General features: G+C 45.6%; 47 protein-coding genes and 1 other RNA gene (2 of these 48 only partly in view). 23 read left to right on the plus strand and 25 right to left on the minus strand.

The annotated features are described in order from the left end of the window. From mnmG to ispF, 4 genes are all read right to left on the minus strand, one after another. A protein-coding gene (gene mnmG / locus ACZ5XY_RS00670; protein WP_464742022.1) for a tRNA uridine-5-carboxymethylaminomethyl(34) synthesis enzyme MnmG crosses the window boundary here: on the minus strand, positions 1-1,612 show its 5' portion. It extends 284 nt beyond the left edge of the window; only the first 1,612 of its 1,896 coding nucleotides appear in the window; the start codon lies at positions 1,610-1,612; the stop codon falls past the left edge of the window. A gap of 194 nt (positions 1,613-1,806) precedes the next feature. Further along, complete coding sequence (locus ACZ5XY_RS00675) at positions 1,807-2,283, minus strand: hypothetical protein (RefSeq protein ID WP_464742024.1); 477 nt, start codon at positions 2,281-2,283, stop codon at positions 1,807-1,809. A gap of 154 nt (positions 2,284-2,437) precedes the next feature. Then, positions 2,438-2,776 (minus strand): Grx4 family monothiol glutaredoxin, encoded by a 339-nt coding sequence (grxD, locus tag ACZ5XY_RS00680; protein ID WP_169391555.1) that lies wholly within the window; start codon positions 2,774-2,776, stop codon positions 2,438-2,440. 41 nt (positions 2,777-2,817) lie between these two features. Then, positions 2,818-3,318 (minus strand): 2-C-methyl-D-erythritol 2,4-cyclodiphosphate synthase, encoded by a 501-nt coding sequence (gene ispF / locus ACZ5XY_RS00685; RefSeq protein WP_464742026.1) that lies wholly within the window; start codon positions 3,316-3,318, stop codon positions 2,818-2,820. 257 nt (positions 3,319-3,575) lie between these two features. On the opposite strand from ispF, the gene mnmA reads away from it, so the two are divergent. The 5 genes from mnmA (at position 3,576) to ACZ5XY_RS00710 (ending at position 9,279) form a co-directional block, all read left to right on the plus strand. Beyond that, the gene (gene mnmA / locus ACZ5XY_RS00690; protein ID WP_464743651.1) at positions 3,576-4,688 is read left to right on the plus strand and encodes a tRNA 2-thiouridine(34) synthase MnmA; all 1,113 of its coding nucleotides are present in this window, start codon (positions 3,576-3,578) and stop codon (positions 4,686-4,688) included. Positions 4,689-4,811: 123 nt separating this feature from the next. Beyond that, positions 4,812-6,203 (plus strand): adenylosuccinate lyase, encoded by a 1,392-nt coding sequence (gene purB / locus ACZ5XY_RS00695; RefSeq protein ID WP_464743653.1) that lies wholly within the window; start codon positions 4,812-4,814, stop codon positions 6,201-6,203. A gap of 284 nt (positions 6,204-6,487) precedes the next feature. Further along, positions 6,488-6,859 carry an HAD family hydrolase gene (locus ACZ5XY_RS00700; RefSeq protein WP_464742028.1) on the plus strand — a complete coding sequence of 124 codons (372 nt, stop codon included), beginning with the start codon at positions 6,488-6,490 and terminating at the stop codon, positions 6,857-6,859. Further along, positions 6,856-8,523: a protein kinase family protein gene (locus tag ACZ5XY_RS00705; protein WP_464742030.1), complete on the plus strand. Its 1,668-nt coding sequence runs from the start codon at positions 6,856-6,858 to the stop codon at positions 8,521-8,523. The genes ACZ5XY_RS00700 and ACZ5XY_RS00705 overlap by 4 nt, the downstream gene beginning before the upstream one ends. Positions 8,524-8,532: 9 nt before the next feature. After that, positions 8,533-9,279, plus strand: a complete 747-nt coding sequence (locus ACZ5XY_RS00710) for a glycosyltransferase family 2 protein (RefSeq protein ID WP_464742032.1) — start codon at positions 8,533-8,535, stop codon at positions 9,277-9,279. A gap of 66 nt (positions 9,280-9,345) precedes the next feature. On the opposite strand, the gene ACZ5XY_RS00715 is transcribed toward ACZ5XY_RS00710, so the two are convergent. Both ACZ5XY_RS00715 and ACZ5XY_RS00720 read right to left on the minus strand, forming a co-directional pair. Then, positions 9,346-10,440, minus strand: a complete 1,095-nt coding sequence (locus ACZ5XY_RS00715; protein WP_464742034.1) for a WavE lipopolysaccharide synthesis family protein — start codon at positions 10,438-10,440, stop codon at positions 9,346-9,348. A gap of 232 nt (positions 10,441-10,672) precedes the next feature. Further along, positions 10,673-10,873, minus strand: coding sequence for an NF038104 family lipoprotein (locus ACZ5XY_RS00720; protein WP_464742036.1), 201 nt, complete (start codon positions 10,871-10,873; stop codon positions 10,673-10,675). Positions 10,874-11,052: 179 nt separating this feature from the next. Between ACZ5XY_RS00720 and ACZ5XY_RS00725 the strand changes: the two genes are divergently transcribed. Continuing rightward, on the plus strand, positions 11,053-12,231 hold the full coding sequence (locus ACZ5XY_RS00725) for a ribosomal protein uL16 3-hydroxylase (protein ID WP_464742038.1): 1,179 nt from the start codon (positions 11,053-11,055) through the stop codon (positions 12,229-12,231). A gap of 211 nt (positions 12,232-12,442) precedes the next feature. Further along, positions 12,443-12,613, plus strand: coding sequence for a hypothetical protein (locus tag ACZ5XY_RS00730; RefSeq protein WP_464742040.1), 171 nt, complete (start codon positions 12,443-12,445; stop codon positions 12,611-12,613). Between the two features lie 36 nt (positions 12,614-12,649). On the opposite strand, the gene ACZ5XY_RS00735 is transcribed toward ACZ5XY_RS00730, so the two are convergent. Next, positions 12,650-13,354: a YoaK family protein gene (locus tag ACZ5XY_RS00735; RefSeq protein WP_464742042.1), complete on the minus strand. Its 705-nt coding sequence runs from the start codon at positions 13,352-13,354 to the stop codon at positions 12,650-12,652. 133 nt (positions 13,355-13,487) lie between these two features. Beyond that, entirely contained in the window at positions 13,488-14,291 is an 804-nt protein-coding gene (locus tag ACZ5XY_RS00740; protein WP_464742044.1) for an enoyl-ACP reductase FabI, read from the minus strand. 284 nt (positions 14,292-14,575) lie between these two features. Here ACZ5XY_RS00740 and folE point away from each other — a divergent pair, with 284 nt between their 5' ends. Next, positions 14,576-15,172 carry a GTP cyclohydrolase I FolE gene (gene folE, locus ACZ5XY_RS00745; RefSeq protein WP_464742046.1) on the plus strand — a complete coding sequence of 199 codons (597 nt, stop codon included), beginning with the start codon at positions 14,576-14,578 and terminating at the stop codon, positions 15,170-15,172. A 216-nt stretch (positions 15,173-15,388) separates the two neighbouring features. After that, positions 15,389-16,204, plus strand: a complete 816-nt coding sequence (locus ACZ5XY_RS00750; RefSeq protein WP_464742048.1) for an MBL fold metallo-hydrolase — start codon at positions 15,389-15,391, stop codon at positions 16,202-16,204. A gap of 61 nt (positions 16,205-16,265) precedes the next feature. Here the strand turns inward: ACZ5XY_RS00750 and ACZ5XY_RS00755 are convergent, their stop codons facing one another. From ACZ5XY_RS00755 to ffs, 11 genes are all read right to left on the minus strand, one after another. Further along, positions 16,266-16,790 (minus strand): TIGR00645 family protein, encoded by a 525-nt coding sequence (locus ACZ5XY_RS00755; protein ID WP_464742050.1) that lies wholly within the window; start codon positions 16,788-16,790, stop codon positions 16,266-16,268. Positions 16,791-16,911: 121 nt separating this feature from the next. Continuing rightward, a complete protein-coding gene (locus tag ACZ5XY_RS00760; protein ID WP_464742052.1) occupies positions 16,912-18,540 on the minus strand; it encodes an ABC transporter ATP-binding protein in 1,629 nt (542 codons plus the stop codon). Continuing rightward, positions 18,540-19,595, minus strand: a complete 1,056-nt coding sequence (locus ACZ5XY_RS00765; RefSeq protein WP_464743655.1) for an ABC transporter permease — start codon at positions 19,593-19,595, stop codon at positions 18,540-18,542. The genes ACZ5XY_RS00760 and ACZ5XY_RS00765 overlap by 1 nt, the downstream gene beginning before the upstream one ends. Positions 19,596-19,597: 2 nt before the next feature. Continuing rightward, positions 19,598-20,656, minus strand: a complete 1,059-nt coding sequence (locus tag ACZ5XY_RS00770) for a microcin C ABC transporter permease YejB (RefSeq protein WP_464742054.1) — start codon at positions 20,654-20,656, stop codon at positions 19,598-19,600. A 40-nt stretch (positions 20,657-20,696) separates the two neighbouring features. Then, complete coding sequence (gene gloB, locus ACZ5XY_RS00775; protein WP_464742056.1) at positions 20,697-21,476, minus strand: hydroxyacylglutathione hydrolase; 780 nt, start codon at positions 21,474-21,476, stop codon at positions 20,697-20,699. Positions 21,477-21,572: 96 nt separating this feature from the next. Continuing rightward, entirely contained in the window at positions 21,573-23,366 is a 1,794-nt protein-coding gene (locus tag ACZ5XY_RS00780; RefSeq protein WP_464743657.1) for an extracellular solute-binding protein, read from the minus strand. 43 nt (positions 23,367-23,409) lie between these two features. Next, positions 23,410-24,510, minus strand: a complete 1,101-nt coding sequence (serC, locus tag ACZ5XY_RS00785; protein WP_464742058.1) for a 3-phosphoserine/phosphohydroxythreonine transaminase — start codon at positions 24,508-24,510, stop codon at positions 23,410-23,412. 41 nt (positions 24,511-24,551) lie between these two features. After that, positions 24,552-25,361 carry a hypothetical protein gene (locus ACZ5XY_RS00790; protein ID WP_464742060.1) on the minus strand — a complete coding sequence of 270 codons (810 nt, stop codon included), beginning with the start codon at positions 25,359-25,361 and terminating at the stop codon, positions 24,552-24,554. A 56-nt stretch (positions 25,362-25,417) separates the two neighbouring features. Then, positions 25,418-28,054, minus strand: a complete 2,637-nt coding sequence (locus ACZ5XY_RS00795; protein WP_464742062.1) for a M48 family metalloprotease — start codon at positions 28,052-28,054, stop codon at positions 25,418-25,420. A gap of 50 nt (positions 28,055-28,104) precedes the next feature. Further along, the gene (locus ACZ5XY_RS00800; RefSeq protein ID WP_464743659.1) at positions 28,105-28,704 is read right to left on the minus strand and encodes a LemA family protein; all 600 of its coding nucleotides are present in this window, start codon (positions 28,702-28,704) and stop codon (positions 28,105-28,107) included. Between the two features lie 192 nt (positions 28,705-28,896). Beyond that, an RNA gene (gene ffs, locus ACZ5XY_RS00805) (signal recognition particle sRNA small type) lies at positions 28,897-28,993 on the minus strand. Between the two features lie 174 nt (positions 28,994-29,167). On the opposite strand from ffs, the gene ACZ5XY_RS00810 reads away from it, so the two are divergent. Next, a complete protein-coding gene (locus ACZ5XY_RS00810; protein WP_464742064.1) occupies positions 29,168-29,887 on the plus strand; it encodes an SIMPL domain-containing protein in 720 nt (239 codons plus the stop codon). A gap of 57 nt (positions 29,888-29,944) precedes the next feature. On the opposite strand, the gene ACZ5XY_RS00815 is transcribed toward ACZ5XY_RS00810, so the two are convergent. Both ACZ5XY_RS00815 and glnA read right to left on the minus strand, forming a co-directional pair. Beyond that, positions 29,945-30,790 carry a DUF4124 domain-containing protein gene (locus tag ACZ5XY_RS00815; RefSeq protein ID WP_464742066.1) on the minus strand — a complete coding sequence of 282 codons (846 nt, stop codon included), beginning with the start codon at positions 30,788-30,790 and terminating at the stop codon, positions 29,945-29,947. A gap of 154 nt (positions 30,791-30,944) precedes the next feature. Continuing rightward, on the minus strand, positions 30,945-32,354 hold the full coding sequence (glnA, locus tag ACZ5XY_RS00820) for a type I glutamate--ammonia ligase (protein WP_464742068.1): 1,410 nt from the start codon (positions 32,352-32,354) through the stop codon (positions 30,945-30,947). 450 nt (positions 32,355-32,804) lie between these two features. On the opposite strand from glnA, the gene ACZ5XY_RS00825 reads away from it, so the two are divergent. From ACZ5XY_RS00825 to ACZ5XY_RS00840, 4 genes are all read left to right on the plus strand, one after another. After that, on the plus strand, positions 32,805-33,428 hold the full coding sequence (locus ACZ5XY_RS00825; protein ID WP_464742070.1) for an anthranilate synthase component II: 624 nt from the start codon (positions 32,805-32,807) through the stop codon (positions 33,426-33,428). Positions 33,429-33,507: 79 nt separating this feature from the next. Next, a complete protein-coding gene (trpD, locus tag ACZ5XY_RS00830; protein WP_464742072.1) occupies positions 33,508-34,614 on the plus strand; it encodes an anthranilate phosphoribosyltransferase in 1,107 nt (368 codons plus the stop codon). A 60-nt stretch (positions 34,615-34,674) separates the two neighbouring features. Next, a complete protein-coding gene (gene trpC / locus ACZ5XY_RS00835) occupies positions 34,675-35,532 on the plus strand; it encodes an indole-3-glycerol phosphate synthase TrpC (protein ID WP_464742074.1) in 858 nt (285 codons plus the stop codon). 60 nt (positions 35,533-35,592) lie between these two features. Next, positions 35,593-36,333 carry a Smr/MutS family protein gene (locus tag ACZ5XY_RS00840; RefSeq protein WP_464742076.1) on the plus strand — a complete coding sequence of 247 codons (741 nt, stop codon included), beginning with the start codon at positions 35,593-35,595 and terminating at the stop codon, positions 36,331-36,333. 61 nt (positions 36,334-36,394) lie between these two features. On the opposite strand, the gene ACZ5XY_RS00845 is transcribed toward ACZ5XY_RS00840, so the two are convergent. Then, positions 36,395-38,302 (minus strand): mechanosensitive ion channel family protein, encoded by a 1,908-nt coding sequence (locus ACZ5XY_RS00845; protein ID WP_464742078.1) that lies wholly within the window; start codon positions 38,300-38,302, stop codon positions 36,395-36,397. Positions 38,303-38,702: 400 nt separating this feature from the next. Here ACZ5XY_RS00845 and ACZ5XY_RS00850 point away from each other — a divergent pair, with 400 nt between their 5' ends. From ACZ5XY_RS00850 to ACZ5XY_RS00885, 8 genes are all read left to right on the plus strand, one after another. Next, positions 38,703-40,613, plus strand: a complete 1,911-nt coding sequence (locus tag ACZ5XY_RS00850) for a TonB-dependent receptor plug domain-containing protein (RefSeq protein ID WP_464742080.1) — start codon at positions 38,703-38,705, stop codon at positions 40,611-40,613. 238 nt (positions 40,614-40,851) lie between these two features. Continuing rightward, positions 40,852-42,276 (plus strand): adenosylhomocysteinase, encoded by a 1,425-nt coding sequence (gene ahcY, locus ACZ5XY_RS00855; RefSeq protein ID WP_464742082.1) that lies wholly within the window; start codon positions 40,852-40,854, stop codon positions 42,274-42,276. Between the two features lie 9 nt (positions 42,277-42,285). Next, positions 42,286-43,134, plus strand: coding sequence for a methylenetetrahydrofolate reductase [NAD(P)H] (gene metF / locus ACZ5XY_RS00860; RefSeq protein WP_464742084.1), 849 nt, complete (start codon positions 42,286-42,288; stop codon positions 43,132-43,134). A 257-nt stretch (positions 43,135-43,391) separates the two neighbouring features. Continuing rightward, on the plus strand, positions 43,392-44,300 hold the full coding sequence (locus ACZ5XY_RS00865; RefSeq protein ID WP_464742086.1) for a 16S rRNA (uracil(1498)-N(3))-methyltransferase: 909 nt from the start codon (positions 43,392-43,394) through the stop codon (positions 44,298-44,300). Between the two features lie 75 nt (positions 44,301-44,375). Then, entirely contained in the window at positions 44,376-46,097 is a 1,722-nt protein-coding gene (locus ACZ5XY_RS00870; RefSeq protein WP_464742088.1) for a putative bifunctional diguanylate cyclase/phosphodiesterase, read from the plus strand. A 255-nt stretch (positions 46,098-46,352) separates the two neighbouring features. Continuing rightward, on the plus strand, positions 46,353-48,164 hold the full coding sequence (locus ACZ5XY_RS00875) for an acyl-CoA dehydrogenase C-terminal domain-containing protein (RefSeq protein ID WP_464742090.1): 1,812 nt from the start codon (positions 46,353-46,355) through the stop codon (positions 48,162-48,164). 196 nt (positions 48,165-48,360) lie between these two features. Then, positions 48,361-50,145: an acyl-CoA dehydrogenase C-terminal domain-containing protein gene (locus ACZ5XY_RS00880; protein WP_464742092.1), complete on the plus strand. Its 1,785-nt coding sequence runs from the start codon at positions 48,361-48,363 to the stop codon at positions 50,143-50,145. Positions 50,146-50,500: 355 nt separating this feature from the next. Further along, positions 50,501-52,912, plus strand: coding sequence for a site-specific recombinase (locus ACZ5XY_RS00885; RefSeq protein WP_464742094.1), 2,412 nt, complete (start codon positions 50,501-50,503; stop codon positions 52,910-52,912). A 75-nt stretch (positions 52,913-52,987) separates the two neighbouring features. Here the strand turns inward: ACZ5XY_RS00885 and ACZ5XY_RS00890 are convergent, their stop codons facing one another. The 3 genes from ACZ5XY_RS00890 to pdxA form a co-directional block, all read right to left on the minus strand. After that, positions 52,988-53,839, minus strand: coding sequence for a symmetrical bis(5'-nucleosyl)-tetraphosphatase (locus ACZ5XY_RS00890; protein WP_464742096.1), 852 nt, complete (start codon positions 53,837-53,839; stop codon positions 52,988-52,990). 165 nt (positions 53,840-54,004) lie between these two features. Continuing rightward, on the minus strand, positions 54,005-54,889 hold the full coding sequence (gene rsmA / locus ACZ5XY_RS00895; RefSeq protein ID WP_464742098.1) for a 16S rRNA (adenine(1518)-N(6)/adenine(1519)-N(6))-dimethyltransferase RsmA: 885 nt from the start codon (positions 54,887-54,889) through the stop codon (positions 54,005-54,007). A gap of 143 nt (positions 54,890-55,032) precedes the next feature. After that, complete coding sequence (gene pdxA / locus ACZ5XY_RS00900; RefSeq protein WP_464742100.1) at positions 55,033-56,088, minus strand: 4-hydroxythreonine-4-phosphate dehydrogenase PdxA; 1,056 nt, start codon at positions 56,086-56,088, stop codon at positions 55,033-55,035. Positions 56,089-56,369: 281 nt separating this feature from the next. Here pdxA and dnaB point away from each other — a divergent pair, with 281 nt between their 5' ends. Then, positions 56,370-57,671, plus strand: the 5' portion of a protein-coding gene (gene dnaB / locus ACZ5XY_RS00905; RefSeq protein ID WP_464742102.1) for a replicative DNA helicase. It continues 99 nt past the right edge of the window; only the first 1,302 of its 1,401 coding nucleotides appear in the window; its start codon is at positions 56,370-56,372; its stop codon lies off the right edge, out of view.

A 57,671-nucleotide genomic window follows, 5' to 3' on the forward strand; every position in this document is an offset into this window, starting at 1 on the left:
CTTGCTCGTCAACTTGAGAATCGGTCAGTTGAGCAATATCATTAAAATGAACTTGCGGTCGTTTTAACAAGTCAAGCGCATTGACTTCTTTGGTCAAAGCCTCGCCGGTTTGCTCACTAAACGCTTTGCCAAGGGCGTTCATTGGCGTTGCCCACAAGTCTTTTAGGCGCGATTGCTCACTTGCAATGGCATCCATTTTTTTCTCAAAAGCAGTCCAGCGCGCATCATCAATCAGCCCAAGCTTACGCCCAATCACTGTTAAACGCTGATCGGCATTGTCCTCACGAAGCAGCAAACGGTATTCGGCGCGACTGGTGAACATCCGGTACGGTTCATTGGTACCATGGGTGATTAAGTCATCAATCAACACGCCCAAATACGCTTGGTCGCGGCGCGGCGTCCAAATCTCAAAATCAGGGTTGTCTTGGGTGACAAGCGCAGCATTCACGCCGGCAAGCAAGCCTTGAACGCCTGCTTCTTCATAACCGGTTGTGCCGTTGATTTGCCCTGCAAAATAAAGCCCATCGATGGATTTGGTTTCAAGCGTTGGCTTTAAATTTTGCGGGTCAAAATAATCGTATTCAATGGCGTAACCGGGTCGCGTGATATGCGCGTTTTCCAAGCCTTTCATGCTATGGATAAATTCAAGTTGAACGTCAAATGGCAGACTTGTTGAAATGCCATTGGGATAAAGTTCATGCGTGGTCAAGCCTTCAGGCTCAATAAAGATTTGATGGCTGTCTTTGTCGGCAAAGCGGTGAATTTTGTCCTCAATTGAGGGGCAATATCGAGGGCCCACGCCTTCAATTTTTCCTGAAAACATTGGCGAGCGGTCGAGATTTTGGCGAATAATGTCATGGGTTTTGGCGTTGGTATGGGTGATGTAGCAGTTGACTTGGCGCGGGTGCATGGCGGTGCTTCCCATATAACTCATGGTCGGCAGCGGCGTATCGCCGGGCTGAACGGTCATCACGCTAAAATCAACGCTTCGGGCATCAATTCGCGCGGGCGTTCCGGTTTTTAAGCGCCCAACTGGCAAATTCAGTTCTCGCAGACGGTCAGCAAGCTTAATCGCCGGCGGGTCACCTGCACGGCCGCCTTTAGAATTTTCAAGACCAATATGAATCACCCCGCCCAAAAACGTTCCGGAGGTTAAAACAACCGTTTGGGTGTTAAAAATAATGCCGGTTGAAGTCACGACCGCAGTGGCGCGACCATTTTCTACCAAAATATCGTCAGCCGCTTGCTGAAAAATGTCTAAATTGGGCTGATTTTCAAGCGTTTCGCGAATGGCGGCTTTATATAAAATGCGGTCAGCTTGCGCTCGCGTTGCCCGAACCGCCGCGCCTTTTCGGCTGTTTAATACCCGAAATTGAATCCCAGATTTGTCGGTTGCCAGAGCCATTGCGCCGCCAAGCGCGTCAATTTCGCGAACCAAATGCGATTTGCCAATGCCGCCAATGGCAGGGTTACAGCTCATTTGACCCAGCGTTTCGATATTGTGGGTCAACAAAAGTGTCTTTGCGCCCATTCTTGCTGCCGCAAGCGCGGCTTCTGTTCCGGCATGACCGCCGCCGATAACCACCACATCGTAGGATTTTGGAAATTGCATGTCGCCTCGCTTGCTAAAAACGCTTGGGGTTAACTTCTAAAGATAACGTCAGAAAATTAAAATCAGCCGATTATTATAGCAATAATCATATTGATATTTTAGGTTTTTATTTGCCGTTGCCGTTAAGCTTACTTTTTTAAACTTAGTTTTTTAAGCCTAGCTTTTAAACTTGAAGAATTTCAAAAATTGCTCAATCAAGATAACGGTATGATTTGGTCGCTTGGTGAATTGCTAATGATATGCTGACTTCCCAAACCTTCAGGATTGTTAGATAAATAGCGCTCCATTTCTTTCATAGCTGCGTCATCACCCGTTGCTAAAATGGCAGATTTGATGGCATCAACGGGCGGCAAGGGTAAGTTTTTAAGTAAAGCCAAGCGTTGACGGTTATCCCCATGATGAATAACCACATCAATCAGCGCACAAACGTCAATGGGCAAATCGGGCGTATTTTGCGCAAGTAGCGCCAAATGGTAAGCGCCCGTGCTGTCTTGGTCAACGCGGATTCGCTGCTCAATGGCTTGATAGGTCGCTTCGGTTGCGCCGCCTGCCACGCTTAATTGGTGAATGCATTTTAGCGCTGAATTTGGCTCATTGTTTGCCAAATCAATGATTTGCGCTGAGACTTTTTTGAGCGCTTCACGGCGGGCGTCTGTACTTTGGTCGGTCATAGCAGTCCTTTATTGTTAGCTTTTAAAGGGCTTATATGGGGAAATTTTTGTTAAAAACAACATGACTGTCAACTTTAAAAACTCAAAAAAAATCAGCCCAAACGTTAAGCTTGAGCTGATTCCTTTTTTATAAAACTATTAATTAAAGCTTTTGTTAAGCTTCTGGGCTATTGGCTTCAATCAATGGCTTTAATTCGCCCGATTGATACATTTGTAAAATGATGTCCGAGCCGCCCATCAGCTCGCCATTGACCCAAAGCTGTGGGAACGTTGGCCAGTTGCCCACTTTTGGCAAGGTCGCGCGGATTTCAGGGTTTTCTAAAATATTCACAAACGCAAATGGGCGACCAATTTGGGTCAATACGTCAACGGAGCGTGCTGAAAAGCCACACTGGGGAAACTGCGGCGTGCCTTTCATATACAAAATAACTTTGTTGTCGCGGATTTGGTCGCGGATTAACTGTTCGATATCGGTGTTGGTTTGGTCAGTCATAATTACTCCAAGATAAAAAGGTGGTTGACGCAAAAAAGCCGCTAAGCTTTAATCGCGTTTGGGGTTAATAATACCACGGCTTGCGCCATGATGCCCTCTTGTCTGCCGGTAAAGCCCAATTTTTCGGTAGTACTGGCTTTAATACTGATGTTTTTGATGTCGGTTTGCAAGTCACTTGCGATATTGGCGCGCATCAATTCATTATATGGTGCAAGTTTGGGACGCTCACAAAGCACGGTAATGTCGGCGTTACCAATTTGATAGCCTTCTGCCAAGACTTTACCATAAACATAGCGCAGCAAAATTCGCGAATCAAGCCCCGCGTTTGCCGCATCGGTATCGGGGAAATGCTGACCGATGTCGCCCATAGCAAGCGCCCCAAGCAGCGCATCCGCGAGCGCGTGCAAAATCACATCACCGTCAGAATGCGCAAGCAAGCTGTGACTGTGCTCAATATGAACACCCGCCAGTACTACATATTGCTGCTGAGCGCCGCTGTTATGAAACGCATGAACGTCAATACCTTGACCGATTTTTATCATTATACCTTCCTATAAAAACTTACCTATAAAACCTCAGGGCAGCGCGGCAAATTACCGCTTCGCGTTTACCTGCCTGACTGATTAGCTGTTATAATATCGCGCTTATATTACCATAAGTCGTTGAGCAAATTATGTCTGTTATCTCCTCATCTTTCCAAGCGACCGAAAATCATGCGCTAAGCCAAAACTCTACTGCCCATCTGGCATTAACGCTTGCGGATATCCCAAATCCTTCAAGCACCCGCGTGATTGTTGGTATGTCAGGCGGCGTTGACTCATCGGTGTCGGCGGTACTGCTGAAACAAGCCGGATTTTTGGTTGAAGGCTTATTTATGAAAAATTGGGAAGAGGACGACGGCACGGAATATTGCACCGCGATGGAAGACTTGGCGGACGCTCAAGCCGTTTGTGACAACATCGGTATCAAATTGCACACCGCAAACTTTGCGATGGAATATTGGGATCGGGTTTTTGAGCACTTTTTAGCCGAATATCAAGCGGGTCGAACGCCAAATCCTGACATTTTATGCAATAAAGAAATTAAATTTAAAGCGTTTTTGGACTTTGCGTTAACGCTTGGCGCCGATTTTATTGCCACCGGTCACTACACGCGCCGAAGTGTCAATTATCAAAATAACAATGGCGAAGTCGTCGCGCAACTGCTTCGCGGTTTGGATAACAATAAAGACCAAAGCTATTTTTTACATGCGGTTGGCGGCGATAAAATTGCCAAAACCTTATTTCCGGTGGGCGAGCTTGAAAAGCCCGTCGTTCGTCAAATTGCTGAAGCTCATGGGTTAATTACCGCTAAGAAAAAGGACTCAACCGGAATTTGCTTTATCGGTGAGCGCCGCTTTAAAGATTTTTTACAGCAATATTTGCCGGCAAGACAAGGCGAAATCATCACCGACGACGGTCAAGTTATCGGTCAGCATGACGGTCTTATGTACTACACCTTAGGTCAGCGCGGCGGCATTGGCGTTGGCGGCGTGAAAAATCGTCCGGAAGAACCTTGGTTCGTCCTCGCAAAAGACTTGCAAAATAACCGTTTAATCGTCGGTCAAGGTCACGACCATCCGATGCTTTTAAGCAACACCTTAACCACTTATAAAATGGATTGGGTCGAAAATAGCGCGCCAAGCGCGATTTTTTCAGACCAAGGCTTAATTTGCACTGCCAAATCGCGCTACCGTCAACCTGACCAAGCTTGTACCGTTTTTGCGGATAATGAAGATGGCAGCCAAGTCCGCGTGGTCTTTGATGAGCCGCAGCGCGCCGTCACCCCAGGGCAATCGGCGGTCTTTTATCTAGGCGAGGTTTGCTTAGGCGGTGGGGTGATTTCAAAAATTGACGCGCCTTGTGGGTTGTGAGCGGCTAAATTAACTACTAGCGCTTTGTAATTGCCCAAAACTGCCAAACTCTTGCTATAATCTCCTAACCTTTTTACCCATCCCCAACCGTGATTTTAAGGACTTTTCATGACCGCAATGAGCATGACGACACTTACCGCCCTCTCCCCCATCGATGGTCGTTACGCCAGTAAGGCCGACAGCTTGCGACCTTATTTGTCTGAATTTGGCTTGATTAAAGCGCGTGTGACCGTTGAGGTACGCTGGTTGCAATCGCTCGCTGACCACAGCGACATTAGTGAGCTTAGCGCATTTGACCCCGCCACCAACGACTTTTTAAACGCCATTGTCGATAACTTTAGCGAAGCTGACGCCCAAGCCATTAAAGACATCGAAGCGACCACCAACCACGACGTTAAAGCGGTGGAATATTTTATTAAAGACAAATTTCGCGGTCAAAGCGCCCTTGAATCTTCTCTAGAATTTATCCATTTTGCTTGCACCAGTGAAGACATTAACAACTTATCCTACGCCTTAATGCTCAAAGACAGCCGCAACATCGTCTTAGATAAAATGCAGCAAATTATTGATAGCATTAGCGATTTATCCATTACCTTTGCCGACCAGCCGATGCTATCGCGGACTCATGGTCAAACGGCAAGCCCAACGACGCTTGGTAAAGAAATGGCAAACGTAGCGTATCGCTTAGCGCGTCAAACCAAGCAATTTTCCCAAGTGGAGCTGCTCGGCAAAATGAACGGCGCGGTGGGTAACTATAATGCCCATTTATCCGCCTACCCTGATATTGACTGGCAATCTCACGCCGAAAGCTTTATCACCGAGCGCTTAGGGCTGATTTTTAACCCTTATACTACTCAGATTGAGCCGCACGATTATATCGCTGAATTGTTTGATGCGGTAAAACGCTTTAATACCATCTTAATCGACTTTAACCGCGACATTTGGCAATACATTAGCCTTGGCTACTTCAAGCAGCGCCTAAAAGAAGGTGAAGTTGGCTCATCGACCATGCCGCACAAAGTTAACCCAATTGATTTTGAAAACTCAGAAGGCAACTTAGGCGTTGCCAATGCAATGCTTGCCCATTTAGGCGAAAAATTGCCCATTTCAAGAATGCAGCGCGATTTGTCCGACTCGACGGTACTTCGTAACATCGGCGTGGGACTTGCCCAAAGTATGATTGCTTATGATGCTTGCTTAAAAGGCATTGGCAAGCTTGAAGTGAGCCCCGAGCGCTTGCTTGCCGATTTAGACGCCGCGCAAGAAGTCCTTGCCGAGCCGATTCAAACGGTGATGCGCCGCTACCGCGTTGAAAACCCGTATGAAAAGCTTAAAGCTTTAACTCGCGGTAATGCGATGACTCGCGAAGCCATGCTCAGCTTTGTCGATAGCGATGAGTTATCAGCTGTCAGCGATGCCGATAAAGCCCGCCTTCGCGACTTGACTCCTGCAAGCTACACCGGAAATGCTGCCGAGCAAGCCAAAAACATCAAAAATTTAATTAATAAATTATAAGTTGATAAGTTATAAATTTAATTTTTAAAACCTAGCGAATTTAACTTTATAAAGGGCGTGACCAAATTTGGTTGCGCCTTTTTTTATGGCGTAAAAAACTGCTTTATCAAAAGTCATGTTAACTATAGTAATTTTATGTGAATTTAGCTTGCCTAACTTCACAACAATGATACGACAATTGCTTTTTATTCTCGCTATGATAGCAAGACCCATAATAACAATGACTGGCAAAAGAACAACTTATAACAAGGCTGCCAGTATTTATAGCAATAAGAAATGGACTTATGAAACGACTTATTTTTGACTTAGACGACACATTGTGCCGCACCAAGGATGGTGATTACCACAATTCCGAGCCTGATTTTGCCATGATTGCAAAGCTTCGCGATTATCACCGCCAAGGCTTTACTATCGTATTGCATACCAGTCGCAATATGCGCACATTTTCAGGAAATGTCGGCGAAATTAACAAAAACACTTTGCCGATTATTATTGATTGGCTTGCCCGCCACAATGTACCTTACGATGAGATTTACGTTGGCAAACCGTGGTGCGGCTTTGAAGGCTTTTATGTTGATGATAAAGCCATCCGCCCTGATGAGTTTTTAAACTTGTCTTATCCGGAGATTTGCAAGCTATTAAGGATGACGCCATGATTATTATTCACTCATCCCGATTTGTAAATGCCGAGTTTGAAGCCGAAATTGGTTTAATTCCGCCGTGTATGCTGCCGATTGGCAATAAAAAAATGCTTGAACTGCAAGTTGCCAATTTTAAAAAGCAGTTTCCCCATGAAAAAATCATCGTCACTTTGCCAAAAACTTATAAGCTCACCATCAATGAGCAAGCCGTCATTAAAGAGCTTGGCGTTAGCGTTCAGCGCATTTGTGATGATTTAAGCTTTAGCGAGGCGATTTTATATCTGCTGAATGTTGAAGCAGAAAACGGTGACGATACGGTTCGAATTTTGCAAGGCGACCGCCTGCTCAATGACATTCCTGATGCCACGGACTGTATCGCTATCGCCGGTGCTTGTAGGCAAAGCGATTGGTACGACCGCTATCAGCGCCAAGATAATGAGTCGCGCTGGCTTGGTTATTTTGCCTTTGCCTCAAAAACCAACTTAGTAAAATCATTGGCATTATCCAGCAAAAGCTTTCCGGCAGCGCTTGCCCACTATCAAGACAGCCGCAGCCTGAGCGAGGTTCAGCCAGCTAACTGGTACAATTGCAGCCATGTTAACAGCTATTTTGAGGCGCGCTCGAGCATCACCACTCAGCGCTCATTTAACGCACTTACCATCGAGTCCGGCGTCGTCACCAAAACCAGTGACAACGATGTCAAGATTCAAGCCGAAGTCTATTGGTTCAACAACCTGCCGGCAAGTTTGCGCCGCTTTACCCCGCAGTTTATTGACAGTGGTCGCTTGCAAGATGGCGTGACCACCTATTATTGCTTAGAGTTTTTGCCGGTGATGCCCTTGAATGAGCTTTACGTTCACGGTCGCAACCCAAGATGGTTTTGGCAACGGATTTTTAGCTTAACCAAAGATTATTTTGCTATTGCGGCGAATCCTGCCAGTTTGACTAAGCTTAATTCGGCAAGCTTTGAGGCTGCTCTTGATAACTGCCTTGAGGATTTATACCGCAAAAAAACGCTGGGCAGGTTGACCACTTATCAAGAATCAAGCCAAATTGATTTAAGCGCCCCTATCTTTTATCAAGGAATAGAACTTGGCTCAATTTTGGATATTGCCAACGATTGTATCAATCAAGTGCTCAAATTGCCACGCTGCCCGACGGTGATGCATGGTGATTTGTGCTTTAGCAACATACTGTTTGATTCGCGCGGTGGGCGGCTCAAGCTCATTGACCCGCGCGGTCTTGATTGTCATAACAACTTTAGCATTTTTGGTGACACAAGTTATGATTTGGCAAAGCTTGCGCACTCGGTCATCGGCATGTACGACTTTATCATTGCAGGGCGCTTTGAGATTTTGCCCGATGAGCAGTCCGGCGGTCAAAGCCGAATCATTCATTTCGACATCGATGAACGCTTGGCGCAAATTCAAGACGACTTTTTAGCCACAGAGTTTATCAGTGGTATTGAGGTCGGTGACATCATGCCGGCGGTGGTTTTGCTATTTTTATCGATGTTGCCGCTGCATGCCGACCGACCCGACCGCCAAAAAGCCATGCTTATTAACGCTTATCGGTTATACAAAACTTACGTTTATCAAGGTCAAAACCAAAAAACAGTGGCATTTCGCAAGCTACCGCTTAACGAGCAAATTTATAATAACGAGGTTTTGGAAGGTTGAGGATTTTTTATGATTGTTATTCCAATGGCGGGGCTTAGCAGCCGCTTTTTTAAGGCAGGATTTGACGTTCCAAAGTATCAGCTGACCATTCATGATGACTTTGTATTTGATTTGGCGCTCAAATCGTTTGAGCGTTATTTTGCAAGCGAGCTGTTTGTTATCGTCCTTCGTGATGTGTTTGATGCCAAAGCTTTTGTTGAATCGCGGCTAAAAGCGCTTGGCGTTGAAAATTATTTGATAAAAGAACTTGATTTTGAGACCCAAGGTCAAGCAGAAACCGTGCTTTTTGGCATTGATAGCCCCAAAATTGACGATGACGAGCCGCTGTTTATTTTTAACATTGATACCTTTCGCTATGACTTTGTCAAACCTGACTTTTTAGCGGATTGTTCCGGCTATTTAGAAGTTTTCAAAGGCGACGGTGACCATTGGTCATTTATCGAAATTGACGATAATGATAACGTCATTCGAACCACTGAAAAACAGCGCATCTCCAACCTTTGTAGCGATGGGCTGTATTATTTTGCCAGTAAACGGCTTTATATTGACCTGCTTCATCAAGCAAAAGCGCAAAATCTCTTGGTTAACAATGAGCTTTATATCGCGCCGATTTATAATTTGTTGATTGAGCAAGGAAAAAGCGTTCGTTATCACTGTATTAGCGATGATGAAATCGATTTTTGCGGAACACCGGATGAATATCATACCTTGCTAACCAACGGCTTAAAACGAGCGCCATTAAAAAAGGCAGTTTAAAGGACAGCTTCTCAAAACAAAAAAAGCGGCAAAGTTAAGCCGCTTTTTTAGTGCACGATTAAAATATTAAGGATAAATCAAACTCATGGTCACCTGCTCGGCGGCAATTCGAGCAAAGCTATCACGCTTAAGCGCAAGTCTGTTGTCGGCAGCATCAAGAAGCGATTGGTCAGGGTTGTTAAGTTGCCAATGCTCATTTAATAAGCGATACCAGTCCTCGTGACTGACGCAGTTGAGCGCCATAAAATCATCACCTTGAACCCAACCGTATTTGGGGAAGCTTAAACCAAACCGCTCAAGGTCAAGAACGATAAAATGCTCGGCTAAAAATCGGTTGTAGCCGTTTAAGATATCGTCGTCGATTTGGTTATAGTGGCTTGGCACTTTATAGCCGCGTGATTTGGCGTATTTGATGGCAATGTGCTGCTCGACGGCAAGCTTGGTTCGAAACTGATTGTCAAAAAATGCCGCGTCATCATCGTGATTATGGCTTTCAAAATAAGTGGCGTTTTTCTCACTCATCGGCTTGACCGACCAGTATTCTTGAAGCACTTTGCGTTTGCCAAACTGAACCCAGTCGCTCACATGAAACGCCATATGCTCATAAACGTTTGGGTCAATGGTAAAAAAGCTGGCTACCGCAATTGGCGAGTATTTTTTATTGTTTTTCTTGCGTTTTTTTGTCCCGATTTTTTTGGCTTTTTTAGATTGTGGGCTTAGCGTTTGGCTGTCCGATTGCGGCGCTTTTTTAATGGCTTTGACGTAATCATCATAAATAGCAAGCAAACTATCTGACGTTAAAAAGCTGTCCGCGCGCAGCTTTAAAGCGTATTTGGTGGTGACCAGCGCCATTCCCGCAGCGGTCGAGGTAATTTGGCGGTTGACGTTATTTGGGGTATCGTAGCCAAATTTAATGTTCGGCAGCCCGCCTGGGTCAGGGTTTAAAATCAAGCGGTCAACGCCAAGCTTGGCAGCGGTGTTATAGTCGCTTGGAAACTCAAAGCTGTTCCAAGTGGATAAAATGACTTTGGCATTTGGCAGCGCTTTTTTGGTTTGCGCCAAATTGTACAAAAAATCTGTACCATCGGTTGCTCCCGAACCAAGCTGATTTGGGTCGATTTGACCTTGAAAAACGATGGTTATCTTTTTACTTTTAATCATGATTGTCCTTAATAGTGATTATTCTAAGTCAATTTATCTTGTTGTTAGAAGAGTAGCAAAAGCGACTTCAGATGGGTTTTTTAAGCTCTAGTTTTTAAGCTCAAAGTTTTGGCTCAAAGCTTGATTCTATTAGCTTCATAAGCCCAATACTGTTCGCAATCTGTAACGCCTGACAATCAAATCACCATTAAGGTCAAAAGTTAAAAAAATAAATGTTTTTTCATGGTAAAAATTAATGCTTTTTGCTGCTATTTTTATCATCGTCCTCATCATCGCCATCTGGAATGATAGCGCGAGCGACGGCGGCCGTGCCTTTGACCACGCCTTTGGTGGTTTTATAAGCAACTTTAACCGGAACGGTCACGACTTTATGAACGCAGCCTTGAATCAATAAAAAGCTTGCAAGGATGGTAATTAAGGATAGTTTTTTCATAGCGTCCTAGGTATGATGTTCCCATCATTATTGTGATGATGGCAGATTGGATTTAGTCAGCCATCATAAACGATTTCTTAAGCTTGTAACACCTGCTTACAACAAATTCAGCGGTTTATTTTGTTAATTCCCTTGCTGAATTACTGAATTTGGTTATTTACTTTTCGTTGGAAACTTTCATGAGCGCCTACCCCCTTTGTTTGCCCAAATCCATGTCTAAAGAGCAGTTTTTATCAGAATATTGGCAAAAAAAGCCGCTGCTGATTAAAAACGGCTTGCCTGCTTTGGTCGGTATGTTTGAGCCTGAGGATATTTTGGGATTGGCGCTTGACGAGGATGCCTCCGCACGGCTTATCACGCAAGCGGATAAAAAAATCAATGGCGCGCCGCAGTGGCAAGTCAAAAAAAGCCCACTTACTGAAAGCGATTTTGAAAACGTACCAAATCTTTGGACGATTCTTGTGCAAAATCTTGAGCAGTGGTCGCCAGAGCTTGGTACGCTTTGGCAAGCATTTGACTTTATTCCGCAGTGGCAGCGCGATGACATTATGGTGTCGTTTGCACCAAAAGGCGGCTCAGTGGGCAAGCACTATGACGATTATGATGTCTTTTTGGCGCAAGGCTTTGGTCACAGACGCTGGCAGCTTGGCAAGGTTTGCGATGAGACCACCGAGTTTGTGGCAGGCGAGCCAATCCGCATTTTTGATGATTTGGGCGAGATTGTCTTTGATGAGGTTTTAGCTGCCGGCGACGTGCTTTATGTGCCGCCAAAATGGTCGCATTTTGGCGTCGCTGAAGATGACTGTTTGACCTTTTCGTTTGGCTGTCGCCGCCCAAATTTGATGCAAATCATTGATAGCCTTGCCGATGTGGCAACCAATGACCCTGCCCTTTTTGTACCGATGATATTGCCGCAATTAAGTCAGCCTTCAGGAGCGCTTGAATCTTCAAGCATTGACGCTATCCGCGCGCAATTGGTTGAATTATTAACCTCAAATCAAGGCGCAAACTTACTTCAACAAGCCGTTTGCGAGGTGGTCAGCAAGCGTCAATATGAGGCGCTCGTTCCTGAAGAGTTACCAACGACAGATGAGCTTGTTGGCGCAATCACTGATGGCGCAACCTTAAAAGCCGACTTTAGCAGCCGTTTGATTTATACAACGATTGATAATGAAACGGTGATTTTTGCTAATGGTCAGCGCTTGGACGATATCAGCCCTGCTGCCGCTCAAGTATTAATTCAGCTTGCTGACGGTAAGGCGCTTGCTCTTGAGGATTTATCCGAGGTGGATAGCGATGAGGTCATGGACTGGATTGAAAACGGTTGGGCTTGGGTTGATGATGGCGAATTAGAATAGTTCTAAATTTTCACAAGCGCTCAAAAACAAAAAAAACCGATGATTTTACCATCGGATTTTTGTTATTTTCGTCTTACATGATGTCACTAAATTTACGAAACCAAGCTTCAAAATGAATGAAAACTGGCTCATAATCAACACGATGCGAGTCAACGCTCATCAATTTTTATAACTTTTTATAATAAAAACCACATAAAATAAGGAGTCAATCATGCCGCGCAATAAAACTGACGAAACTACCAAAATGGCGCCAAAAGACATCAACCAAGACAATTTAGCAAAAAAAGACCAACAGCGAACGGACGATTCAGCACTTGATATGATGTGTGGCTTACATGAACATGAAGACCATGATGAGGACAATAATCAAAGCTCATCTTAAGCTATTGTAATTCTTATAAATAAAAAAGCGCTTATATTAAGATAAGCGCTTTTTTCTGCGGTTGCGTCGTGGTTGGCGCTTCTCCGGCAGCTTATCTGACGCATAATTATAAAAAAAGGCGGCAGACAGCACGATAACGATGGGAACAAACAACGCATTGTAGCCAACTTTGGCAAATAAAAACGCGCCAACTGTACCGCCACCGCAAAAGCAGTACCAAATAATGGCTTGAAAACCAAGGGTCGGTTTGCTGATTTTGCGACCGGCAAGCCAATTGCCAATCGCCGCACCCATATCCGAGGTTAGCCCCGTTAAATGCGTGGTTCGGATGACCGCGCCGCTATAGGTAGCGACCATGGCGTTTTGCAGTCCGCAAGCCATTGCTGCGGCAAGTTGACCTAAATAATCATGCTCTTGGTATAAAAAATAGCTGACAAGCAATAAAAATGCTTCGATATAAAGCGCCCGACCATAGCTTTTACCAAGCTTTAATGAGGTTTGACCAACCACGAAGCCGCTTAAAATTGCACCGGTTAAAAACGACAATATCGATGCGCCGATAAACAAAAGACTTTTGAAATCTAAATGAGCAATCGCCGCTGAAAACAAGCTCACGTTTCCGGTCACGTGCGATACCGAAAGCCGAGTAAACCCCATTAGCGCGGCGGTATTGACGCAGCCTGCGCTAAAGGCAAGCACCGCCCCGCCCCAAAATATCCATCTTGATAGTCTGGTAATCATATATCGACCTTGCTTTACCGCCCAAAACGGTCTTATTATAACCAAAAAAGACAGCCCTTTGGCTGCCCTTTGGTCTTATTGCTTGAAAAATACTGTTAAAACGCAACGGTTTTTATCATTGTCAGTCTTATCATTATTCAGTATCATCAAGCATCAATTGCGGGCTAATTGCGACGGTGTTAAACCCAGCATCCACAAATAAAATCTCGCCGGTAATTCCAGATGCCCAAGGCGACAATAAGAATAGCGCGGCATTGCCAACCTCTTCTTGACTGACGTTGCGTTGAAGTGGGGCAATTTTTTCACTGATATCCAGCATTTTACGGAACGATTTGATGCCACTTGCTGCCAATGTTCGGATAGGTCCTGCTGAAATGGCATTAACGCGGATGCCTTCGCCGCCAAGAGAGGTTGCCAAGTAGCGGACGCTTGCCTCAAGGCTAGCTTTTGCCATTCCCATAACGTTATAGTTCGGCAATACCGAGATGCTGCCTTCATACGTTAAAGTCAGCATTGAGCCGCGGCGTTTGGCTAACAGCTCGCGACCGGCTTTGGCAAGGGCAACAAAGCTATAGCTTGAAATGTCATGGGCAATTTGGCTGCCCTCGCGGGTGGTGGCGTCGGTAAAATCGCCGTCCAACTGGTCCATGGGTGCAAAGCCAATCGCGTGAACGATACCATCAATGCCGTCGCCCCAATGCTCGGCAACTTTATCAAAGCAGGCGTTGATGGAATCATCGGATGCCACATCGCATTCAAGAACCAAATCTGCGCCAAACGCTTCTGCTGCCATATCGACGCGCTTTTTGATTTTGTCGTTAGGATACGTTAGCACAAGCGACGCGCCCTCGCGGTGCAAAGCTTCGGCAATCGCCCAAGCGATGGATAATTTACTGGCAATACCAGTCACGACAAAGCGCTGTCCTTGAAGTAGCATAATAAACCCTTATAAAAGTAGAAGAATTGAATGGTCGCTTTTGATTATACACGATTCAAAATTAAGTAAACAGTCGTAAACTTATGGCTTTTGATGGTCAGCTGCAAATTTTGTCATAGTTAATTTTTACAAATGTTATATTATAACAATTTTCAAGCAAATGGTAGGAAATTGCCTAAATTTCACGTATAATCAGCGCAACTTTATGATTGCAAGCTTATGCCAAATGGTTATTATCCATTTGGTTAAAAGCGATTTTTACCTTCTGGACGGTTGATAACCTTATGAGTAGCACCCTAACTTTAACCTCCGACTACCAAGAAAGCATCGATTCTTACCGTCAGCTCATCAGCTCAACGGGCGAGGATTTAGAGCGTCCTGGTCTTGAAGATACGCCAAAGCGCGCGGCAAAAGCCTTTGCCCATTTAACCCGCGGCTATCATCAAGACTTAACCGAAGTGGTTAATGATGCGGTGTTTCCATCGACCAACCGCGAATTGGTTTTGGTGCAAAATATTGAATTTTACTCACTTTGCGAGCATCATTTGCTGCCGTTTCATGGCGTGGCTCACATCGGCTATCTGCCAAACGGTCAGGTGCTTGGGCTGTCGAAATTTGCCAGAATTGTCGATATGTTTGCGCGCCGATTGCAAATTCAAGAAAACTTAAGCGAGCAAGTGGCGCAAACCATCATGGACGTCACCGGCTGTCGCGGCGTTGCCGTGGTGATGGACGCCGCCCACATGTGTATGATGATGCGCGGCGTCAATAAGCAAATGTCAACGACCCGAACCACCTCAATGCTTGGCGAATTTGTCCATGACAATCAAGCGCGAAACGAGTTTTTAGATGCGGTTCCTAAGCGTAAACCGGCGTTTTAGGGAACATTTAACGCCATTTTATCTGTGTAATTATAACGCTCATACTAAAAGGACACAAAAGTGTCCTTTTTTTTCGTGTTGATTTTGACAAGATAGTTTGAGTATTTGTTTAGCGTTCTATGTTATGCCTTTTTCTTTTGCATAATTCTATAAATAGATTTTAACTGCACTCACTATAAATTAAATGATTACAACAGCATCGACAAGGATTTTGTGATGACTTTATTTTTATGCAGCACTTGCGGAACGTCTTATCCAAAAAGCGACGCACCGCCCAAATTTTGCCCCATTTGCGATGACGAGCGCCAATTCGTGCCGCCAACCGGTCAAGAGTGGATTACCTTTGATAAATTGATTGAGTCGCATTCTAACCGCTGGAAACTTCACGAGCCCAATTTATTTGAAATTAAAACCCATCCTGAATTTGCCATTGCTCAGCGCGCGTTTTTGATCCAAACCCCAAGCGGCAATATTCTTTGGGACTGTATATCGCTGCTTGACCCCGCCACCGAGCAAATCATCCGCGCGATGGGCGGTTTAAAAGCCATTGCAATCTCGCACCCACACTACTACACCACCATGCAAGATTGGGCGCAGGCGTTTGACGTTCCGGTTTACCTTCATGAGTGGGACAAAGATTGGGTCATGCGCGAGGACGATCATTTGACCTTTTGGAAAGGCGATACTTTTGACTTGGGCGATGGCTTGACGCTGCTGCGCTTGGGCGGTCACTTCCCCAGTGGCACGGTGCTGCACTGGCCACAAGGCGCGGACGGTAAAGGCGTTCTGATGAGCGGCGATATCGTTCAAGTTGCCGATGACGTCCGCCGCGTGTCCTTTATGTGGAGTTATCCAAATATGCTGCCCTTATCTGCTGCTAGCGTTCAGCGCATTGGCGATACCTTGCAGCCTTGGGAATTTGACCGAATTTACGGCGCGTTTGACGGCAAAACGGTCAAGACGGACGCCAAATGGGTCATTAACCGCAGCGTTGCCCGCTATATTGAGCTGTTAAACGGTTATCAGCATTAATTTTTAAAGGCTAAGCGTTTTGAGGTTTAAGTTTTTTACTTGATTTGATTTAACAGGCAAATTAATGCTTTTTGGTATCGCCTGCCACTTTATCCATCACCGCAAATAAAACGCCTGAAATCACAAAAGTCATATGAATGATGACTTTCCACATCAGGCTATTGGCATCCGCATCGGTCAAATCTTTGGGAATGTCCATAAACGACTTTAATAAATCAATCGCAGAAATGGCAACGATTGCGCCGATGACTTTGAGTTTTAGCCCCGAAAAGTCAATTTTGCCCATCCATTCGGGGCGGTCTTCATGGTTGTCGGTATCAATCTTGGAAACAAAAATTTCATAGCCGCTAAAAATGATGATAATCAACAAATTTGCCACCAGCGACATATCCACAAGCGCCAAAATTCCAACGATAACGTCAGCTTCGGCAGCAACAAAAACGTGCGTCGTCATGTGCCAAAGCTCTTGCACAAACTTGACAAACAGCAGCAAAATGGCAATCACCAATCCCACGTAAAACGGTGCAATCAACCAGCGGCTGTTAAAAATCGCCTTTTCTAGCGCAAACTCCACTTTTTTCAGCATGACAATCTCTTTATAACCCGCTTTTGATATTAAAAAAAGCGATTATAATTGAATTTAGCCGGCAAAAAATACCATTATTGTTACTTATTAAGGTCACTTTTGCGCTGATTAAAGCAAGGCGTTAAGAGCTAACACTTGCCTTAATCAGCGCTTGGGTATAAGGATGGGTAGGATTATTAAAAATACGTTCCGCCTTGCCTGCCTCAACGCAAATGCCGTCTTTTAATACCATCAGCGACTGACAAAGCGCGCGAACGACGTTTAAATCGTGGCTAATCATCACAAAGCTGATGCCAAAGTGTTGTTGAATATTGCGAAGCAGCTTGACAACCGTCACCTGAGTTGAGCTGTCAAGCGCGGACGTTGGCTCATCAAGGATGATAAGTTTGGGCTTCATGATAAGCGCTCGGGCAAGGGCAACACGCTGACGCTGACCACCCGACAATTCATGCGGATAACGGTGGATAAAATCGGCAGAAAGTTGAACCGTTTGCAAGCTGTCAATGACTTGAGATTGCCGCGCAGCTTTATCAATACCTTGAGCAATTAAGCCTTCTTCAATGATTTGCAGCACGGTCATTCGAGGGTTGATACTGGCAAAAGGGTCTTGAAAAACCATTTGAATTTGGGCGCGAAATTTACGAAGCTCGGACTTGCCAAGCGCTAACATATCTTGATTATGAATGCAAATTTGACCATCAACTTTTGCTTGATTGCTTAGCAATCGGCAAAGGGCAAGCGCGGTGGTGGTTTTTCCTGACCCCGATTCACCAACGATACCAAGCGCTTGACCTTGCGGCAGACTAAACGTTAGGTCTTTTACCGCCTCAAACCAAAGTTTCACCCCACCAAAAAAGCGCTTTTCTATCGGATAGCGGATGGTCAAATTTCCGACCGTTAATACGGAATTTGAGTCATCAGTGATGGTTAGCGCATTGCCAAAATTTTGATTTATCAAAGCGCGAGTATAATCCGCTTTGGGATGGGCAAAAATATCTTGGGTTGCTCCCGACTCCACCACGCGACCTTGACGCATGACAATCACGTCATCACTATAGCGGCGAACGAGGTTTAAATCATGGCTGATTAACATCATTGCCATGTCGCGCTCGGCTTTTAAGCGATTTAATAACGCTAAAATCTCATGCTGCAAGGTCACATCAAGGGCGGTGGTCGGCTCATCGGCAATCAAAATGTCCGGATTTTGCGCCAATGCCATGGCTATCATCACCCGCTGACGTTGACCGCCGGACAATTCATGGGGAAATCGCGACAGTTTGTCACTTGGATTATTGATTTGAACGTCGGTTAATAAATTGAGCGTTTGCTCGCGCCAGTTGGCTTTTGGGATTCCGGCAAGTTTTAATGACTCGGTGATTTGTTTGCCAACCGTATGCAGCGGATTAAGCGCCGTCATCGGCTCTTGAAAAATTATGCCAATCCGGCGACCGCGAATGCTTTTAAACAGTTTTTCGTGATTGTCAGCATCATTAATGGGCAATGCGCCGACTTCATCTAATTGAACTTTTCCTGAAATATTTAGGCTCGTTGGTAGCAGCCCAAGCAATGCTAAGCTGCTAATTGATTTTCCTGAACCGGACTCACCAACGATGGCAAGCGTTTCACCTTTTTGCAAATCAAAGCTTAAATCCTCCACCAAAACAGTCTGATTTGGCGTTACAATTTGCAAATTTTGAACGCTTAATATAAAAGCTTGGTCATAGTTTATTGTTGAATCAATTAGCTTCATTATGAGCGCCTCGGGTCAAACGCATCGCGAAGCGCTTCGCCAATAAAAATCAGCAAGGACAACACAATGGTCAAACTAAAAAATCCGGATAAGGCAAGCCAAGGCGCGTCTAAATTGTTTTTACCTTGAACCATCAGCTCGCCAAGCGATGGCGAACCAGGCGGTAAGCCATAACCTAAAAAATCAAGCGCGGTTAAGGCAACAATGTTAGCGGTCAACATAAACGGCAGCTGCGATAAGCTTGAGGCAAGCGCGTTGGGCAAAATATGGCGAAACATGATTTGCGGGTCACTTACGCCCAAATTACGAGCCGCGCGGACATAATCAAAATTGCGCGCCCGCAAAAACTCTGCCCGAACCAACCCCACAAGCCCCATCCAACCAAAAAGCAGCATCATGGCAAACAAAAGCGTAATGCTTGGGCTAAATAAGCTGACCAAAATGATAATCATAAACAGCTGCGGCATCCCGCCCCAAACTTCCATAAAGCGCTGACCGGCTAAATCCACCCAGCCGCCGTAATAGCCTTGAACCGCGCCAACCACAATGCCAATCACCGCGCCGGCAAGCGTTAACGCAATCCCAAACAGCAGTGACACACGCATGCCATAAAGAATCCGCGCCAAAACATCGCGACCTTGGTCGTCGGTGCCAAGCCAGTTTTTCGCGTTGGGCGGCGCAGGATATGGCAATCCAAGCTCAACGTTGGGCGTTTGGTCAGCAAAGGCAATCGGCGGCATGACCAGAAAGCCTTTGGCAGCAATCAGCTCTTGAACGGCAGGGTCTTTATAGTTGGCTTCGGTTTCAAATATCCCGCCAAATGCAGTTTCCGGATAGGCTTTGGCGACTGGAACAAAGTAGCGGTCATCAAATTTAACCAGTAGCGGCTTGTCATTGGCAATGACGTTTGCTGCCATGCAAATCACAAAAATGACTAAAAACAAGATGAGCGAGATGACGCCCAAACGGTTTTGCCGAAAGCGTTTGATACGAGCTTGCCAAATCGGATTTAAACGGCGTTTTTCTAAGACAAAATTTTGAGCAGTTTTAGCCATCATTAGCGACCCTCAAAATCAATTCGCGGGTCAATCAGCTGATAGCTGACATCGCTAATGAGTTGCAGCAGCAGCCCAACCAAGGTAAAAATAAATAGCGTTCCAAAAATCACTGGATAATCACGCTGAACAATCGCTTCAAACCCCAAAAGCCCCAAGCCATCAAGCTTAAAGATAATTTCAATCAAAAAATTGCCGGTAAAAAATATCCCAACGATGGCAGACGGAATCCCCGCGATAATAATCAGCATCGCATTTCGAAACACATGACCGTAAAGCACTTGCCGCGACCCCAAACCTTTGGCGCGAGCGGTCAACACGTACTGCTTGCCAAGCTCCTCTAAAAAGCTAAATTTGGTCAAATAGGTCAGCCCTGCAAAGCCGCCAATTGTGCTTGCCAGCAGCGGCAATGCCAAATGCCAAAAGTAATCTTTAATTTTGGCAAACAAGCTTAACTCTGCAAAGTTTTCAGAAGTCAGACCTTGAAGCGGAAAAATATGCCAATAGCTGCCCCCTGCAAAAAATACCAAGAGTATCACCGCAAATACAAACACCGGAACGGCATGACCAACTGCAAGCAGCATTGCCGTGGCTTTGTCCATCATCGAATTGTGGTGAATGGCTTTATAAATACCCAGCGGAATGGCAATCAGATAAATGAGCAAAGTGCTCCAAAGCCCAAGCGATATCGACACTGGCATTTTTTCAAGGATTAACTCGGTAACCGATTGACCTTTAAAAAACGACTCCCCAAAATCAAGCTTGGCATAATTTTTTAGCATCAGCCAAAAGCGCTCGGGCGCAGATTTGTCAAAGCCATATTGCTTATTAATCGCCGCGACCATGTCCTCAGACAAGCCGCGAGTGCCTTGATAGGTGCTGTTGTTGCCGCTACCGATATTGCCCTCAACCGCGCCCATTTTTGCTGCTTGCTCAATTTGCGCAATTTGCTGCTCGACAGGACCACCAGGGGCAGCTTGCACAATCACAAAGTTTGCCAGCAAAATCAGCAGAAGCGTTGGGATAATCAGCAGCAGCCGTTTGATGATATATCGTCCCATAGCGCCGTCCTATCGTTAAATCAAACCCAAAAAAATAAGCTCAAAAATTGTTTTTAAGTTCCCGAAGCGCAGCAAATACCGTCAATGGCTTATCATCCAGCAATGGTGTTTTAGCGCTAACTCCGGCAATAACGCTAGGCTCAGTGGTTCGCAAAAACACATTAACCGCGCATTCATGAGCCAAGCTTACCGGAAGCGTTGGGATACCTTGCGCGGTTTTGGCTGTTGCATCGTTAAGCGCGTCTTGAATGGCAATATTGTCAGGTTCAATCGACAGCCCAAAGCGCAAATTACTTTGGGTATACTCATGCGCCGGATAAAACAAGCTGTCTTTAGGTAAGCTTGCCAATCGCGAAAGGCTATCAAATAGCTGCTCAATCGTTCCGGTGAATACCCGACCGCAGCCACCGCTAAATAGCGTATCGCCGCAAAAGACGTGCTTTTTGCCCTCGATATCAAGAACATACGCCAAATGATTTGCGGTATGTCCTGCGACTTCCCAAACTTGCCCCGAATGACACCACGCATTGACCGTACTGCCTTCTTTTACCGATTGGTCTTGCTCAACGCCATGTTCATTGTGGGCGACGATATGGGTCATCGGAAAATGTTCTTGCAGCTCCGCGACGCCGCCGGTGTGGTCATGATGATGATGAGTCACCCAAATCGCAATCAGCTCAAGATTATTGGCATTTAAATACTCAATCACCGGTGCTGCCTGACCGGGGTCAATGACAATGGCTTGGTGATTGCTTGGGTTAATGAGCGTCCAAATATAATTGTCATTAAAGGCTTTGATGGGATAGATTTGTAAGCTCATATCGTCTCCTAATCGTGATTTTTTAAACTGATTTTTAATTTAGCAAAATTTTATTTTAACAATATAAAATTAGTGACTTTTATTTTAAATCGGCTTTTACTTTAAATAGTCGTCTACGCGCGCTGCTGCTTGTTTATCCGACCACCAATAATCAATGCCAATGGCGTTACTTGGCAACTTATCGGCGTGACGGTACTCATCCCAATAAGCCACCGTCGTGGTGGTTTTACCATAAAGCGGCACTAAATAATGCCCTGCTCGCAGCAATCTGTCCAAAACTTTGGTATAAAGGATGATTTCGTCGCGGTTTTTGGCGTTATTAAGCTTGGCAATCACGCTATCTATCGCCGCGTTTTTGATTCCCATGGTATTGTTATTTCCCACTTCATCCGCCGCCGCGCTGCCCCAATATGCGGCTTGCTCAGTACCGGGCGATAAGCTTTGCGCAAAAATATCGGTCGTCATATCAAAATCATAGCGGCGCATTCGCTCATAATATTGCGCGGTATCAACTTGCCGCAATTGAACCGCAAATCCTAAGCGCTCAAGATTGCGCGCATAAGGCAAAATCACCCGAGCCAGCTTTTCATCGCTCATTAAAATTTCAATGGCAGCGCGCTTACCATCAGGTTGATAAAGCTGCATATTTTTATAAAAAAATCCGGCAGATAGCAGCAATTTTCGCGCTTTTAGCAAATTATCACGGTTAAAGCCGCTGCCATCGGATTTTGGCGACTCCCAAGGCGTAAGCACCGCTTTTCGCTGAATCGGCTCAAGCTTGTCCAAAAGTGGCGACAATACGGCAAGCTCAGCGGTTGATGGCGTACCCGTTGCCGCAAGCTCTGAGCCGTGAAAATAACTTTGCAAGCGCTCATATTGGTGGTGAAAAAGGGTTTTATTCATCCATTCAAAATCATAAGCCAGCGTTAAGGCTTCGCGGACGCGAATATCTTGAAATATCTTGCGCCGCTGATTCATAACCAGACCCTGCATCGCTACAGGATTGGCGCTTGGGATGGCTTCTTTTTTAATGAGACCTGCTTTTACCGCCGGAAAATTGTAGCCGGTTGCCCAATTGGCGGCTTTATTTTCAGGGCGAAAGCGATATTGACCGGCTTTAAACCCTTCAAAGGCAATCTCATCACTTTGATAATAGACAAATTTAATGGTATTAAAATTAAATCGACCATGGTTTGCCATCACCTGCCAGCCCCAATAATTTGGGTTACGAACATAGCTGACCGAGCGCCCCGCCTCAACGCGACCTAATTTATAAGGTCCACTTCCCATTAAAGGCGTTAAGCTGATTTTTTCAAAATCTTTATCAATCGAGGATTTGGCAAAAATAGGAAACTGACCAACGGTTAATAAAATCTCTTTATTGTCGCTTGAGGCAAAGTTGAATTTAACGCGGTGCTTATCAAGAGCTTCGATACTTTTAATGTCGCCCAAATAACTGCGAACAAACATGGGACCACGGGTTAATAGCGCCTCATAAGTGGCTTTGACATCTGCGCTTGTCACCGGCGTGCCATCCCAAAACCGCGCCTTTGGGTTGATGTGGTAAATAATCCAGCTGCTATCATCAGGGTCAAAGGTGGCACGGGTGGCAAGCTGCGGATACATGGTAAAGGCTTCGTCAAGCGAGCCGGTCATCAAGGTATCATAAAGATAATCGGTGCCAATCATCGGAACGCCGGTGGTCATCCATTTGTTCGCGGCGTTAAAGGTGCCGCGAGCCTCAAGCGATAACGTGCCGCCAATGGGCGCGTTTGGGTTGGCATACGGAAAATTGGACGCGTCACGATATTTTGCCGTGCTGTTGTGACCGAGCGCGGTCGTGGTAATGGGCGCGGCAATCGCAATCATAGGCAAAGCGCTTGCCGCCATCAATACTAAAGGCAGCAAACGCTTTGTTAATGCGGCGCTCATGCTAGCCATGTTTTTGTTCAAACTTTTGCATAAAGTCAACCAGTTGTTCAACCCACTCAAGCGGAACGGCGTTATAAATGCTGGCGCGCATTCCGCCAACTTCGCGGTGACCTTTGAGGTTTAATAGCCCTGCTTTTTCTGACTCTTCTAAAAACAGCTTATCAAGGCTGCTGTCTTTTAAAGTAAACGGCACGTTCATGATTGAGCGGTGCTCTTTGGCAACGGCATTGTGATAAAAGCTGCTGTTGTCGATGGCATCATAAAGCAGTTTGGCTTTTTGCGCGTTGATTTTGGCAATGGCTTCAACGCCGCCTTGTTCTTCTAACCAATCAAACACCAGTCCCGCCAAGTACCAAGAATAGGTCGCAGGGGTATTTGACATCGATTCTTTTTCGGCTTGGTGCTCGTAATTCAGCAGCATTGGGCACCACTCGCTGACCTTACCAAACAAGTCCTCGCGGATAATGACGATGGTCAAGCCAGCAGGACCAATATTTTTTTGCGCGCCGGCGTAAATCATGGCAAATTTGGTAACATCAACAGGCTGCGATAAAATACACGACGACATATCAACAACAATTGGCGCATCAACTTTTGGCGGCTCAAAGATTTGTAAGCCGTGGATGGTCTCATTCGCGCAGTAGTGAAAATAAGCGGCGTTGTCGCTGAGTTGCCAATCGCTTTGGTCAGGAACATCAGTAAATTTACTGTCTGCGCCGCTTGCCGCTTGGTTTACTTTGCCAAGTCCTAGATTGGCGTAGCGCTCAGCTTCTTTAATGGCTTTTTTTGACCACGTTCCAGTCACCAAATAGTCCGCCGTCTCGCCATTTAATAAATTTAGCGGAATGGCAGAAAACTGCAAACTTGCACCGCCTTGTAAAAACAGCACTTTATAATTGTCCGGAATAGTCATCAATCGGCGCAGTTTTTCTTCGGCTTTTTTGGTGATGGCAACGTATTCAGCGCTGCGGTGGCTGACTTCCATCACCGACAAGCCGCGACCTTCCCAATCAAGGAGTTCAGCTTGGGCACGCTCAAGAACGGCGGTTGGTATTGCCGCAGGACCCGCGCAAAAGTTAGCAAGGCGATGTTGAGAACTCATAATTTTTCCTTATTTATATCAATTTTTAGTATGGTGAATAATTATAATGGCGTTGAAATTTGTTGCCAAAAGCGGCGCTTGGCATCGGCATCTGCTAGCATATCATCTAATGTGGGAAGCGGTCGAATATTTGGGTGGCTGATTTCGGATGGCAGCTTGGTCAATGCAGCAACAAAAACATCCTCTTTGCTGCTGCAAATGTTAAAAATATGACCGGCAAGCGAAGCTTCCGCCAGCATTTTATCACGCATGCCATTACAAAGCGGAAAGCTAAACGCGGCGCTTGATAGCTCTAAGTTTTTGATAATATTGCGCCACAATATCGCTCGCTCATCGGTCAGTGCCTCAACATCAACCAAAAGCACCCAATCGCCAACGGATACCGTATCTAAGGCAAACGGCGCAACTTGCGGGTTTTGTTCATCGGCTTCGGCTGATAGTTCGGCTTGGGTTAACTCTTCATTATCAATGCTATCAAGATTGGCGTTATCAAACTCGCTGTCAATTTTAGCTTCATTGTCAAAGGGATTATCAAGAGGGCTAGTTATACTGTTATTAAAACCGTCATACGCCAAATCAATGCTTGGCGCGCTTACCGAAGCTTCTAAAATATCGTTTGTCACAACTGGCGATGGCGCAACATGGCTGACTAGGGTTGTAATCTCGTCGATACTGGGTAACGTTTCGCTCATTACGAGCGTTTTTGTACCGCGCTGAACCCAAGGCATGACGCCCATCATGGTTAAGATTTGCCGCTGCTGCTGTTGCTTGAGGTGCTGCAATAACTGGCGCTTTTGGTCATCATCTACCGAAGCAGCTTGGGTTTTGGCAAAATCTTTCGTCTCACTCATATTATGCCACCCAAAATCCATCACCTTAATTGCAAAAATTGAATCACTCAATCGGCTTAAAACAGCTTAGATTTGCCCACCCAGCGCAGTGCCAGTAGCGTCAGACAGTCAAACTCATCTTGAGTGATGATGGTGTCATGAAGCATCAAGGTGTGCAGCGTTCCAAGCCAATTTGAATAGCTATTATAAGCGATTTTGGCAGGCTTTTGGCAAAACGAGGAGTAACAAATCACGGCAATCAGCTGTAAGCTGTTCAGCTTTGCCGCCACCAACAATAACCATTGCAGCTTGGCGTCCTCAATATCATCCAAGCTGACCGACATCAATCGTAAATACTGCCGAAATGCTTTGATTTTTTCTGGAAGCTCTTGTTTTAAAGCCAAAGCTGAGCGTGGCAGCTGCTTTGATAAGGCAAAGGCCGATAAAATTACCATCGTTTGCTCAAAGACTGGCAGTGGCAGCAAAACAGTATCGGACGGGTCAAGCTGATGCAAAATATCATCAATGGCAGTTTGCAAAAGGTTATCAAAATCGCCGCTGTCCTCGCCTAGCGCCTGAATTAACGCTTGATAAAATGCGGACAGATGAAGCGCTTGCCAAAGCGGCAGCATTGGGCAGTCATTTTTAGGAAGGGTTAAACGCTCATCGGTTGATGATGCTTCAAGCCAAGCAGCAACTTCGCAAGTTAGCAGCACTACCAACTGCTGCTTTAGTAGTGTTAACAAACCGTTTTTATAGCGCAGTGCCATCTCATGCGCTTTTTTTTGTTGAAAATAACGCTCGGCATCTTGGTGAGAATGCGACTCAAGGCTGATTTGATGTAATTTTTCTACGCTACTGCTTGAAATATCCATTTTTTGCAATTTGCCAACGGCGCTTATAATCAGTGCGCTATCAAGCCGCCTATCATGCCGCGCCACGCTAATGAGCAAATTTTTATCAAACGGGTGTGCCAGTATCGGTTTGGCAGTTTGCCGGCTGTCCTGCCAAATCTCGCCCAAACTATAATGATGCTCCATTGAAATCATGCGGCTTTGATGACAAAGCATTGCCATTTCAATCATCGCAATAGCACCAAGCGGATGATGTAAATGGTCGAGGATATTTTGCGACAGTCCAATGCAGTTGATATCTTGCAAGGTAACAGGGCAGTTTTTATCAATCTCAACATCTAAAGGCGCAGCAGCAGGGTCAATGGTTTTAGGGTAATGCTTTGAAAAGATATCGGTTTGCAAGCGACCATCGATGATGACCTCGTGAGTGGGTTCAAAGGTGAGTTCTTGCTTATTAATTTGGCTAAGATTAGGGTTAATTTTTTCTTTGCTTAGGCTATTTTTTGAAGCTTGCGCGAGGATAACGCCCCAATCGCCAAGGCGGCGCTGCTCATAAATGGCTTTGATTTGCTGATGTTTTTTTTGCTGCGCCCTTTGTTTTTGCAACGAAAACTTTTGCGACTCGACTGAATCAATCGCCTGCATTCGGGTCATTAAGCTTGGGTGGGTCGCAAACCAAGAGCTGTCGCCCAAATCCGCGCCACTACTGGCAAAGAAAAAATGGCTTAAGCCGTGGATTTCAGCGGTATTTGTCAACCGTGAGCCGATGGGGTCTTGGGCAATGGCTTTGAGCGTTGCCAGCACCGCAGGCGAGCGCGTCAGCTGAATACTACTGGCATCAGCAAGCAATTCGCGCTCGCGGTTAAAGCTACTTTTAATAAACTGAGCGCAAGCCATACTCGAAAAGCTTAAACTGTGCAGCATCAGCCGACCAACTTGCAAGGATGACGATTCAGATGAGCTAAAATCTAAAGCCGAGCTGCGCAATTGCGGCACTGAGCGCGATTGCCAATAGTTGACCCACTCATCATGGGTCGTAAATTGCGCCGTTGCTAATTCTGCTTTGCGAGCGGCGGCGTCAATATCGCGCTGATTCGGTAACGGCTGATTGGGTGAATAGTTTGCCGCTGTTGACGCCGAAAGCGGGTCACTCCAATCATAAAGCAGCTGCAGTCCTGCCAAAAGCACCAAAAGCTGTAAGTTAAATTGCGCATCGCCCTGCAAAATATGGCTCATTTCATGGGCAATCAAACCATAAAGCGCCTCATCATCAAGCTTTTCAAGCGCGCCCTGAGTAACCACAAGCACCGTATCGTTAGGGTCACGACCAGCAACAAAGCTATTGATGCCAAGCTCATTGGGCAAAATATACAATAGCGGTAGCGGAATACCGGCAGCAATTGCCATTTGCTGAGCGGTTTCAAAATAACGCCGATAAATGAGTGGAAAATCGCGCTCATTTTTTACCGCGATTTGCCAAGCACTAAAGCGCACCTTTGAAGTTGATTCGTCTTGCGCCACCTCACTGCTTTTTGGCAGCGCGTCATAACTTTGGTCAATAAATAAGCGCACCGCCCCAACCCGCCGCGCAACCGCCCGACCACCTGCTTTTAAGCGCTGATACTCAATAACACTGCCAAATAAAAAACTGCCGACAATCCAAATGACAATCGCCACAATAACCCAAGCATAAACGCCGCCAGTCAGCCACATGATGAACCAAGCAATGCCAAGCGTTACCGCCAAATGCGCCAGCACCACCAGCAAAAATAGCCCAAAAAGCAACCAACTGCGTTGACGGCGGCTACGCTGCTGCCGAAAAAAATCAAGATGCGCTGATTGCTGACGATTGACCGCCATCTTTTCACATTCCTTTAATGGTCAATGCCACAAAAAACGAAAGCTTTAAATCATGCCCGTGACAAATCGACCGTTGGCGCGCGTGTAATTTCGGCTTTATCCGCAAATTGCAGCATTGAGAGCGCCCGAAAGCCAAACATTCCGCTGATAATGGTATTTGGAAACGTCTCGCGGTCATTGTTATAAAACATCACGCTGTCATTGTAATGCTGACGGGCAAAGCTGATGCGGTTTTCGGTATTGGTCAGCTCCTCCATCAAATCTTTAATAATACTGTCGGCTTTGAGTTCCGGATACGCCTCAACCACCGCTGAGAACTGCCGAAGCGCTTGGGTTAGCGCCTCCTCAGCTTTGGCAAATAGCGCCATATGCTCGCTTGACTCAGGGCGATGAGCGCTTGAATTTTGCAAGCTTTGGGCATGATTTCGCGCCGCAATCACCCGAGTGAGTGTCTGCTCTTCATGCTCAAGGTAGCGCTTGGCACTATTGACCAAATTAGGAATCAAATCATGACGGCGCTTTAACTGAACATCGATTTGCGCAAAGCCGTTTTTGGCTTGGTTACGCGCCCGCACCAAACGGTTAAAAATCATCACGCCCAAGATTAAAACGGCAATAATCATGCCTAAAACCAGCCAAAAAAAGGTCATCACGCTGCGATTCTCCGTTTAGTTCTTATTTAATATTTGCCATGTTATTTGCTATTTTTGCTTATTACTATTTTAACTGATATTGATAAGTAAAACTTATAATTACCCAAAAATTTGGCACAAAAAAACCCGCCAGATTGCGAGTTCATCATTAACTATAAAAACAGCCAAATTTTAGGCAAAAAAAAGCGACTCCACTAGCAAATCCTCGGCACACATTAAATCTATCACCGTTGCTACCTTCCGGTCCTGGCGGGGTTCATAGAACAATGTTGCGAGGCTACCAATGGAGCCACCGAAAATGATTATACAAGGTTTTGCGGTTATTTCAAGCCTTATTGCGCATTTATTGCTAAATTTCAGTTATTAGTGCCATTTTGTTGACAAAATCATCATAGATTTTCTGTCAAAATTTGATATTTTAACCTAAATAATTTGATATAAAATTTATTAGGAGACTGTCATGACCCCTCACTATTTAACCAAAGGGTTTTTTGCCTTAGGAGCAGCAAGTTTATTATCAGTAGCAGCAATGAGTGCCCAAGCTGCAACTACGGGTTACGACCAAATCAGCTTTCAAAGCGAAGTTAAAGAAGAAGTTGCCAACGATGAAGTTCGCGCAAGCCTTTATAAAAAAGCCCAAGCCACGGATGCCAAAACGCTTGCCAAGCAGTTAAATACCGCGGTCAATAATGCGATGGCAATCGCCAAACGCTACCCAACTGTCACCGTCAGCACCGGTCAGCAAAGCACCTACCCGCGCTATGACAAAAACGACAAAATCATCGGCTGGACAGGTCAAGCCAATATCGACCTAAAAAGCACGGACTTTGCGGCAACCAGTCAGCTGATTGCTGATTTGCAATCCACCATGGTGATGGACAACTTAAACTTTGGCGTATCCGACAGCAAAAAGAACACCATTGAACAGCGCTTGATGACGGAAGTATCACGCGCCTTTCAAAACCAAGCCAAAAATTTAACCCGAGCTTGGGATGCTCGCAGCTACCGTGTGGTCAATGTCAATCTAAACACCAACAATAATAACTATCCGCGACCGATGTATAATATGGTGGCGGCAAAAGTAGAAATGGCGGATGCTAGCGTTCCAAGCCAAAGCTTTGAGTCGGGAAACAGCACCATTTCAGTTACCGCAAATGGGACGATTGAGCTGACCAAATAATCGCTTAAAGTTATGGTTAACAAAGCAGTCTAAATTTAGGCTGCTTTGTTCATTTATTTAGTTGCCAATCAACGCGCCAAAGGGGTCTTTTGGTGCCGTTTGCTGTTTTTTAGCGGCTTCAGCTTTATTGATATTGTCTTGGCGGATTTTAAGCAGCACTTTTTGCGGCCAAGATAAGCGCTCGTAGGCTTGTAGCTGCTCGGCAAGTTTTTTCTTATTTTGCAAAACGGTCGTATTTTGAATGACATAAACCACTTGCGAGACTTGCGAAATCGTTTGTCCGGTTTGATTAGTAATTGCCGCGCTCAGCGTATGCTCACCTGGCATCAAATCAACGGTGGCAATACTGGCACTTAGCCCTTGTGCCACCGCTGCGCCATCGATATAAATGGTCACGTTATCGCCAGATTTAAGCGCAGGTTTGACTTGCAGAGTAACCACGATATTTTGCGCAGGTCGGCGGTAAGCTCGCGCCGCACTAGGCTCAGTCATCGTCAGCTGATAGTTTGGGCTTGGCGCTTGCGGTTTGCTTTGGCTGCTGTTTTCGTTACTGGCTTGAGCGTTGTTGGTTGAAGTACTTTGAGAACTGTTTTGTGAGCTGGTTTGATTATCGACTTGCTGAGGCGGCGCGGGTTGGTTTGCTGGTTGATTATTTAGCGCTTGGTTGGTTGTCGAATGGTTTGCGGTACGGTTATTTAACAGCGCGGTACTTTCAGAAACGGCAACAGGGCTAATGGTTTTGCCGGCTTGACTTTCATAATGCTGCGGCGTGTCGGTAAAGGTGATGCGACCGTTTTCATCAACGACTTTGTAAATAGAGGTTGCCATTGCCGAAATACTAACGCTTGCTATCAAAGCTACGCCAATGCCTTTATATAAGCTTAATTTTGCAAAATTTTTCATTTAGGGTTTCCAAAACTTTAAAAATTTGTTTAACTTTATAACTCCTATTATGCGGTATATTTTTTAAAATAACAGTCTATTTTAAAATCAGGATAATAAAAAAACCAGTCAAGATGGCTCTCAACTGGTTTTAGCGGCTTTAAAAAGTTAAAGATTAGCAGCTGTAATACATATCAAATTCAACTGGATGAACGGTGATATTTAAACGCAGCACTTCTTCTTCTTTTAAAGCGATAAAAGCATCCAGCATGTCTTTGGTAAACACATCACCTTTTAACAAAAACTCATGGTCGTCTTTAAGCGCTTGCAAGGCAACTTCCAAGTTTTCAGCAACCGTTGGGATTTGCGCTTCTTCTTCTGGCGGCAAATCATAAAGGTTTTTGTCGGCAGCTTCTCCTGGGTGGATTTTGTTTTGAATGCCATCAAGTCCTGCCATAAGCAGCGCGGCAAAGGTCAAATATGGGTTTGCCGCAGGGTCAGGGAATCGGGCTTCAACGCGGACGGCTTTGGGGCTTGATACGTGCGGAATTCGAATTGACGCTGAGCGGTTCGATGCCGAATAAGCAAGCTTAATTGGCGCTTCATAGTGCGGCACAAGACGCTTATAGCTGTTGGTCGATGGGTTGGTGATGGCATTGAGCGCGCGGGCGTGCTTGATGATACCGCCAATAAAATACAGCGCATCTTCTGAAAGCCCTGCGTACTCGTCGCCTGAAAAGATATTTTGACCGTCTTTTGAAATCGACATATGAACGTGCATTCCTGAGCCATTGTCACCAACGACCGGCTTTGGCATAAAGGTTGCGGTTTTGCCAAATTGATGAGCAACGTTATGAACGACATATTTTAGCTGTTGAACTTCATCGGCTTTTTTAACCAAGGTATTAAACGCCACGCCAATTTCAAGCTGACACGGGGCGACTTCATGGTGGTGAACTTCGATGCTGCCCTCGCCGACGATTTCTTCTAAGCGCTCACACATGACCGAGCGCATATCTTGGCTGCTGTCAATTGGTGGTACCGGCATATAGCCGCCTTTAACACGCGGGCGGTGCCCCATGTTGCCCCACTCGTAGCTGTTATTGGTTGACCAAGCCGCTTCTTCAGCGATGATGGTGTGGCTCACCCCTGACATGGCAATTGACCATTTAACCTCATCGAATACGAAAAATTCAGGTTCAGGACCAAAAAACGCCGTATCGCCAATGCCGGTTGATTTTAAATACTCTTCAGCGCGGCGGGCAATCGAGCGCGGGTCGCGGTCGTAGCCTTGCAGGGTTGATGGCTCAATAATGTCGCAAGTAACCACCACGGTGACCGCATCAAAAAACGGGTCGATAAATGCCGTCTCTGTATCCGGTCGCAAAATCATGTCGGACGCCTCAACGCCTTTCCAGCCGGCAAGCGATGAGCCATCGAACATCTTACCGTCTTCAATCACTTCTTCATCAATGCTTGACGCCGGAAAGCTGATGTGGTGCTCTTTGCCGCGGGTGTCAGTAAAGCGAAAATCTACCCATTTGGCATTTGACGATTCGATAAGCGCTAACAATTTATTCGACATAAAAAACTTTCCTCGTGAGGGTCATGGCGGGGCAAATGATGGCAAGTAAAATTCAGCACCAAAATTGGCAACCTAAAAATTTGCATCTATTTTAACAATGTTTGCGAAAAATTGCTTGAGCTGTGAGGATAACTTTTTAAAAAATTGTGATTAAAAACGCAATCTGGCTAATTTTTGCTAAGCTTTGAACAATCTTTGCAATTGTCGTTGGATTTTGCGCGGCAGTTTTCGCTATAATCAACTTGCCATCCGCGCATTAAAAAATAATACCAAAAGCCAAACATTCAGGGCAATCGTGCTAAGATAGCTTAGATTTAGCGCTGATGCCTTAGATTTGACGCTGATGGCTTGGCTTTAGCGCAACAACAAACCCTTAATTAAAACTAATAACCCTATCTACACCCAATCGGCTTTTGCCTTTTCCAACGTTTCAATCAGGTTGACAAGCTTATGATTTTGATGATCGATAATTACGACAGCTTTACGTACAACATTGTACAGTATTTTGGTGAGCTCAAGCAGGACATCACCGTTTGGCGTAACGATCAAGCAAATATTGCCGATATCAAAGCCCTCAATCCTGACGTCATCGTCATAGGACCTGGACCTTGCGACCCCGATCGCGCGGGCATTTCGCTTGATATCATCCATGAGCTTCAAGGCGTGATTCCAATTTTAGGGATTTGTTTGGGTCATCAAGCCATCGGTCAAGCGTTTGGCGGCAAGGTCATCAAGGCAGGGCTTGTGATGCACGGTCGTTTGTCCCAAGTTTATCATAACAACCAAGGCGTCTTTTTTGACCTTCCCAATCCTATCGAAGCCACACGCTATCACTCCCTCGTTGTCGATAAAGACAGCCTGCCCGACTGCTTTGAAGTGACCGCTTGGACGCAAAATACCGATGGCAGCATTGAGGAAATCATGGGATTTCGCCATAAATCGCTGGATATTGAGAGCGTTCAATTTCACCCTGAATCCATTTTAAGTGAAGCCGGCTATCAGCTTTTAAATAACTTTTTAGCCGCGCATGATTTAGCGGTGTTAAATAACGATGAGCTGCCACAAGTCGGCTAAATGCTTTTAACTTAAAAAGCGATTCAACTTAAAAGCTATTTTTTAAAGCTGCTAAAAAATAAAAACGAAGTGACTGTTTATGAGTAATAAGAAAACAACCGCGGTTGACGTCGCGGCATTAAGCGATGACGACATTCATAAGATTTTAACCACCGCGCTCGACCGGATTTTTCAGCATATTGATTTAACCTTTAATGAGATGCACGAGGTGATGCTTATCATCATGCAAGGCAAATGCAGCCCTGCCATGATGGGCGCAATCTTGACTGGCCTGCGTATGAAAGGCGAATCCATCGATGAGATTACCGCTGCTGCCACCGCAATGCGAGATTTGGCGGACAATATCGCCCCAAAAAATTGTGCGCATTTGGTTGATATTGTTGGTACAGGCGGCGATGGCGCTAATTTATTTAACGTGTCAACGGCTTCAGCGCTCGTTGCCGCTGCTGCCGGCGCTCAAGTTGCCAAACACGGCAATCGCGGCGTTTCGACCAAATCAGGAAGTTCGGATTTGCTTGAAAAAGCCGGAATCAGTTTAAACTTAACCCCAAAACAAGCGCTTGCTTGCATTGAAAATCAAGGCATTGGCTTTTTATTTGCCCCCAATCACCACAGTGCCATGCGTTATGCCAATCCGGTTCGCCGCGAGCTTAAAGCGCGAACGATTTTTAACATTTTAGGACCACTAACCAATCCTGCCGGCGTTCCAAATTTAGTCATTGGCGTATTTACCGCAAGGCTTTGCGAGCCTTTAGCCAAAGTTATGCAAAATCTTGGCGCGCGCCATGTGATGGTCGTTGGCGCAAAAGATGGCTTAGATGAAATCAGTCTTGCCACCGCCACCACGGTTGCCGAATTAAAAGACGGTAACATCCGCGTTTACGATTTGCTACCAGAGCACGCCGGAATCGACTCGCAAGCCTTGGTGGGTCTTGATGTTACCTCCCCTGAGGACAGCTTAGCGCTTATTTCAGCGGCGCTATCGGGCAATTCAACGGATGATAAAAGCGTGTTAAAAGCCCGAGACATGATTGCGCTTAATGCTGGCGCAGCAATTTATACCGCAGGAATTGCACAAAGCTATGCCGACGGCGTCAAAAAAGCGCAAAGCGTTATCAATAATGGCTTAGCGCTGACCAAGTTGCACGAGTTGGCAAAATACTCGCAAAATCTTGCTGCCGTTTAGTTTTATTTTTTAAAATTTATTCAATTTGAAAATTTGGGCACCTGCCCTTTTGGAAAAATTATGACCACCAAATCATCAAATCCTGATATTCCCTCGGTACTTCAGCGCATTGTTGCCACCAAACACGAGGAAGTTGCGGCGGCAAAACTGCAAACCTCCCTTGAAGATATTGAAGCTCAGGCAAAAAAAACCCTTGAGCCACGTCGCGGCTTTGCCAATGCCTTACGATCGGCAAATTTAGGCGTGATTGCCGAAATTAAAAAAGCCTCGCCGTCAAAAGGGATTATCAATCATAACTTTGACCCGACTGCTTTTGCCAAACAATACGAGACTGCAGGCGCGACTTGTCTGTCAGTATTAACCGACCGCGATTATTTTCAAGGCGCAGATGAATATTTGGTTGCCGCTCGCGCCGCTTGTAAGCTTCCGGTACTTCGAAAAGACTTTATGGTCGATGAGTACCAAATTTATCAGTCGTTTGTTTTGGGCGCGGATTGTATTTTGCTGATTATGGCGTGCCTTGATGATGATACCGCCAAGCGCTTGCACGAGGTCAGCACAAGCCTTGGCATGGACGTCTTGATTGAAATTCATACCCAAGAGGAGCTTGAGCGCGCGTTACTATTGCCAAAATCTAAGCACAATATTTATGGCGTCAATAACCGAAACTTAAATACCTTTGAAGTGGATTTGCAAACGACGCTTGATTTAAAGCAAAACCTGCTTGCCAATCTTGCCCGTGATGAGGAACAAAAACCGCTCATCGTGACCGAAAGCGGTATTCATAGCGCGGATGATATCCGCTTGATGCTTGAATCCAACATCAATCTGTTTTTAATCGGTGAGCAGTTTATGAAAACTGACCACCCCGGCGCGGCGTTACAATCTTTACTTGAATCGGTCGCGGTGCGGGCGTAACCTTTTTATTTGAATAGTTTTAAATGATTTTATTTTTTTCTTAACTGACAGTTTATTCTTATGGCAAATTCGTTATTTTCAAAAGACATGCAAGACCAACTTAAAGCGCTTAAAAGTGAGCTTAGCCGAGGTCGCGACACCAGTAACAGCAGCGATGGCGACCACCAAAAGCCCACTGAGCCAGTTGCCCTTCCGACCCAAAAACAAGTTAAAAAAACCGTCAAAAAGCTTGATAGCGAGCAATTAGACGATGATAAAGTCTTGTTTATGCAAGCCATGCATGGTGTTAATCCTTTAGCGGATAAAAATGTCCGATCACCTGCCGGTGGTAGCACTTCAAAACCTGATGCAGCAACGCTATCAAAACGGGCAGCAGCTCAAGGCGGCGAAGACAGTCAGCTTGGCGCAGGGCTTTCGGACATGCAGGCGCTATTAAATCCGGTTTCAGGCGAAGCTTATTTGTCCTATAAACAGCCAACGCTACAAAATAAAATCTTTACTCAGTTAAAGCAAGGCAAATTGCGCTGGTTTGATGCCGTTGACATTCACGGCTGCACCATTGATGAGGCGCGAACAGCGATGAGTCAGCTGCTCTCGCAAGCTAAGAAAAATAACGAAACGGTGGTTAAAATCGTTCATGGTAAAGGCACCGATGCGGTATTAAAAACCTGCATTAATGGCTGGTTGCGTCAATTACCTGAAGTACTGGCATTTTGCTCCGCTCCTGCCAAAGATGGCGGTAATGGCGCGGTTTTGGTCTTGCTTAAAAAGCAAAAAACCGACACGCCGAACACTAAATAAGCGTTTCAATTCGTATAAAAAAGGACGGCAATTGCTGTCCTTTTTTGGTATTGGTGATTAACTATTTTTCATGCTTAAACTTTGGAAAGCGAAAGCCTTTATGAGCGCGTTTATATTGACGTTTATGAAGCGGTTTTTTGCTGTGCTGCTTTAATTGCGCCGCTTTTGCGCGCTCATCGTAGCTGATATCGGTGACATAAGCGGCGTTTTCCACGGCTTCAATTAAATCTTTTGGCTCATCCCTTAGCTCTTGATGGCTTTGATTTTCAGCATTTTGCCGCTTGTCATTGTCAAATTTTGCTAAATTTGGCGGCGATGTTAAAGGCGCGGCAAGGTGTTCTTGATGGCTTTGTTCATCAACGATTAACTGCTGAGTGGGCAGCGCATGTTCAACATCGTAATTTGCCACCTTTTGCAGAATATCGACAAAAATAATATTTTGTTTATTATAAAATTCAGCAATACCGCTGGCATTGACATAAGCTTGCAGCTGAATGACATAGCAGTCTTGACGCAGCTCTAGGATATTGACCTGATTCCACTCCTGATTGGTCAAATAGTGCTTGTCTAAAAAGGTGTCTAAGTCTTTCACCATCTTAAAAATAACTTCAATATCTGCGCTGCGTTTGATATAAATATTATGCAAAAAGCGGAACATATCGCGAGCAGCAAAGTTTTCAATTTGCATCGATGAAAAATCACCGTTAGGAATGGTGACAATGGTTCGCGCCAGCGTCCGGACGCGCGATGAGCGAATGCCAATGTCCACCACCGTGCCTTCATAAGTACCAAATTTACAATAATCGCCGACTCGAACCGGTGAGTCGGCAACAACGACCACACTGCCAACTAGGTTTTCAATAGTTTTTTGCGCCCCAAGTGCCAATGCCAAACCACCAACCCCAAGCGCGGCAATTCCGGTTGTTAAATCAAAGCCTAAATTGCCAAAAATGACAATCGCGGCAAAAATAAGCAGTATGGCTTTGACGATTTTTCGCAGCAGCGCCAAAATAGACACCCGCTCGGTATAGTTTTTCTTATAGCTGATATTTTCAGCGCGGGTAAAAATGGCATCAATGACGCGAAGCAAAAGCCAAGTGAGCGCCAGCCAAAGCGCAATATCGGTAAAACGCTTGACCGGCTCGCGAAGGGTGACTGAGACGCCCGCGTAAACCATCACCTCCGACAGCGTGACCGCAACAATCACTACCGCAAGGGGCAAAATGACTTTATTGGGCAGGGGCAGCGGCGTTCCACGAACGCGCGGATAAGCAAATTTAAGCAGATGAAACAGCAGCCAAACGACAATATACGTCGATACAAAACCGCTAATCGTCAAGCCAAGCGCCGCCAATAAGTCGTTAACTTGATAGCCAAAAAATTTCTTGTCTTCTAAAGAAGCCACCGAGTATTTAGAGACCAAAGTTGGTTTGGTGTGCTCAATCACCTCAGGAATTGAGCGTAGCGTTTCGTTGGAAAACTGCCAATATTGACTGCCGTTTTTTGCGGTTTTGCGCTCAAGCACCAATGGAACGCTTTTATCGCCGATATTGATACTGCCAATTTTTTCTTGGTCGGCGGGCAACTGGTCGGTTAAATTGCCCTCAGGGGTGTTATTAATCTGCAAATCCGGCTGAAATCTGCCGCCTGCATCAAGGGCTTGTTTAAATTGGCGCATGACCGTTGCCGGATTGTCCGCTTTAGACAAGTTTAAATAATTACTGGCAAGCAGATAGTCATTATCCCCAAGAGCGCTGATAAAGCCTTGAACCGTATGACGCGGCGTATCACGACCAAACGGGTCGGGCGGCAATTCAGGAGCGGCATCCTCAGCCGTCGTCCCACCAAGACCAAGAACACCGCCCTCTGCCGCTAAGCTTGCACTCATTCCCAACTGAGCGGTTAAGAATAATGCGAGCCAAAATTTTGAGCCAAATGCGACTTGTAGCAGCCTTTGAATGACAATCATAAAAGTACGAAAAAACCAAGTAATAATATTTATGGGCGACCAAGATGTTAAGGGGGGCAAAACAGACCTCATTTGTAATGGTAATTTAAAACCTTTATTTATCTTAAAGCATTAAAAGCGAAATAAATACCACCTTTCAAGATGATCCAAGTGACTTAAATGCCACAGTTTGTTACTTTTGTTTTAATTGATAACTTTATTTTGCAAAACTGCCATTTAACTCACCAAAACTTACTTTGAATCAAATTCATCTTACCTTGAGGAAACATTGGCTTAATAAAGGTTTTAAAAACCGTTCCTTTTATGGATAATGGGCAGCTATTTTTACAGTTATCAGTTATTACAGCTTAACTGGCATATTTTGGCGTTTTAATTACAGTGAAAGACTTGAGGTAGGGTTATGCAAACATCGAAGCAAGAGACATATTTACGTTATAGCATTGCAAGCGTATTAGGAATGGTTGCGTTATCCGCTACCGCCGCCGAAATTGACAAGGCGGAGGGTACATTGCCACAGGTGGAGCTTGACAAAATTACGGTTACCGCCACTCGAACGCCGACCAAAATTAGCAACACCATCGCGCAATCAAGGGTCATCGATAGCGAAGAGCTTAAGCGTTATCAGGGTCAAACCGTTGTTGACGTATTAAGACGCCAACCGGGATTTAGCATTAAACAAGACGGTGGTTTAGGTCAAAGTAGCAATTTCTTCGTTCGTGGCTATGACAGCAAACGTGTATTAGTACTTATTGACGGTATTCGTTACGGTTCAATGTCAACCGGACAACCTGCCCTTGCCCTGCTTCCTACCGATCAGATTGACCGCATTGAAGTATTATATGGTGCCTCAGGATCGAGCATTTATGGTGCGGACGCAATGGGCGGGGTTATTCAGGTTTTTACTAAAGGCGCAAACGCTGACAAAACCAACTTTTCAGTAACCGCAGGTGCAGGTTCAAACGATCACTATATTTACGGCGGAAGCGCACAATTTGTTGGGGATAATGGTGGAAAACTGAGCCTATCAGCAAACCGTAACCAAACTAAAGGTATCAGCGCCATTCAATACGAAACTGGAAATAATAAAGATGATGATGGTTTCGTTAGTAATAACTTCTCATTAAATGCAAGCCTACCTTTGACCAAGGAAATTAGCGTCGGCGCTACGGGACTTTTTGCAAAATCTACAACCGATTTTGATGATTATAGCAATAAACCTAACGCAAAAATCCATCAAAAAAATGGCGCTGTCTCTGCATTCTCGCAATACGATAAAGACAAGTTAACATTGCGCCTTACCGCAGGTGAAAGCCTTGACAATATTGACAATAAGTTAGGGGATGAGTTTAAAACGAAACAAAGACAAGCTAATTTATTAAGTATTTATAAACTTCCTATTGGTCAACTGCAATCAGGGGCAGAATGGCTTAAGCAAGGTATTGATTTTAATGACAATACACCAAAAAATGGCACAGACAGTTATAAAATCTCTGACCGAACCATTAAAAGTGTTTTTGCAGGCTATCAAGCAAACCAAGATAGCTACGACTTTCAAGCCAACCTGCGCTATGATGATAACTCTCAGTTTGACGATGAAACTACTTTTAGTTTAGGTTACGCGGTGAAGCTTGCCCCATCACTGCGCCTTGGCACGAGCTTTGCGCGAGGCTACAGAGCACCATCGCTCAACGACTTATATATCAATAGCTCGTATTATGTGCCTAATGAAAATTTAAAGGTTGAAAAAAGTAAAGATTTTGAAGCTTTTATTGAGTCAGCAACTGATCTACAACTGACAAGGCTAACGGCTTTTAACAGTCACGTTGATGACCTGATCGATAATGATCAGGATCCTGTCACCAAAAAATATAAAGCGGTGAACCTCGACAAAGCTAAACTGACCGGATTTAGTTTAACTTCCGACTGGCAAATCGATCAAATCTTATTTGGTGGTCACTATACTCGCACTGAAGCTGAAGAACAGCGCGGTGCGAACAAAGGTAAGCAGCTTGTTTTTCGTCCAAAACATACAGGACTTGCCTATGTCGGCTATCAAGCGCCCAGTTTTGATATTAAAACCGAGGTTGAGCACATCGGTAAAACTTATACCTCAGCGGACAATAGCAGCGCTATGGACGACTACACCCTTATTAACATTAGCGGGAATTATTACATCACCCCAAATTTAACATGGTCAAGCCGCATAAATAACTTGACCAATAAAGACTACACTACAAATGAAGTTTACGGCACGCGTTATAACCAAGACGGCATCAATTTTTTCACCGCGTTAACCTACAACTGGTTTTAGTTTTTAATCAAAAACTTCTACATTTAAAAAAACCGTCGCTTTTAGACGGTTTTTTTAGCCTCAGCAAAATCACTGGCAATAGGTGACAAAGCCAATTTCATCCTTTACAATATTCTGCGCCGAGAGGTGTTGCGCCAGTAGATTTTTCTGCTGTCAGGCTCGGAGGGACGGCTTTTAGCGGTCAAAACAACGGCACCTGCGTTTTAGTCTTGTTATCACCTTGCGATAGGAGCAATTTATGGACGCAGTGTCAAATATCCCCTCTGCCCACATCATCGACCCTTCATTTACCGATTATAAAGTTGCTGACATCAGCCTTGCTGACTACGGTCGCCGCGAAATCAGCCTTGCAGAAGCCGAAATGCCTGCCCTTATGGGACTTCGCCGCCGTTATGAAAGCGAGCAACCATTAAAAGGCGCTAAAATCGTCGGCTGTATCCACATGACGATTCAAACTGCGGTGTTGATTGAAACCCTAGTTGCCCTTGGCGCGGAAGTTCGCTGGACGTCTTGCAATATTTTTTCAACCCAAGACCACGCGGCGGCGGCGATTGCTGCGGCTAAAATCCCTGTGTTTGCTTGGAAAGGCGAAACGGAAGAAGAGTACGATTGGTGCTTACGTCAGCAGTTGTTTGTTGGGGGCGAAGAAAGTGGCAAGCTTTGGGACGCTAACTTAATTTTAGATGACGGCGGCGATTTAACCGCGCTGATTCATGACAAATATCCTGAGCTTTTGGACAATATCCACGGTATTTCTGAAGAAACCACCACCGGCGTTCATCGTTTAATCGACATGCTCAAAAAAGGCACGTTAAAAGTTCCTGCCATTAACGTTAACGACGCCGTTACCAAGTCCAAAAACGACAACAAATACGGCTGCCGCCACAGCTTAAATGATGCCATCAAACGCGCCACCGACATGTTCTTAGCCGGTCGCCGCGCTTTGGTCATCGGTTACGGCGATGTGGGTAAAGGTTCAGCACAAAGCCTGCGCCAAGAAGGTATGATTGTTCGCGTTTCAGAAATTGACCCGATTTGCGCGATGCAAGCTTGTATGGACGGCTATGAGGTGCTCTCGCCTTACATCAACGGCGACAATACCGGCGGCGCAGACAGCATCAACACCCGATTGCTGCAAGATACCGACTTGATTGTCACCACCACGGGCAACTATCACGTTTGCGACAAAAACATGCTAGCAGCGCTAAAATCTGGCGCGGTGGTTTGTAACATCGGTCACTTTGATACCGAAATCGACACCCAATTTATGCGTGACAACTGGCGCTGGGTCGAAATTAAACCGCAAGTTCATCAAGTATTCCGCTCAGATGACGACAGCGATTATTTGATTTTGCTGGCTGAAGGTCGCTTGGTCAACCTTGGTAACGCTACCGGTCACCCCTCACGCGTGATGGACGGCTCTTTTGCTAACCAAGTTTTGGCGCAAATGTACTTGTTTGAACAAAAATTTGCTGAACTCCCTGTCGATGAGCGCTTTGATAATTTATACGTTCGCGTGTTACCGAAAAAGCTTGACGAAGAAGTTGCCGCGGCGATGGTTGCAGGGTTTAACGGCACATTAACCAAATTGACCGATGAGCAAGCTGAGTACCTTGGCGTAAGCGTTGATGGTCCATTTAAGCCTGAAGAATATAAGTACTAAGGAGCGGTAGTGAGTAAACCTGCTTTTTCGTTTGAGTTTTTTCCGGCAAAGACTGAAGTTGGTCATGAAAAGCTGCTTGCCACCTTTGATGAACTCAATGAGTTGTCGCCGGCTTATTTTTCGGTGACTTATGGTGCAGGCGGTTCAACGCGCGACCGAACCCTTGATATTGTCAAAGCGCTGATTGGTCGCAGCAATACGCCGATTACGCCGCATATTTCATGTATTGGCGACAATAAAAGTCAAATTGCTGAACTGCTTGAATTGTACCAAAGCTTGGGAATTAAACGTTTGGTCGCGCTTCGAGGTGATTTGCCGTCAGGTCAGGTGGGCATGGGCGAGTTGCCTTTTGCCGTTGACTTGGTCAAATTTATCCGCGAGTATTCAGGGGAGCATTTTAACATTGAAGTTGCCGCTTACCCTGAAATGCACCCGCAAGCGCGCAGCTTTACGTTTGATATTGACAACTTGGTGAACAAATATAACGCTGGCGCTAATGCTGCCATTACGCAGTTTTTTTACAATGCGGACAGCTATTTGTACCTTCGCGACGCCTTAGAGCAGCGCGGGATTGATACCACTAAAAACCCATTGGTCGCCGGAATCATGCCGATTACCAACTCAAGCAACCTGATTCGCTTTGCTGACAGCTGCGGGGCGGACATTCCGCGCTATTTGCGCCGCCAGCTTAGTGACTTTGGTGATGATAAAAAAGCCATTCGTGAGTTTGGTTTTGAGGTGGTTTATCGGCTTTGTGACCGCTTAATTGCCGAGGGCGTTCCTGCCATGCATTTTTATAGCATGAACAAGGTCGAGCCTAATAAGCGTTTGGTGGAAGCGTTAGGGTTGGTTGCTTAAGCTTTGCTAAAATCTTTAATTTTTTAAAAACTGGCGTTCAATGGGCGCCAGTTTTTTTTGGTTTAGTTATTTTTATAAGTAAGCCATTTAAAAGGATACTTAGAGCTTTTGCTAAGTTGAATAAAGATGATACACTTAGTTAAAAACGAACATTATTTCACAATAATATCCAGATTGATTCAATTATAATATATAATTAAAATTGCAGCCTAGTTTTAGATGGTATTATCAAGTTTTAATGAAAGGATAGCTTTATTTTGCGCCGGTTTTTTTATTCCCAAAGTTTAGAGGACGCGCCTGCCCTGTCGCAAGAAGCGTTATCACGGTTGCCGATTGGAACCCAGATTGAGCTGACGCCCCCTATTTTTCATCATTGGGGCAAAGTGCTTCGCGCCCGTATCGGTGATGACGGGGTGTTATTCGATGGCTTTGGTGGCGAAACGGTCGTTAAACTCAAGCACCTTGATAAAAAAAGTGCAACGGTAGTAATCACCAAGCAGTTAACCATCAATCGCGATGCCGAAATAACGACGATGGTTGGGCTTGTGATGAGCCGCGGCGAGCGCATGGATTATGCGATTCAAAAGGCAACGGAGCTTGGGGTAACGGCTATTTGGTTATTAACCAGCCAGCATGGCGAAGTGAATTTAAAAGCCGCTCAAGTGGCTAAAAAACTGGCGCATTTACAACAAGTTGCGATTGCTGCTTGCGAGCAGTGCGGTCTTAATCGCGTGCCACTCATCATCGCGCCAATGCCAGTTGAGCAGTGGCTTAAGCTGAGTCTTAATCAGAACAATGAGGACAGCTTCATCAGCGAAGCTCAGCTTAGCCCTATTGCTGTGCCACTGTACCGTGATGCTTATTATCAGGTTTTAAACGGTAGCGCAGCAAGTAAACTGGTCTTAAGCGTTCCAAAAGATGGTGAGCCGATGTTGCCAAAGTCGCTTTTGGAGACATTAAAGCAAGCAAAACCTTATATTCAGCTGTTGATTGGCGCTGAGGGCGGCTTAAGTGATGAAGAAATTAGTCTTGCAAAAGAACATGGCTTTTTACCTTGGCAAATTGGCGAGCGCGTGCTGCGAACTGAAACCGCGCCGGTCGTTGCCCTTGCCACGTTACATGCGCTTTTACTGGCTCAAATTTGCATTAATCCGTTAACGCCATGACAAAAGGCTTAAGACAAATCGCTGCGATGGCGTTTTATATTTCCTGATTTTTAGACGGCACAGTGATAAGTTGGCATGATGACTTTTAATCCTCTTTCGACCCGTAATAAGCAGGCGCTGTTAACTCAGCTTTGCGAAAAATTTGATGATGCCATTTTAATTTTGGACGCTCAACTGCGCTACGTTTTTGTCAATCCGGCGTTTGAAATATTGATGGGCTATGACCAAGACTTTTTATTAGGTCGACCCTTAAGCATTTACAATCAGGCGTTTTTATCCACTCACGAGCAACAGTCTCTCAATACCATCATTCAAAACTTAAGTGGTGACAAAGTTTATCAGTCCAATCTGACCTTAGCAACGCGCTATGAACAAAAAATCAATTGTCAGCTGACGTTTTTTAAAACCGATATTGAAAATGTCCGCTATTATGTGGGGGTTATTCGTGACGAGTCCCTCATAATAGAGCAAGAAGCCAAGCTCAATCATTTAAGCAATTATAACCAAGTGACAGGATTGCCAAACCGTAAAGTATTTTTAATTAAAGCTCGCGAATTATTGGCAAAAAGCGCTCAGGAAGCGGTGATTATCCGCTTGAATATTGACCGCTACCGAATACTGCTTAGCAGCTTAGGCGCTGACACCACCAATTTTCTTATCCAACAGTTTGCCCAGAGGATTCAAGCGTCAGCACTAACGTCTTTGCAATGTTTTGCGCATTTTGGCGGTGATGATTTTGGATTATTGTTTGAGTTTGACGATGCCGAACTTGCTCGGAACGCCCTTAACCGAATTATGCAGATTTGCGAGTGCCCTTTTGTGGCTTATGAGCATGTGGTTCATTTGCATGTTTCCGTTGGGGTCAGCTATTCTCCAAAGCATGGCAGTGAGGTTCAAGAGCTTATGACCAAAGCTGAACGCGCCTTACTGCACGTCAAGCAGCACCATGGCGGCGATGATGTTCATTGGTATCAAGATGATTTAGATATCGCCACGGGTGACACGTTAAAATTTGAAGTAGAGCTGCGCGCAGGTCTCACTTTGGGGCAATTTGTGCCTTATTATCAACCCAAAATTGAGCTGGCAACGGGAAAAATCATGGGCTTTGAAGCCCTCGTTCGTTGGCAGCACCCAAAACAAGGGCTGTTAACCCCTGCATTTTTTATTGATGCCATTGCCAGTTACAAGCTGTCCTTTGAGCTATTTCAGCAAATGGCAAGTCAAATCACTAAGCAATTACAAGACTGGCAGCAGCTTGGGCTATCGCAGCACATTTGCATTAATGCTGACGCTACCGAATTTAATCAAGATAAATTTTTTGAGGTGGTCAGCCGACTACTAGCCGACCATCAACTGTTAGGGCATCAGCTGCATATTGAAATTACCGAGTCCTCGTTAATGCTTAAAGACACCGCTGTAAAATCGCGGTTAAAAGCGCTTAAGGACTTAGGGGTGTGTTTGGCGCTGGATGATTTTGGCACCGGCTATGCCTCGCTCAGTTATTTACAAGAATTCCCGTTTGATTTTATTAAAATTGACCAAAGCTTTATTTCTAAAATCACGGTTGAACCGGCGCAAATGGCAATTGTCAAAGCCATTTTAGATTTGGCAAAAGCTTTAGATATGAAAGCGGTTGCAGAGGGTATTGAAACCGAGCAGCAGCTCGAGGCGCTCGTTAAGATTGGCTGTAGCTATGGTCAAGGCTTTTTATTTAGCCGACCGGTCACGGCAGAAATTGCCACCCAAATGCTCCTTGAACAAGAACAAAAAAGGAATAATGACCCGTCATCGCTCTAAGCGCAATCGTTTTTATATAAAGTAAGTCATTGAAAAAACATAATTTTTTATTTAAACCGTTTTTTTAATAACGGAAAACTGCCAAAAGATGCAAGGCGCGATGATGACTTATCAGTTTGAGCGCCTATCTTGTATAATTTGCCCCGACCTCCTATCTTTTAATCATTACCGCAACAAATTTTACGCAAATTGGCGTAATTTTTTTAACGGCTATTAACTTTTTCTACAAAATAATGATGAAAGAAAGGATATCCTATGCAATATAAAGCGCCCCTTCGCGACATTCAATTTGTGATGCATGAACTGCTTGACAGTGAAAGTCATTATCAATCTTTGCCAGAATTTCAAGAAACCGACCGCGATTTGATGAACAGCTTGTTTGAAATGGCGGCAAGCTTTGCTGAAAATGAGCTGTCCCCGCTTAACCAAAGCGGCGATGCTGAGGGCTGTCACTTTGACAATGGCGTGGTCACCACCCCAACAGGCTTTAAAGCCGCGTATAAAGAATACTGCGAGCTTGGCTTTCCGGCGCTGTCCGCTGATGAAGCGTTTGGCGGTCAAAACTTGCCATTTTCCATTTCAACCGTTATTAATGAGATGATGGGAACGGCAAACTGGTCATTTTCCATGTATCCAGGGTTATCGCATGGCGCCATCCAAACCATTGAGCACCACGGTACCGACGCCCAAAAAGCCACTTATTTAGAAAAAATGGTCACCGGCGAATGGTCAGGAACGATGTGCTTAACCGAAGCTCATGCCGGCTCGGACTTGGGAATTATCCGAACCAAAGCTGAACCGAATGCCGATGGCAGCTATCAAATCACGGGGCAAAAGATTTTTATTTCGGCAGGGGAGCACGATTTAACCGACAACATCATTCATATCGTCCTTGCGCGACTGCCAAATGCGCCAAAAGGCACCAAAGGCATCTCCCTATTTATCGTTCCTAAAATTTTGATCAATGACGACGGCAGCTTAGGCGATGCCAACAAAGTGACTTGCGGCTCAATCGAGCACAAAATGGGAATCAAAGCGTCCGCCACTTGCGTGATGAACTTTGATGGCGCAACCGGCTATCTGATTGGCCCTGAAAATCGCGGTTTACAATGCATGTTTACCTTTATGAACGTTGCTCGAATTGGCACGGCGGTTCAAGGGGTAACCGCCGCTGAATTTGCTTTTCAAGGGTCGCTCAGCTACGCAAAAGACCGCTTAGCCATGCGCGCCTTATCGGGCGCAAAAGCTCCTGACAAAGCTGCCGACCCCATTATCGTTCACCCTGCCGTCCGCAATATGCTTTTAACCGAAAAAGCCTTTGCCGAAGGCGGTCGCGCCCTTGTTTATTACTTATCGCACTTTGCCGATACTGTTGCCAAAGGCGAAGGCGAGGCGCGCGAATTTGCCGACCAAATGTTATCGCTACTCACCCCGATTGCCAAAGCGTTTTTGACCGAAACCGGATTTGAAGCGGCAAACCACGGCGTCCAAGTTTATGGCGGTCACGGCTTTATCAGCGAATGGGGAATGGAACAAAACGTCCGCGATACCCGAATTGCTTGTCTTTATGAGGGCACCACCGAGATCCAAGCGCTTGATTTACTCGGTCGAAAAGTGCTTGGCTCACAAGGCAAACTGCTTGCCAACTTTGTGCAAATCATCCAAAAGTTCTGTGAAGACCATTGGGACAATGACGCCATGGGGCAATTTGTTAGACCGCTTGCCAAACACGTGAAAGAATGGGGCGAGCTGACCACGCGCATCGGCATGCAAGCGACCGAAAACCCTGAAGCTGTGGGCGGCGCGGCGGTTGATTACCTTTACTTTAGCGGCTATGTGACCCTCGCCTACCTTTGGGCAAGAATGGCACTTGTTGCCCAAATGGCACTTGTTGCCCAAACGGCAATTGATAATGGCTCGGAGGAAGCGGCGTTTTATGATGCCAAAATCAAAACCGCTCAGTTTTATTTTGCCAAACTCCTGCCGCGAAGCAGCACTTACGTTCAGCGAATTGCTACCGGCGTTGAGCCTTACATGAGCATGGACGTTGAGCAATTTGCATTTTAAATGGCGATTTTTAAAAAGCGCCTGTAACTTTAAAACAACTTTAGACGTCGGCAGCCATTTCGGTTGCCGTTTTTTTAGCAATTTCTTTGAATAGCCAGTCACGAAGCGCTACATAAAAGCCGGCTTTGATTTGCTACTATCTTAAAAATGCTTTTCATTGCCACAATAAATAATTATAACTTATTAAGGAGTTCTTATGGCGGACTATAACGCACCTTTGCAAGACATGCGCTTTATTTTAACCGAAGTTTTTGACGCACCCAGCTTTTGGCAAAATAATGAAAAACTGGCTCACGTTGATATTGAAACGGTCGATATGATTTTAGAGGAAATGGCAAAATTTTCTAAAAACGTGCTGCTTCCCATCAACCAATCCGGCGACGAGGAAGGCGCAAAGTACCAAGGCGACGGCGTGGTGACAACGCCCACCGGATTTAAAGACGCTTATCGGCAGTACGCTGAATCGGGCTGGGTTGGTCTTGGTGGCAATCCGGACTTTGGTGGTCAAGGTTTCCCCAAAATGGTCACCATGCTGACCGAGGAGATGATGTTCACGACCAATCAGTCGTTTGCGCTCTACCCCAACTTGACCGTTGGCGCGACGATTTGCTTAAACGCGGCGGCAAGTGACGAACAAAAAGCAAAATATCTAGAAAATCTATATTCAGGGATTTGGTCGGGAACGATGTGCTTGACCGAGCCGCACGCCGGAACGGATTTGGGGATTATTAAAACCAAAGCTACCCCAAATGACGATGGCAGCTATAGCATTTCAGGAACCAAAATTTTTATCACCGGCGGCGAGCATGATTTAACCGAAAACATCATCCATTTGGTGCTTGCTAAAACGCCAAACGCGCCAGCAGGCTCAAAAGGCATCTCACTATTTTTAGTGCCAAAGTTTTTGGTCAATGACGAAGGCAGCTTAGGCGCTCGCAACAATGTGGCGGCAGGGTCGATTGAGCACAAAATGGGCATCAAAGCCTCTGCCACTTGCGTGATGAACTTTGATAATGCTCAAGGCTGGATGGTTGGCGCAGAAAATACAGGGCTGTCTTCGATGTTTATCATGATGAACTATGAGCGCGTGACCATGGGGCTGCAAGGTCTTGGCGGTACCGAGCTTGCTTATCAAAATGCGGCAAAGTATGCCCTTGAGCGTGGTCAAGGTCGCAGCGATACCCAAATTCAAAGCCCTGAAAAGCCTGCCGATGCCATTATTTATCATGCCGACGTTCGCCGCATGCTGCTCAATGCCAAAGCCAATAGCGAGGCGTCGCGCTGCTTTGCGATGTATGTGGCAAAACAGCTCGATACTGAAAAATTTAGCTCCGATATGGAGGCAGCAAAAGCAGCAGCAACCCGCGTGGCGCTATTAACTCCGATTGCCAAGGCGTTTTTAACCGATAAAGCGCTTGAGGCAACCGTTGATTGTCAGCAGGTTTTTGGCGGTCACGGCTACATTAAAGAATGGGGAATGGAGCAAATCGTTCGCGATACCCGAATTGCGCAGATTTATGAGGGCGCAAACGGTATTCAAGCGCTTGATTTTTTAGGTCGAAAAGTTGCCAAAAATGATGGCAAGTATTTGCTGAACTTTTTAGATGAAATCCGCGATTTTGTGGCGAATATGAGCGCAGAGCATGCGATTAAATCAGCCACGCTAAAATCTGCCGACACCATTGAAAAGCTTACCAAAACTGTACTTAGTCATATTGGCTCGCGTAAAAATGAAATTAACGGCTGCGCGGTTGACTTTATGCACGCGGCGGGATATCTGTGCTACGCCTATATGTTCGCGCGAATGGTTGAGGCAGCAAACGGCAAAGACGGCGCGTTTTATGACAATAAAGCCAAGCTTGCCGATTACTTTGTGGCGCGGATTTTGCCACGGCTTGAGGCACACGCGAAAATGGTTGAGGCAGGAAGCGATCCAATTATGAGCTTTGATTTAAGCTATTTTAATCCAAGCAACCATTAAGCAGGATAAACGCTTGCGCTAACTTGGAATTAGGCTATTACTAACTGTTGTTTTTAATTGGGGTGGCAATTCTTTATGGTGCAAAGGCAAATTTTTTAACCTGACTAAATTTACGATTAACCTTAAACCCTAAGGACAGCAGTTGCTGTCCTTTTTATCAACTAATGTTTTTAAAATAAAGCTACTAACAAAATAGTTGAACATTTTTAAGCCATTCCGATTAGAATACGGGAAGCTTTAGCGGTCAGGATGACTCAAAAGCACCCCTACTTTGAGGATTAACGTCATTAACCAGCAAGGCGTCAACAGGACGTCAGCATTTCATAACGACATGAATAACGATAATAGGTGTCCAGTGTCCGAGATAAAACGCATTTTACAGCAGATTACGGCGCTCAGTGAAGTTCCTGAAGCTTCCGTGTTAAAGCGCTTGGTTGATGAGCTGCGGTCGCCTGATAAAGAAGTTGAGCTTGCCAATGCGCGCATTCAAGAGCTGATTGATGTCTTAACGGCGCACCCTGAGTACGCTGATGGGCTTGCAAGCTTTGTGCTCAAGCTGATTATTCAGTATCGCCAAATTGCCTTATTTACTGACACCGGCATTATGTCCGATCAAAGTTTTTTTAGTGGTTTGCGCCGTTTGATTGGGCATCGCTTTTTACCGCTGCTTCCTGAGGACGATTCAGTGGTGGAACTGGTGGCGTTTTTACTCGACAATCACTTTGATGAGCGCTGGCTTGCCAATATCTACCCTGAAAAATGGGATGATCTTATCGCCTTACTTAAAGTGAGCGATGAGCATTTGCATTTGGTCGCCACGGTTAAAAATAACATTTTAAATGCCATCGTCATTTTATCGTATCGCATTACAGGCGTTGGGCTGCATCCAGATTTGATGGAGTCTTATCCGCAGATTTTAAACTATGCCGCCTCCTTTGTGGCACAAAACCAAGAAGCGGTTTTGTTTGTTAACCAATACCGCGAGGCGCACGAATTAGACACGCTAACGGATATTATTCCCAAAGAAGCGGTTGATCCTGCGCCGCTTTTGGTGATGCTTGAGCAGTGTGAAGAGATTGTTGCCACCGTTCGCAAGCGTATTTATAAAACGGGGATTTCGATTCGCGCCACCAACATGATGCTCAGGCTTGACCAAAGCCTTCAGCGGATGCGCATTTTAACTGAGTTGCTGACTTACGACCCAAAAAAACGCGATAAAGCCATTATTGAGTTGATTCAAACGCTGATTATTGCCGCCAATCGCCGCTATAGCATCATGTATTTGATTGACAACAATACCAAGCTGTTATCCAGAAAAGTCACTGAAAACGCCAGTCGCCGCGGCGAGCACTATATCAGCACCGATAAAGCCGGCTATCGCCGCATGTTTAAAATGGCAACCACCGGCGGCTTTGTCATTGCGTTCATGGGAACGACCAAAATTTTGGCGTATCAATTGGCACTTGCGCCGATGGGTCGCGCGTTTGTGAACAGTATGATTTACGGTTTGGGATTTGTGTTTATTCACATCATCCACGGCACGGTAGCGACCAAACAGCCTGCCATGACGGCAGCGGCGATTGCCTCAACCGTATCGAGCAGCTCGGGCAAAAAGTCGCATCAATTAACCAAATTATCTGAATTGATTGTCGATATCATGCGAACCCAGTTCATCGCCATTATGGGAAATATCATGATGGCAGCGCCGGTTGCCTTTCTTATTTCGTTCATTTGGCTGCACTCTACCGGCGCGCCGATGATTAATACCGACAAAGCGGCGCATTTATTGCACGAGCTTGACCCGTTTCACTCCCTTGCCCTGCCCCATGCTGCCATTGCCGGCGTTTATTTATTTTTATCAGGACTGATTGCCGGCTATTATGACAACCTTGCCGTTTACAATAAGGTCGGGGCGCGCATTAAACGCCACTGGCTCGTTAAAAAAATGCTGTCCAAAACTTGGGTGGAACGATTTGGTGATTTTGTCGAAGCCAACCTTGGCGCGATTATGGGCAACTTTATTTTTGGGATATTTTTGGGCAGTACCGCAACCATTGGCTTTATTTTTGGGCTGCCCATCGACATTCGCCACATTGCCTTTTCATCCGCAAACTTAGCTCACGGTTTGTTTAACATTGGCAGCGACCAAATGAGCGTGTCCTTGGTGCTGATTTCGCTGTTGGGGTTAGCGCTGATTGGTTTGGTGAACTTGATGGTCAGCTTTACCTTAGCGCTAATCGTTGCGCTGCGCTCAAAAGATGTGAAAATTTTAGAATGGGGGCGTTTGGGCAAGCTGTTATTTGCCCATGTAATCAGCCAACCTTCTGATTTTTTATGGCCGCGTGAAAAGCCGATGAAATACGCACGAATCAACAGCCAAGGTCATATGATTTTTGAAGATGTGGCGCAAAAAAATGGCAAGCCCATTCCAAGCAATTATGTGGTCAGGCGCTTATCCGACGTTCAAGTGACCACGCAGCCGATACCGACAGCAAAAACCACCACCGACATTCATTACCATAATGATATCAGCCCAACGTTAACGGAAACGCAAATCACGACCGCTAACGACAGCCCAACGCCCGTCAGTGACGCCCCAAAAATCGTGGTTGATTTAGATGACGGGTTAACGGATAGCGAACTTAACAGCGCCCCGCCTTGTGATGATATTCAATATGAAAGTTTGGCAGCGCAAGCCAATGACCCAACGTGTAACGCCAAAACGCCCCTACCTAAACCAAAAAAGCCGCCTAATTTGCCTGACTGATTCAGGCAAATTGGCAGCTACAAAGCGCATAGTGGTTAAAAAGAGCGTGACCGTTAAGACAGCGCTAAATCACTGTTATTTTTTATTGGTTCGCGGCTTTGGGCATTTGGCGCTTGAGGTGATGGTTTTTTCGTCCTCTAAGCGATAAGCCACCAAATTATTGCCCCAAACGCAGCCGCCATCAAGGGCTTTGGCATACGGCAAATCGACTTTGGCTTTTAGCGCCGCCCAATGCCCAAATAAAATCTTGCGCTCACGCGGCACTTGCCATTCAAACCACGGCAAAAAGTCATCCGGCATGGCATCATCGAGGCTTGAGGTAAAGCTAAATTCAAGGGTGCCATCCTGCTTACAAAGGCGCATTCGGGTAAAATAATTGGCAATGGCGCGCATTTTGGTAAAGCCGTTGATGCTGTCCGTCCAGTCATCAGCGCTATTGCTGTACAAATGCGGCAGTAATCGGTCCAGCTGATTGAGGCTGCTTTTTAGCTGAGCTTCCAGTTGCCGAGCGTAACTTTCAGCGTCGCTAATTGACCAATGCGGCGGAATTCCGGCGTGAACCATCACCGTTTTGTCATCAGGATAGGCAAGCAGCGGCTGCCGCCTGAGCCAATCAAGCAGCTCATCACAATCCTCGGCTTTAAAAATCGGCGCCGTCTTGTCTTTTTTGCGGATTTTAACCACGCCGCGCCAAACGGCAATTAAGTTTAAATCATGATTTCCCAGTATCACTCCTGCCGCGCCGCGCTCACAAAGCGCTTTGACATCGCGAAGGGTGTTCAGCGAATCCTCACCGCGAGCGACCAAATCCCCTGCAAACCAAAGCTTGTCTTGTTCAGGGTCAAATTTTAAACTTTTTAACAACTGCTGATAAGCCGCGTGGCAACCTTGCAAATCTCCAATGACGTATTGATGACGAAAACTCATAATCTCTCAATTTTACCGATGAATTTTTTATAAAGCGGCAACGATTTACCGCTTTTTGATATGAATGGACTATTTTTCTTTTTTTGGGATAAAGCTACTCTTTTCAAGGCAAGCGCAGTGATTAGCGTCGTTATCAAAGCTATTTTTCAATACCACTTATCAAGATTACTCACCAAGGGTATCAGCATCTTTTGGCAAGCTTTGAATATGATTGCTTAAATTGACAAAATCGCGGACGCTAAGTGTTTCGGGTCGCGCTTGCGGGTCGATTTGACAAGCTTCAAAATCCGCATCGCTAAGCGTTGGCAAAAGCGATGCGCCTTTAAAAATAGCGCGCAAGGTTTTGCGGCGGTGGTTAAATGCTTCTCGGACGATTAAGGCAAATAACGCTTCATCGTTTGCAACGACCGGTTTATTTACAAATGGCGTTAAGCGAAATACCGCGCTGGTGACTTTTGGCGGCGGATTAAACGCGCCCCTTGGCACCGTTAGCAGATAATCGGTGTCGCAATAATACTGGATAATGACCGACAATCTGCCGTAAGTTTTGCTGCCAACCTCTGCAGTAATGCGCTCAACCACTTCTTTTTGCAGCATAAAATGCATGTCTTTGATGCTGCCTGCAAAGCTTAATAAATGAAATAAAATCGGCGTTGAGATGTTATAAGGCAAATTTCCCACAACGCGTAATTTGCCGCCGCGCGCTTTAGCAATCTCGCCAAAATCCACCGCCATCGCATTGGCTTTGATGATGGTAAAGTCTGGGTGACTGTTCGCGCCAATTCGGATTCGCAAGCTGTCCGCCAAATCACGGTCAAGCTCAACCACGGTCATGGCGTCAACCTCTGCCAATAGCGGCTCGGTCAGCGCGCCCATTCCAGGACCAATTTCAACCAAATTGTCTTGAGATTGTAAATGAATGCTGTCAACGATTTGACGGATGATGCTTTGGTCATGTAAAAAGTTTTGCCCAAAGCGTTTTCGGGGTTGGTGCTTGGCAGCTTTAAGGCTATTTTTTAGGGACTGAGCATCAAAAGGCGATTGGGTCATAACAACTCTTACTGGCGGTGATAAAAGGCTGAGCGGCAAGTTTTTGCTTAAAAGCCGCCACAAAAAGCAATTATATCACAGCCAAAATCCGCGCGCCTAAATGATGCTCCATGACAAGGCGTTAAAATAAGAAAAAAGCTTTTTTAAATCGCAATGCGTTTATTTGCCATCTCATCTGCCATCAATACCGCTTGGTATAAGCTTGAATCGCTTGCACCGCCACGACCTGCCAAATCAAGCGCCGTGCCATGGTCAACTGAGGTGCGAATATACGGCAGCCCAAGGGTTAAATTCACCGTATCGCCAAAGCCATGCGATTTGAGCACCGGCAAGCCTTGGTCGTGATACATGGCAATCACCACATCACAATGGCTTAAATGGCGCGGGGTAAATAAGGTATCGGCAGGCATCGCCAGTGAAATGTCCGCGCCGGCATCAATAAACTGCTGCAATACCGGATTGATGATTTCAATCTCCTCCATGCCCAAATGACCCCCCTCGCCGGCATGCGGATTTAGACCGCAAACCAAAACGCGCGGTCGCAGTAAGCCAAATTTGCTTTGCATATCATCGATGACAATTTGCACGGTTTTTCTAACGTTGTCTTGAGTAATGGCAAAAGGCACGTCTTTTAAGGCTAAGTGAGTCGTTACAAGGGCAACTTTCATTACTTGGTTAGCAAGCATCATCACCACTTTTTGGCAACCGCTTTGCTGCATAAAAAATTCAGTATGACCGCTGAACATCGTTCCATCAAGCAGCTTAATTCCGGCATCAATCAGCGCCGATTTTTGCAAGGGTCCTGTAACAATCGCCGCGACTTGATTGCTTTGTGCCAGATTATGCGCAAGCTCAAGCTGTCTTAGCACCATTTTGGCGTTTTCGGTGTTAATCAGCCCTGCCTCAACGTGATTGGCAGTTGGGACATTGAGCAGCACAAAATCGGCGCTGCCAAAGCTTGGAATATCGAACTGCGGTGCGGTGGTTAAATTCACCGTTTGCCAATTTGGGCATGCCGCCAGTGTGCCACTTGCCATCAACTGCGCGGCGCGCTCTTGCATTGCGGCATTGTCAGCGGTTACCCAAATCGGGCGATTCAACGTTTTAAACTTCCCACTTTGGGCAAGCAGTAACACAATATCCATGCCAATTCCGGCAGGCTCGCCGGTGGTAATTAATAAAGGCAACAGCTGGGTCATATCCACCTCTTTAAAAACAAGTTATGAAATAACAAACATTAATAACAATATATTTTTTATAATAGTTTAAATTAAATAATTATTATGAATAAAATCAAAATCCTAGTTCTTTATAATCCCAAAAACAGCTGCCGCAATTGTGTAATCAGTTGCAAATGCTAATTTTAAAAGACGAAGACTATGCTAAACTCATGCTTTTGATTGTAGCATCAAAAGCTAGGATAATCGTATAGAATTTAGGTTATCCTGCAAACCAAAGCTTGACAGAAGATTTTGCCATTATGACCGATAAAACCACCTCTGAGGACTTGTTAAGTCAGCAGCCGCCCCACAACATTGACATTGAAAAAGCGCTGCTTGCCTCTTTGATGAGCATTGAGGAGTCGTTTGATAAAATCGCCGATATTGTCACTAAAGATGACTTTTATGCGGCGCGGCATCAGCATATTTTTGCTGCCATTGCCCATTTAGCCGCGGTTAATGAGCCTTATGATACGGTCATGGTTCACGATTGGCTTGAGGGTCAAAAGCTGCTCAAGCTTGCCGGCGGCGACAGTTATTTGGCAGACATTTTGACCCAAAGCCCAGCGACCCTTTTTAACCTCACCGCTTACGCCCAAAGGGTTCGCGAGCTGTCCACCTTGCGCCAACTTATCAAAACCGGCAATGAGATGCTCAGCCTTGCTTACAATCCAAAAGACCATAGCGTCAGCGACATTTTAGACAGCGTTGAGGCGTCCGTTTTTAGCATCAACGAGCAGCACAACAAACGCGCCGAGCAGCGTGGTCCTGTGGGAATCACCACGGTGCTAACTAACGTTGTTGACCAAATTCAAGAGCTTAAATCCAACCCCTTTGGCCTAATCGGCCTGCAAACACCGTTTACGGAGCTCAATAACAAAACCCAAGGGCTGCAAAAAGGCGATTTGGTCATCGTTGCGGCCAGACCGTCGATGGGAAAAACAACGTTTGCAATGAACTTAGCAGAAAGCGTTTTATTTAATGAAAGCCTGCCCGTCGTGGTCTTTTCCATGGAAATGCCCGCTGAATCCATCGTTATGCGGCTATTGTCCTCGTGGGGCGCGATTAACCAGACGCACTTGCGCTCAGGACAAATGAGTGAAGATGAATGGGCAAAAATGATGAACGCCATTCAGCATCTTCAGTCCAAACACTTATACATCGATGATAGCACCGCGCTGCCACCGTCTGAATTGCGCTCACGCTGCCGCCGAATCGCTAAAAATCACGATGGCAAAATCGGCGCGATTGTCGTTGATTATCTGCAATTAATGAAAGTGCCAAGCCTTGATGGCAACCGCGTTGGCGAGATTTCTGAGATTTCACGAAGCCTAAAAGCGCTTGCCCGCGAGCTTGAGTGTCCCGTTATCGCGCTATCTCAGCTCAACCGAAGCCTTGAAAACCGCCCCAATAAACGCCCGATCATGTCCGATTTGCGCGAATCAGGAGCGATTGAACAAGACGCCGATTTGATTATGTTTATTTACCGCGATGAGGTTTATAACGAAAACTCTGACCAAAAAGGCATTGCTGAAATCATCATTGGTAAGCAGCGAAATGGC

The sequence above is a fragment of the Psychrobacter sp. GTC18467 genome (assembly GCF_055397455.1).

Bases quoted from the DNA above. Each gene is read 5' to 3' on its own strand.
- ACZ5XY_RS00675 (WP_464742024.1), bottom strand. From the start codon at position 2,283: ATGACCGACCAAAGTACAGACGCCCGCCGTGAAGCGCTCAAAAAAGTC.
- grxD (WP_169391555.1), bottom strand. From the start codon at position 2,776: ATGACTGACCAAACCAACACCGATATCGAACAGTTAATCCGCGACCAA.
- ispF (WP_464742026.1), bottom strand. From the start codon at position 3,318: ATGATAAAAATCGGTCAAGGTATTGACGTTCATGCGTTTCATAACAGC.
- mnmA (WP_464743651.1), top strand. From the start codon at position 3,576: ATGTCAGGCGGCGTTGACTCATCGGTGTCGGCGGTACTGCTGAAACAA.
- purB (WP_464743653.1), top strand. From the start codon at position 4,812: ATGACGACACTTACCGCCCTCTCCCCCATCGATGGTCGTTACGCCAGT.
- ACZ5XY_RS00700 (WP_464742028.1), top strand. From the start codon at position 6,488: ATGAAACGACTTATTTTTGACTTAGACGACACATTGTGCCGCACCAAG.
- ACZ5XY_RS00705 (WP_464742030.1), top strand. From the start codon at position 6,856: ATGATTATTATTCACTCATCCCGATTTGTAAATGCCGAGTTTGAAGCC.
- ACZ5XY_RS00710 (WP_464742032.1), top strand. From the start codon at position 8,533: ATGATTGTTATTCCAATGGCGGGGCTTAGCAGCCGCTTTTTTAAGGCA.
- ACZ5XY_RS00715 (WP_464742034.1), bottom strand. From the start codon at position 10,440: ATGATTAAAAGTAAAAAGATAACCATCGTTTTTCAAGGTCAAATCGAC.
- ACZ5XY_RS00720 (WP_464742036.1), bottom strand. From the start codon at position 10,873: ATGAAAAAACTATCCTTAATTACCATCCTTGCAAGCTTTTTATTGATT.
- ACZ5XY_RS00725 (WP_464742038.1), top strand. From the start codon at position 11,053: ATGAGCGCCTACCCCCTTTGTTTGCCCAAATCCATGTCTAAAGAGCAG.
- ACZ5XY_RS00730 (WP_464742040.1), top strand. From the start codon at position 12,443: ATGCCGCGCAATAAAACTGACGAAACTACCAAAATGGCGCCAAAAGAC.
- ACZ5XY_RS00735 (WP_464742042.1), bottom strand. From the start codon at position 13,354: ATGATTACCAGACTATCAAGATGGATATTTTGGGGCGGGGCGGTGCTT.
- ACZ5XY_RS00740 (WP_464742044.1), bottom strand. From the start codon at position 14,291: ATGCTACTTCAAGGACAGCGCTTTGTCGTGACTGGTATTGCCAGTAAA.
- folE (WP_464742046.1), top strand. From the start codon at position 14,576: ATGAGTAGCACCCTAACTTTAACCTCCGACTACCAAGAAAGCATCGAT.
- ACZ5XY_RS00750 (WP_464742048.1), top strand. From the start codon at position 15,389: ATGACTTTATTTTTATGCAGCACTTGCGGAACGTCTTATCCAAAAAGC.
- ACZ5XY_RS00755 (WP_464742050.1), bottom strand. From the start codon at position 16,790: ATGCTGAAAAAAGTGGAGTTTGCGCTAGAAAAGGCGATTTTTAACAGC.
- ACZ5XY_RS00760 (WP_464742052.1), bottom strand. From the start codon at position 18,540: ATGAAGCTAATTGATTCAACAATAAACTATGACCAAGCTTTTATATTA.
- ACZ5XY_RS00765 (WP_464743655.1), bottom strand. From the start codon at position 19,595: ATGGCTAAAACTGCTCAAAATTTTGTCTTAGAAAAACGCCGTTTAAAT.
- ACZ5XY_RS00770 (WP_464742054.1), bottom strand. From the start codon at position 20,656: ATGGGACGATATATCATCAAACGGCTGCTGCTGATTATCCCAACGCTT.
- gloB (WP_464742056.1), bottom strand. From the start codon at position 21,476: ATGAGCTTACAAATCTATCCCATCAAAGCCTTTAATGACAATTATATT.
- ACZ5XY_RS00780 (WP_464743657.1), bottom strand. From the start codon at position 23,366: ATGGCGGCAAGCGCTTTGCCTATGATTGCGATTGCCGCGCCCATTACC.
- serC (WP_464742058.1), bottom strand. From the start codon at position 24,510: ATGAGTTCTCAACATCGCCTTGCTAACTTTTGCGCGGGTCCTGCGGCA.
- ACZ5XY_RS00790 (WP_464742060.1), bottom strand. From the start codon at position 25,361: ATGAGTGAGACGAAAGATTTTGCCAAAACCCAAGCTGCTTCGGTAGAT.
- ACZ5XY_RS00795 (WP_464742062.1), bottom strand. From the start codon at position 28,054: ATGGCGGTCAATCGTCAGCAATCAGCGCATCTTGATTTTTTTCGGCAG.
- ACZ5XY_RS00800 (WP_464743659.1), bottom strand. From the start codon at position 28,704: ATGACCTTTTTTTGGCTGGTTTTAGGCATGATTATTGCCGTTTTAATC.
- ACZ5XY_RS00810 (WP_464742064.1), top strand. From the start codon at position 29,168: ATGACCCCTCACTATTTAACCAAAGGGTTTTTTGCCTTAGGAGCAGCA.
- ACZ5XY_RS00815 (WP_464742066.1), bottom strand. From the start codon at position 30,790: ATGAAAAATTTTGCAAAATTAAGCTTATATAAAGGCATTGGCGTAGCT.
- glnA (WP_464742068.1), bottom strand. From the start codon at position 32,354: ATGTCGAATAAATTGTTAGCGCTTATCGAATCGTCAAATGCCAAATGG.
- ACZ5XY_RS00825 (WP_464742070.1), top strand. From the start codon at position 32,805: ATGATTTTGATGATCGATAATTACGACAGCTTTACGTACAACATTGTA.
- trpD (WP_464742072.1), top strand. From the start codon at position 33,508: ATGAGTAATAAGAAAACAACCGCGGTTGACGTCGCGGCATTAAGCGAT.
- trpC (WP_464742074.1), top strand. From the start codon at position 34,675: ATGACCACCAAATCATCAAATCCTGATATTCCCTCGGTACTTCAGCGC.
- ACZ5XY_RS00840 (WP_464742076.1), top strand. From the start codon at position 35,593: ATGGCAAATTCGTTATTTTCAAAAGACATGCAAGACCAACTTAAAGCG.
- ACZ5XY_RS00845 (WP_464742078.1), bottom strand. From the start codon at position 38,302: ATGATTGTCATTCAAAGGCTGCTACAAGTCGCATTTGGCTCAAAATTT.
- ACZ5XY_RS00850 (WP_464742080.1), top strand. From the start codon at position 38,703: ATGCAAACATCGAAGCAAGAGACATATTTACGTTATAGCATTGCAAGC.
- ahcY (WP_464742082.1), top strand. From the start codon at position 40,852: ATGGACGCAGTGTCAAATATCCCCTCTGCCCACATCATCGACCCTTCA.
- ACZ5XY_RS00870 (WP_464742088.1), top strand. From the start codon at position 44,376: ATGATGACTTTTAATCCTCTTTCGACCCGTAATAAGCAGGCGCTGTTA.
- ACZ5XY_RS00875 (WP_464742090.1), top strand. From the start codon at position 46,353: ATGCAATATAAAGCGCCCCTTCGCGACATTCAATTTGTGATGCATGAA.
- ACZ5XY_RS00880 (WP_464742092.1), top strand. From the start codon at position 48,361: ATGGCGGACTATAACGCACCTTTGCAAGACATGCGCTTTATTTTAACC.
- ACZ5XY_RS00890 (WP_464742096.1), bottom strand. From the start codon at position 53,839: ATGAGTTTTCGTCATCAATACGTCATTGGAGATTTGCAAGGTTGCCAC.
- rsmA (WP_464742098.1), bottom strand. From the start codon at position 54,889: ATGACCCAATCGCCTTTTGATGCTCAGTCCCTAAAAAATAGCCTTAAA.
- pdxA (WP_464742100.1), bottom strand. From the start codon at position 56,088: ATGACCCAGCTGTTGCCTTTATTAATTACCACCGGCGAGCCTGCCGGA.